Genomic DNA, 57,671 nt, shown 5'->3' with positions numbered 1-57,671 from the left:
CCGTTCAACGGCGAGGGCATCGCCTACGCCATGGAATCCGGGCAGATCGCCGCCGAGGTCATCGTCCAGGCGCACGCGCGGGCGACGCCGGCCCAGCGGGAGATCGCCCTCCAGCGCTACCCGCGCGTCCTGAAGGACACCTACGGCGGCTACTACACGCTCGGCCGCGCGTTCGTGAAGCTCATCGGCAACCCGAAGATCATGCAGATCGCCGCCCAGCGCGGGCTGACGCACCCGATGCTGATGAAGTTCACCCTGAAGCTGCTCGCCAACCTGACGGACCCCACGGGCGGCGACGCGATGGACCGCGTCATCAACGGCCTGAGCAAGGTGGCGCCGAAGGCGTGACGCGTCCCGCGCCTCCCCGTCTCCGCGTCCCGTCGTACGCGGAGACGGGGACGCGGGAGGCGTGAGGGGTGCTGTGGGCGGCCGGGGCCGGATGGATGGGCTCGCGGCCGCCGACGCGTGTCCGGGGCGCCGTGAAGGCCCGCCACGCGGCCGTGCGCGGCCCGGCCGGCGCACACCGCCCCGTCGATCCCCGCGAAACGGCCGACAATTCGGGCATGCGGGTGATCCCGGCCGACCGGAGGGGCCGGACGGAGCGAGGGGAGCACGCGAGCGGACGGCGTGCGAGGGGAACGCATAAGCAGGGACGCGTGAGCGTGGACGGAGAGAGCCGCTGCCCGCGAGTGGCAGCGGTTCCCGAGCGCAGCCGGCCCGTGCGGGCCCGGCCCGCACGGGCCGGATCCGTGCCGACCGAGCCCGGCGACCCGGGCCGCCAGGGGTCCGGGTCGCCGTCCGGGTTCGTGCGGACGCCGCTCAGAGCACGCGCACGGCACCCGACGCGGGGTAGCCGGAGAGGTCCTGGATGACGACGCCCTTGGACGGGTTGGCGGCGTCCAGGTACTGGCCGTTACCGATGTAGACACCCGTGTGGTACGCCGAACCCTTGCCGCCCCAGTACAGGATGTCGCCGACCTGGAGGTTGGACAGCGAGACGTCGGTGCCGACCGTCGACTGGTCCTGGGAGACGCGCGGGAGGTCGACGCCGACCTGCTTGAACGCGGCCTGCACCAGGCTGGAGCAGTCCCAGGCGTTGGGGCCCGTGGCGCCCATGACGTAGGCGTCGCCCACCTGGGCCTTGAGGAAGGAGATCACCGTCGCGACGCTGCCACTGGCGGGCGCGGAGACGGTGGCCGTGGAGGCCATCGTGCTCGTGGTGGCGCCCGAGTCGGCGGTGAGGGTGGCGCGCTCGGCGTCGCGCGTGGCGCGCTCGGCGGCGGCCCTGCGGGCCTCCTCGGCGGCCTTCTTCTTCGCCTCGGCCTTCTCCTTGGCCTCGGCGAGGTCCGCCTTGGCCACCTTGGCGGCCTTGGCGGCGGCGGCGTCACGCTCGGCCTGCAGCTGGTAGTTCGCGGCGGCCTGCTGGGTGGCCTCCGCGGACTGGGCTACCTGAGTGGACAGGTCGGCCGTCAGAGTGGGCAGCTCGAGGGTCTGGGTCACCGGCTCGGCGGCGACCGCCGAGGCCGACGCCCCGGCCACTGCCAGAGTGCCGAGGACGCCACCGGCCACTCCGGCCCGCATCGCCATCGTGGTCTGCGCGGTGCGGCGGGGTTTCCGGTGGCTTCGTATGTGAGCGGTGTGGGACATGGGAACAACCGGTACCAGGGGCTCCTTCATAACCACAAGAAACGTGTGCTGCGCCACAATTGTTCAATCGTGGCGCCGAATCCCGGGCGTGTCGCTCTTTATTGACGCCGTAACGGACATTGCGGGCGCGGCGTAATGGGCCCGTGATCACGGTCTTTCCTCTTTATGTCTGAATTGCCCTGCACCTACCATCGGTTGAAACGATTGGCCAAGCCCTCTTCTCGCGCCCCGCGGTGGATGTGGCGGAGGTCACGGAACGGTCACCCCTGTCGTCGCGTCCGGTGTGCGAGCGACGGACGGATTGCGGACGGATTGTGGCGGGGGGGGTGGTCGGATCACGGCGTGCGCCGCGACCGGGCCGCGACCGGGGCGGCCCTTGGGTCGAGTCCGGGTGGGTCCCTGAGGCGGGTCCCTGAGGCGGGTCCGGGACACGCTTCGAACCGGGTTCGGGGCGAGCGCGATCGCGTCCGGTGCGCCGCCGGGTGCGCGGCCCCGCCTCTGGCTCTGGCCCCGGCCCGGCCCCGGCTCCGGCTCCGGCCCCGGCCTGGCTCTGGCTCCGGCTCCGGCCCGGTCCCGGCTCCGGCTCTGGCCCTGCCCCTGGCCCCGGCCCCGGCCGGGCCCGCGGCGGGCCCGCGGTGTCCGGACTTCGTGAACGCGTGCACACGTCCACATCGCGCCCCACATCCCCCCGATGTGTGAACGCGTCCTCTAGCAAGCGATCGCGCCCCACGCCAATTTGCATGCAGAGGAACCCTCTTGATATTGAGACGCCTGCTCTGACCTGCACAGACTCGGTAGAATGTCACTACTGGTGATCGCACGGACGCTTCGCGTGCGAAGATCACCGCTTCTCCACCTTCATGATCGTTCGTCAGGTGGTGGAGATCACAAAGCTTGTGCAATACCCCGTGTCGCAGATCACAGACCGACGGGCATAGGATGCGGAGCGGTTGGGCTTGTGACCTGCTTCACATGTTCTCGATCTTCGCCGGGGCAGGCGTGGTTCGCGGGACGCGTGGGGCGCAAGTGAGCCCGGCTCGCCAGCAGTCAGTGCCGACTGAGAGGAGCGAGGAGCGGTGAACGCGTATGCGCCCATCCTCGTACTGGGAGCCCTCGGGGCAGGCTTTGCGATCTTCTCCGTGGTCATGGCCACGCTGATCGGTCCGAAGCGGTACAACCGCGCCAGGCTCGAGGCCTACGAGTGCGGTATCGAACCGACCCCCACGCCGGCCGGCGGCGGGCGCTTCCCCATCAAGTACTACCTGACGGCGATGCTCTTCATCGTCTTCGACATCGAGATCGTCTTCCTTTATCCCTGGGCCGTCACCTTCGACGCCCTGGGGATTTTCGGGCTCGTGGAGATGTTGCTCTTCGTGCTCACCGTCTTCGTCGCCTACGCGTACGTATGGCGGCGCGGCGGCCTGGAATGGGACTGAGGGGCTTCTGACCATGGGACTCGAAGAAAAGCTGCCGAGCGGATTCCTGCTGACCACCGTCGAGCAGGCCGCGGGCTGGGTGCGCAAGTCGTCCATGTTCCCGGCCACGTTCGGACTCGCCTGCTGTGCCATCGAGATGATGACCACCGGCGCCGGCCGCTACGACCTGGCGCGCTTCGGCATGGAGGTCTTCCGCGGCTCACCGCGGCAGGCGGACCTGATGATCGTGGCCGGCCGGGTCAGCCAGAAGATGGCGCCGGTGCTGCGACAGGTCTACGACCAGATGCCGAACCCCAAGTGGGTGATCTCCATGGGGGTCTGCGCCTCGTCGGGCGGCATGTTCAACAACTACGCGATCGTCCAGGGCGTCGACCACATCGTCCCGGTCGACATCTACCTGCCGGGCTGCCCGCCCCGGCCCGAGATGCTGCTGGACGCCATCCTCAAGCTCCATCAGAAGATCCAGAGCTCCAAGCTCGGCGTGAACGCCGAGGAGGCGGCCCGCGAGGCGGAGGAGGCGGCGCTCAAGGCCCTGCCCACCATCGAGATGAAGGGGCTGCTGCGATGAGCGACGCGAACGACACCGCGGGCGGCGGCGTGAACCCCGAGAAGGACCTCTCCGCCGAGAACCTCCCCGGCCAGCGGGGTGAGGGCGGTGAGGAGATCCGCGTCCAGCGCGGCATGTTCGGCGCCGGCAACGGCGGCGACACCTCCGGTTACGACGGCCTGGTCCGCTCGATCAGGTTCCCGGGAGCGTCGAGCCGCCCCTACGGCGGTCCACGCGGCGGAGCCGCATATGGATACTTCGACGAGGTCGCCGACGAACTGGAGGGCGCGCTGGAGGAGCAGGACCTGCTCCCCGAGAACGTCATCGAGAAGACGGTCGTCGACCGCGGCGAACTCACCTTCCACATCGAGCGCGAACACCTGGTCCGGGTCGCGACGACCCTGCGCGACGATCCCGCGCTCCGCTTCGAACTGTGCACCGGCGTCAGCGGCGTGCACTACCCGAACGACAAGGGCCGCGAGCTGCACGCCGTGTACCACCTGCGGTCGATCACCCACAACCGGCTGATCCGCCTGGAAGTCAGCGCTCCCGACAGCGACCCGCGCATCCCGTCGCTGGTCTCCGTCTACCCGACGAACGACTGGCACGAGCGCGAGACGTACGACTTCTTCGGCATCGTCTTCGACGGTCACCCGGCCCTGACGCGGATCCTGATGCCGGACGACTGGCAGGGCCATCCGCAGCGCAAGGACTATCCCCTCGGCGGCATTCCCGTCGAGTACAAGGGCGCCCGGATCCCGGCTCCGGACCAGCGGAGGTCGTACTCATGAGCACGTCGAACGCATCCGCGACATCCGCGACATCCGCGGCCTCCGCCGCCTCGGCACGCGAGACCACGGAAGGCACCGTCTACACCGTCACCGGCGGCGACTGGGACGAGGTCGTCGAGACGGCGCAGCGCAGTGACGACGAACGCATCATCGTCAACATGGGCCCCCAGCACCCGTCCACGCACGGCGTGCTCCGGCTGATCCTGGAGATCGACGGCGAGACGGTCTCCGAGGCCCGCTGCGGCATCGGCTACCTCCACACCGGCATCGAGAAGAACCTCGAGTACCGGACCTGGACCCAGGGCACCACGTTCGTGACGCGCATGGACTACCTGACGCCGTTCTTCAACGAGACGGCGTACTGCCTCGGCGTCGAGAAGCTCCTCGGCATCGAGGAGCAGATCCCCGACCGCGCCTCGGTCATCCGGGTGCTCCTGATGGAGCTGAACCGGCTCTCCTCCCACCTGGTGTGCATCGCCACCGGAGGCATGGAACTCGGCGCCACCACGATCATGATCTACGGATTCCGTGATCGTGAACTCATTCTCGACGCCTTCGAGCTCATCACCGGCCTGCGGATGAACCACGCGTACATCCGCCCCGGCGGACTCGCCCAGGACCTGCCGCCCGGCGCGGTGGACCAGATCCGCGAGCTGGTGAAGAAGCTGCGCAAGAACCTCCCGGAGTACGACGCGCTCGCCACCGGGAACCCCATCTTCAAGGCCCGTATGCAGGACGTCGGCTATCTGGACCTGGCCGGCTGCATGGCCCTCGGGGCGACCGGCCCGATCCTGCGCTCCACCGGCCTGCCGCACGACCTGCGCAAGACGCAGCCGTACTGCGGGTACGAGACGTACGACTTCGAGATCCCCACCGCGGACACCTGCGACTCCTACGGCCGCTTCCTGGTCCGGCTGGAGGAGATGCGCCAGTCGCTGCGCATCGTCGAGCAGTGCCTGGACCGGCTCCAGCCCGGACCGGTCATGGTCGCCGACAAGAAGATCGCCTGGCCCGCCCAGCTCGCCATGGGCCCGGACGGACTGGGCAACTCCCTCGACCACATCAAGAAGATCATGGGCACCTCCATGGAGGCCCTGATCCACCACTTCAAGCTGGTCACCGAGGGCTTCCGGGTACCGCCGGGACAGACGTACGCGGCGGTCGAGTCGCCCAAGGGCGAGCTCGGGGTGCATGTCGTCTCCGACGGAGGCACCCGCCCCTTCCGGGTCCACTTCCGCGACCCGTCCTTCACCAACCTGCAGGCCATGGCGGCGATGTGCGAGGGCGGCCAGGTCGCCGACGTCATCGTCGCCGTCGCATCCATCGACCCCGTGATGGGAGGCGTCGACCGGTGACCACCACACCTTCGGACCGCGGCGTCAGCCTGGGCATGCCCCAACTGCCCGCGCCCGCCTACCCGGACGACGTCCGGGCCCGGCTGGAGACCGACGCGCGCGAGGTCATCGCCCGCTACCCGGACTCCCGGTCCGCTCTCCTGCCGCTGCTGCACCTCGTGCAGGCGGAGGAGGGCCACGTCACGCGCACCGGGATGCGGTTCTGCGCGGACGTGCTCGGCCTGACCACGGCCGAGGTCACCGCCGTCGCCACCTTCTACTCCATGTACCGGCGCCGGCCGAGCGGCGACTACCAGGTCGGGGTGTGCACCAACACCCTGTGCGCCGTCATGGGCGGCGACGCCATCTTCGAGGAGCTCCAGGAGCACCTGGGCGTCGGCAACGGCGAGACCACCGACGACGGCAAGGTCACCCTCGAGCACATCGAGTGCAACGCGGCCTGCGACTTCGCGCCCGTCGTGATGGTCAACTGGGAGTTCTTCGACAACCAGGACCCGCAGAGCGCCAAGCGCCTCGTCGACGACCTGCGGGCCGGCCGCCCGGTGTCGCCCACGCGCGGGGCGCCCCTGTGCACGTTCAAGGAGACCGCCCGGATCCTGGCCGGCTTCCCCGACGAGCGGGACGGTGCCGTCGACGCCACGGGAAGCGCGGGACCCGCCTCCCTGGCCGGCCTGAAGCTGGCCAAGGGGGAGACCGCCCCCGCGCGCGTGGTGCACCCGCGCGGTGAGGCGCCCCAGGACACCCCGCCGCACGACCCGTCACCGGCGGAGCACCTCAGCTCGCACGACGCGCCGCAGGACACGGCGGCCTCCGATCCGGCCCACCCGTCGCCCACCACCCGTGACGGAGAGGCTTCGCCCCGCCCCTCCGGTTCGGCCGGACCCACCGCTGAGGAGGGGGAGTGATGACCTTGGCACCCGAACTCAAGGACACCGGCCCGGAGAAGCTGCTCGCACCCGTGCTGTCGGCCTTCTGGGACGAGGACAAGTCCTGGACACTGGACGTCTACAAGAGGCACGAGGGGTACGAGGGGCTCCACAAGGCGCTCGCCATGTCACCGGACGACGTCATCGCGTACGTCAAGGAGTCCGGTCTGCGGGGGCGTGGAGGCGCCGGCTTCCCGACGGGAATGAAATGGCAGTTCATTCCCCAGGGAGATGGAAAACCACACTATCTAGTGGTCAACGCCGACGAGTCGGAGCCCGGAACGTGCAAGGACATTCCGCTTCTCTTCGCGAACCCGCATAGCCTCATCGAGGGCATTGTCATCGCCTGTTACGCCATCAGGTCGTCCCATGCCTTCATTTATCTGCGTGGTGAAGTCGTTCCCGTGCTGCGGCGGTTGCACGAGGCCGTGCGCGAGGCCTACGCGGCGGGTCTCCTCGGCGAGAACGTGCTGGGCAGCGGACTCGACCTCGAACTCACCGTGCACGCGGGCGCCGGCGCGTACATCTGCGGTGAGGAGACCGCACTGCTCGACTCGCTCGAAGGCCGCCGTGGTCAACCGCGGCTCCGTCCCCCCTTTCCTGCCGTCGCGGGCCTCTACGCGTGCCCGACTGTGGTGAACAACGTCGAGTCGATCGCATCGGTTCCCGCCATCATGAACCGGGGCAAGGAATGGTTCCGCTCGATGGGCAGCGAGAAGTCGCCCGGCTTCACTCTCTATTCCCTCAGCGGCCACGTCGCACGCCCCGGTCAGTACGAGGCGCCGATGGGCATCACACTGCGCCAGCTGCTCGACATGAGCGGTGGCATGCGGCCGGGGCACCGCCTGAAGTTCTGGACGCCGGGCGGCTCCTCGACGCCGATGTTCACCGACGAGCACCTCGACGTCCCCCTCGACTACGAGGGAGTGGGCGCCGCCGGTTCCATGCTCGGCACCAAGGCCCTCCAGTGCTTCGACGAGACGACGTGCGTCGTACGGGCCGTCACCCGCTGGACCGAGTTCTACGCCCACGAGTCCTGCGGCAAGTGCACGCCCTGCCGCGAAGGCACGTACTGGCTGGTGCAGCTGATGCGCGACATCGAGGCCGGCAAGGGCCGGATGTCCGACCTCGACAAGCTGAACGACATCGCCGACAACATCAACGGCAAGGCGTTCTGCGCCCTCGGCGACGGCGCCGCCTCGCCGATCTTCTCCTCGCTCAAGTACTTCCGTGAGGAGTACGAGCAGCACATCACGGGCCGGGGCTGCCCCTTCGATCCCGCGAGGTCGACGGCCTGGGCCGACCGCACGGAGGTGCACGCATGACCGTGACCACCAACGCTCCTTCGGGAGGGGGAGAGGCGGCGGTCCCGCCGGAGGACCTCGTCACGCTGACGATCGACGGCGTCGAGATCAGCGTGCCCAAGGGCACCCTGGTCATCCGGGCCGCCGAACAGCTCGGCATCGAGATCCCCCGGTTCTGCGACCACCCGCTCCTCGACCCGGCCGGCGCCTGCCGCCAGTGCATCGTCGAGGTCGAGGGCCAGCGCAAGCCCATGGCCTCCTGCACCATCACCTGCACCGACGGGATGGTGGTGCGGACCCAGCTCACCTCGCCCGTCGCCGAGAAGGCCCAGCAGGGGGTGATGGAGCTGCTGCTCATCAACCACCCGCTGGACTGCCCGGTCTGCGACAAGGGTGGCGAGTGCCCGCTGCAGAACCAGGCGATGTCGCACGGCAACCCCGAGTCCCGCTTCGACGGCAAGAAGCGGACCTACGAGAAGCCCGTCCCGATCTCCACGCAGGTGCTGCTGGACCGCGAGCGGTGCGTGCTGTGCGCCCGCTGCACCCGGTTCTCGAACCAGATCGCGGGCGACCCGATGATCGAGATGGTCGAGCGGGGCGCGCTCCAGCAGATCGGTACCGGCGAAGGCGACCCCTTCGAGTCGTACTTCTCCGGCAACACCATCCAGATCTGTCCGGTCGGCGCGCTCACCTCGGCGGCCTACCGGTTCCGCTCCCGCCCCTTCGACCTGGTCTCCTCGCCGTCGGTGTGCGAGCACTGCGCCGGCGGCTGCGCCACGCGCACCGACCACCGGCGCGGCAAGGTCATGCGGCGGCTCGCCGCCCACGACCCCGAGGTCAACGAGGAGTGGATGTGCGACAAGGGCCGCTTCGGGTTCCGGTACGCACAGCAGCGGGACCGGCTGCAGACCCCGCTCGTCCGCAACGCCGAGGGTGAGCTGGAGCGCGCCTCCTGGCCCGACGCACTGCAGATCGCGGCCCAGGGCCTGCTGGCCTCCCGCGGCCGCACCGGCGTCCTGACCGGCGGCCGGCTCACCGTCGAGGACGCCTACGCGTACAGCAAGTTCGCGCGCGTGGCCCTGGACACCAACGACATCGACTTCCGCGCGCGCGTGCACAGCGCCGAGGAGGCCGACTTCCTCGCCGCGCGGGTCGCGGGCCGCGGACGTGACCTCGGGGGCGCGTCCGGTACGGACTCCGGGAACGGTGTCACGTACTCCTCGCTGGAGAAGGCGCCCGCCGTCCTGCTGGTCGGGTTCGAGGCCGAGGAGGAGGCGCCCGGCGTCTTCCTGCGGCTGCGCAAGGCATGGCGTACGCACGGGCAGCGGACCTTCTCGCTGGCCACGCACGCCACGCGCGGACTGGAGAAGGCCGGCGGCACGCTGCTGCCGGCGGCTCCCGGCACCGAGACCGAATGGCTCGACGCGCTCGCGAGCGGGGTCGGCCTGGAAGGCGACGGGGCCAGAGCCGCCGAAGCGCTGCGGGCCGAGGGCGCGGTGATCGTCGTCGGCGAGCGGATCGCCGCCGTCGAGGGCGGCCCGACCGCCGCCGTGCGGATCGCCACCGCGACCGGTGCCCGGCTGGTGTGGATCCCCCGGCGCGCCGGGGAGCGGGGCGCCGTCGAAGCGGGCGCGCTGCCGTCGCTGCTGCCGGGCGGGCGCCCGGCCACCGACCCGCGCGCGCGGGAGGAGGTCGCCGCCGTCTGGGGCGTCGCCGCCCTGCCGCACCGCTACGGCCGCGACACCCGCGAGATCGTCGAGGCCGCGGCGACCGGCGAGCTGCAGGCGCTGCTGGTCGCCGGCGTCGAGGTCGCCGACCTGCCCGACCCCGCACGCGCGCGCACGGCACTCGCCGAGGCCGGGTTCGTGGTCTCGCTGGAGCTGCGGCCCAGCGAGGTCACCGAACTCGCCGACGTGGTGCTGCCGGTAGCGGCCGTCGTCGAGAAGGCCGGTGCCTTCCTCAACTGGGAAGGCAGGGTCCGGCCCTTCGAGTCGGCGCTCAAGCCCGACCAGATGACCCGCACCCTCCCGCCGACCGACGCGCGCGTGCTGCAGATGCTGGCCGACGCCATGGACGTGCACCTGGGCCTGCCGGACCTGCGCACCACCCGCGCGGAGCTCGAACGGCTCGGCGCCTGGGACGGCCCGCGGGCCACCGAACCGCTGGAGACCGCGGGCGCGCTGCCCCGGCCGGCCGCCGGGGAGGCGGTGCTCGCAGGGCATCGCCTGCTCCTTGACCAGGGGCTCCTGCAACAGGGCGACGAGGCGCTCGCCGGCACCCGGCACGCCGCGCACGCGCGCCTGTCGGCCGCCACGGCCGCCGAGGTCGGCGTCAAGGACGGCGACCCGATCGCCGTGACCGGCCCCGCGGGGACGGTCGAACTGACCCTGAGCGTCACCGAGATGCCCGACCGCGTGGTGTGGCTCCCGCTGAACTCCGCCGGCGGCGGTGTCGCCTCCGACACCGGGGCGCTGCCCGGCTCCCTCGTCCGAATCGGCCCGGCGGGAATCGCCGGCGAGGCACTCAAGGAGGTGGAGGCATGAGCCTGTACTTCGCTGCTGAAGACCTCTCGATGTTCGGCCGCGACCCCTGGTGGCTGGTCGGCGTCAAGGCGGTGTTCTGCTTCGCCTTCCTCATGGTGACGGTGCTGATCGCCATCGTGATGGAACGCAAGATCGTCGCCTGGATGCAGCTGCGCATCGGCCCCAACCGGAACGGCCCCTGGGGCATGCTCCAGTCGCTCGCCGACGGTGTGAAACTGATGCTCAAGGAAGACCTCGTCGTCAAACGCGCCGACAAGGCGGTGTACATCCTCGCGCCGATCGTCGCGGCCGTCCCGGCCTTCATGGCGATCGCGGTGATCCCCTTCGGGCCGTCCGGCAACGAGATCTCGATCTTCGGCCAGCGGACCACGATGCAGCTCACCGACCTGCCGATCGCGCTGCTCTACATCCTCGCGGTCGCCTCCATCGGCATCTACGGCATCGTCCTCGCCGGCTGGAGCTCCGGATCCACGTACCCGCTGCTGGGCGGGTTGCGCTCGTGCGCACAGATGATCTCCTACGAGATCGCCATGGGCGCCGCCTTCGCCTCCGTGTTCCTCTACTCGGGGTCGATGTCGACGTCGGCGATCGTCGAGCAGCAGGCCGACCGCTGGTACATCCTGCTGCTGCCGGTCTCCTTCATCATCTACATCGTGACGATGGTCGGCGAGACCAACCGCGCCCCCTTCGACATGCCCGAGTCCGAGGGCGATCTGGTCGGCGGCTTCAACACCGAGTACTCGTCGATCAAGTTCGCGATGTTCATGCTCGCCGAGTACATCAACATGGTGACCGTCTCCGCCGTCGCCGTCACCCTCTTCCTGGGCGGCTGGCGTGCTCCATGGCCGGTCAGCACCTTCTGGGAGGGCGCGAACCACGGCTGGTGGCCGATGCTCTGGTTCATCGTCAAGGTCCAGCTGCTGCTGTTCATGTTCGTCTGGCTGCGCGGCACGCTCCCGCGTGTGCGGTACGACCAGCTGATGAAGCTCGGCTGGAAGGTCCTCATCCCGGTCTCCCTGGTGTGGCTGATGGCCGTCGCCACGGTGCGGGCCCTGAAGAACGAGAACTACGGCTTCGCGGACATCGCCCTCTACATCGCCGCCGGGGTCCTCGCCCTGCTGCTGGTGTCCTTCGTCGCCGACATGTTCCGGGCGAAGGGCAAGGAGGCCGAAGGTGCCGGGGGACCGGGCGCGGAGCCGGCCGCCTTCGACCCGATGGCAGGCGGATTCCCCGTACCGCCGCTGCCCGGACAGGAACTTCCGCCGGTGCCGCGACGCCGCTCGCGCCAGGAGCGGGAGCTCATTGTCAGTGGCGGGCCCGATACTCACAGTGACGGACCTCAGGATGGAAAGGAGGCGTCCGGTGGCTGAGGAACCCAAGGAGACCAAGCCCGGTTTCCAGAACCCCGTGGCCGGCTTCGGTGTGACCTTCAAGGCCATGTTCAAGAAGCGGCTGACCGAGCAGTACCCGGAGCAGCAGAAGACCACGGCCCCGCGCTTCCACGGACGGCACCAGCTCAACCGCCATCCGGACGGCCTGGAGAAGTGCGTCGGCTGCGAGCTGTGCGCCTGGGCCTGCCCCGCCGACGCGATCTACGTCGAGGGCGCGGACAACACCGAGGAGGAGCGCTACTCACCCGGCGAGCGGTACGGCCGCGTCTACCAGATCAACTACGCCCGCTGCATCCTGTGCGGCCTGTGCATCGAGGCGTGCCCCACGCGCGCGCTGACGATGACCAACGAGTTCGAACTGGCCGACTCCAGCCGCGCCAACCTCATCTACACCAAGGAGCAGCTGCTCGCCGGTCTCGAGGAGGGCATGGTCGACAGTCCGCACGCCATGTACCCGGGCACCGACGAACAGGACTACTACCGGGGCCTGGTGACCGAGGCCGCCCCCGGCACGGAGCGGCAGACCGCCGTCTCCGAGGGGGAGGGCGGCCCGCAGGAAGCCGACTCGACCTTCGGCGAGGACGAACCGGCCTCGGAGAAGGTGGTGCGGGGATGACCGAGTACCTCGCCGCCTACTCCACCTCCACCGGAGAGGCCGTCCAATTCTGGATCCTCGGCACCGTCGCTGTGATCGGCGCCCTGGGCACGATCCTGATGCGGCGGGCCGTGCACAGCGCGCTCTTCCTGGCCGGAACCATGATCGTTCTGGCGGTGTTCTACCTCGCCAACGGCGCCTACTTCCTGGGCGTCGTCCAGATCATCGTCTACACCGGCGCGATCATGATGCTGTTCCTGTTCGTGGTGATGCTGATCGGTGTCACCGCGGCGGACTCCCTGAAGGAGACGATCAAGGGCCAGCGCTGGCTCGCCCTCCTGTGCGGGCTGGGCTTCGGCATCCTGCTCGTCGGCGGCATCGGCAATGCCGCGCTCACCGATTTCGACGGCCTCGGCCGGGCGAACGCGAACGGCAACGTGGAGGGCCTCGCCGCCCTCCTCTTCACCAGGTACGTCTTCGCCTTCGAGATCACCGGCGCCCTGCTCATCACGGCCGTCGTCGGCGCCATGGTGCTCACCCACCGCGAGCGCACCGAACGTGCCCTGACCCAGCGGGAGATGGCCGAACAGCGCGTCCGCGAGGGCAAGCAGCTCCCGCCGCTGCCGGCCCCGGGCGTGTACGCCCGGCACAACGCGGTGGACATCCCGGGCCTGCTGCCCGACGGTACGACGTCCGACCTCACCGTCAGCAGCACGCTGCGCGACCGCGGCCAGATCCGGGACGTGTCCCAGGAGGCACTCAGCGACCTGCGGGCGCTGGAGCAGCACTCCGAGGAGCGGCTCGAGCGCACGGCGATCGAGCCGACGACGCCGAAGCGGACCGAGGAGGCATCGAAGTGAACCCGGTCAACTACCTCTATCTCGCAGCCCTGTTGTTCACGATCGGCGCCACCGGTGTCCTCATCCGGCGCAACGCGATCGTCGTCTTCATGTGCATCGAGCTGATGCTCAACGCCTGCAACCTCGCGTTCGTCGCCTTCTCCCGTATGCACGGCAACCTCGACGGCCAGATCATCGCCTTCTTCACGATGGTCGTCGCCGCCGCGGAGGTCGTGGTCGGACTGGCGATCATCGTGTCCCTGTTCCGTTCCCGCCACTCGGCCTCGGTCGACGACGCCAGCCTGATGAAGCTGTGAGGGGTCGCTGAATCGTGGAGAATCTGATTGCGCTGCTGGTGGCGGCGCCCCTGCTCGGAGCGGCGGTCCTGCTGTGCGGCGGCCGCCGGCTGGACGCCGTCGGTCACTGGATCGGCACGGTGCTCGCCGCCGCGTCCTTCCTGATCGGCGTCGTCCTCTTCGCCGACATGCTGGGCAGCGCCGCCGCCGACCGCACCCTGACGCAGCATCTGTTCAGCTGGATCCCGGTGGAGGGATTCCAGGCCGACGTCGCCTTCAGGCTCGACCAGCTGTCGATGACGTTCGTCCTGCTGATCACCGGCGTCGGCTCGCTCATCCACCTGTACTCGGTCGGGTACATGGAGCACGACGAGCGGCGCCGCCGCTTCTTCGGCTTCCTGAACCTGTTCCTCGCGGCGATGCTGATCCTCGTCCTCGCCGACAACTACCTGCTGCTGTACCTCGGCTGGGAGGGCGTCGGTCTCGCCTCCTACCTGCTGATCGGTTTCTGGCAGCACAAGCCCAGCGCCGCCACCGCGGCGAAGAAGGCCTTCCTGGTCAACCGCGTCGGCGACATGGGCCTGTCGATCGCGATCATGCTGATGTTCCTGTGGTTCGGCACCTTCGCCTTCGGGCCGGTGCTCGGCAGCCAGGACGCGGCCGGGCTGGCCGGCGCCGCCGGTGAGGGCAAGCTCACCGTGATCGCCCTCATGCTGCTGCTCGCCGCCTGCGGCAAGTCCGCCCAGGTACCGCTGCAGTCCTGGCTCGGGGACGCGATGGAGGGCCCGACCCCGGTCTCGGCCCTGATCCACGCCGCGACCATGGTGACGGCGGGCGTCTATCTGATCGTCCGCTCCGGCGCCATCTTCAACGGCGCCCCGGACGCGCAACTGGTCGTCACCATCGTCGGCGCGGTCACGCTGCTGTTCGGTGCGATCGTCGGTTGCGCGAAGGACGACATCAAGAAGGCGCTGGCCGGTTCGACGATGTCGCAGATCGGCTACATGGTGCTCGCGGCGGGCCTCGGCCCCATCGGCTACGTCTTCGCGATCATGCACCTGGTGACGCACGGCTTCTTCAAGGCCGGGCTGTTCCTCGGCGCCGGTTCGGTCATGCACGGTATGAACGACGAGGTCGACATGCGCCGCTACGGCGGCCTGCGCACGTACATGCCGGTCACCTTCGTCACCTTCGGACTCGGCTACCTCGCCCTCATCGGTTTCCCGGGCCTGTCCGGCTTCTTCTCCAAGGACATGATCATCGAGTCGGCGTTCGCCAAGGGCGGCACCGAGGGCTGGATCCTCGGCGGCGTGGCCCTGCTGGGCGCCGCGATCACCGCGTACTACATGACGCGCGTGATGCTGATGACGTTCTTCGGCGAGGAGCGCTGGCGGAAGGCTCCGACACCGTCCCCGGCCGAGCCCGGCGTGGAGCCGGCCGCGGAGACACGTGGCGAGTACACCCCGCCGCACCCGCACGAGTCGCCGAGGAGCATGACGATCCCGATGATCGTGCTCGCCTTCGGCTCCGTGTTCGCCGGCGCGCTCTTCGGCATCGGCGACCGGTTCGTGCACTGGCTGGAGCCCATCACCGGGTACGACCACGGCCAGGCGCCGATCAGCGCCCTCACGGTCACGCTGTCCACGGTGACCGTCATGGTCATCGGCGTGGCGATCGCCTGGGGCCAGTACGGGCGCCGCCCGGTCCCGGCCGTCGCCCCGCGCGGGTCGCTGCTCACCCGGGCCGCCCGGCGCGACCTGCTCCAGGACGACTTCAACCACGTGGTCCTGGTGCGCGGCGGCGAGCACCTCACGCGCTCGCTGGTGTACGTCGACCACACCCTGGTCGACGGGGTCGTCAACGGAACGGCGGCCACGTTCGGCGGCCTGTCCGGGCGGGTGCGCAAGCTGCAGAACGGCTTCGCGCGGTCCTACGCGGTCTCGATGTTCGGGGGCGCGGCCGTCCTGGTCGCCGCGACCCTGCTGATGAGGGCGGTCTGATACCGATGTCCTTTCCTCTGCTGACAGCGACGGCGGTGCTCCCGGCCATCGGGGCGATCGCCACGGCCGCCGTACCGGCCGCGAAACGCTCCGCCGCCAAGTGGCTGGCCCTGCTGGTCTCGGTCGCCACCCTGGCGCTGGCGGTCGTCGTCGTGGTGCGCTTCGACCCGGGCGGCGACCGCTACCAGCTCACCGAATCGCACGCCTGGATCGCGGACTTCGGAGTCCGCTACGAGCTGGGGGTGGACGGCATCGGGGTCGCGCTGATCGCGCTGACCGCCCTGCTGATCCCGTTCATCGTCCTGGCGGGCTGGCACGACGCCGACCCCCTTGAGACCGGCAGCAAACGGTGGCGGCCCACGCAGGGCTTCTTCGCCCTGATCCTGGCCGTCGAGGCGATGGTGATCATCTCCTTCGAGGCCACCGACGTCTTCCTCTTCTACATCTTCTTCGAAGCCATGCTGATCCCGTTGTACTTCCTGATCGGCGGCTTCGGGGACCGGGCCCACCAGGACGGCGAGCAGGCGGCGGCGAAACAACGGTCGTACGCGGCGGTCAAGTTCCTGCTCTACAACCTGGCCGGTGGTCTGGTCATGCTGGCCGCGGTGATCGGGCTCTACGTGGTCGCCGGGAACTTCTCGCTCACCGAGATCGCCCAGGCGCGGGCCAACGGCTCGCTCGAGATGTCGACGAGCACCGAACGCTGGCTGTTCCTCGGCTTCTTCCTCGCCTTCGCGGTGAAGGCGCCGATGTGGCCGCTGCACACCTGGCTGCCCAACGCCATGCAGGAGTCCACCGCCCCGGTCGCCGTGCTCATCACGGCCGTCGTGGACAAGGTGGGCACCTTCGCGATGCTGCGCTTCTGCCTCCAGCTGTTCCCGGAGGCGAGCAAGTGGGCGACACCCGCGATCATGGTGCTGGCGGTCATCAGCATCATCTACGGGGCCCTGCTCGCGGTCGGCCAGCGCGACATCAAGCGGCTGATCGCGTACGCGTCGATCTCGCACTTCGGCTTCATCATCATGGGCATCTTCGCGATGACCAGCCAGGGCCAGTCCGGGGCGACGCTCTACATGGTCAACCACGGGATCTCGACCGCCGCCCTGCTGCTGGTGGCCGGATTCCTCATCTCGCGGCGCGGCTCCCGGCTCATCGCCGACTACGGCGGGGTGCAGAAGGTCGCGCCGGTACTCGCCGGCACGTTCCTCGTCGGTGGCCTGGCGACGCTGTCGCTGCCCGGACTCGCCCCGTTCGTCAGCGAGTTCCTGGTCCTGGTCGGCACGTTCACGCGCTATCCGGTGATCGGCATCATCGCCACCTTCGGCATCGTGCTCGCCGCGCTCTACACCCTCGTCCTCTACCAGCGGACGATGACGGGCCCCCTGCGGCCCGAGCTCGCCAGGATGCCCGACCTGAGGGTGCGTGAGATCGCCGTGGCCGCGCCGCTGATCGTGCTGCTGGTCTTCCTGGGCGTCTACCCGAAGCCCGTCACGGACATCGTGAACCCGGCGGTGAAGCAGACCATGTCAGACGTCCAGCAGAAGGACCCCCAGCCCAAGGTGGAGGCGGCCAAGTGAGCACATCAGCCGTCCACAGCCTGTGGACAACCGCGGCCGACCCGATCGCGAAGATCGGCGCGCCGAAGATCGAGTACGCGCAGCTCGCGCCCATCCTGATCGTCATCGGTGCGGCGGTCGTGGGGATCCTGATCGAGGGCTTCGTACCGCGCAAATCCCGTTACCACGCACAACTGTTCGTCGCCTCGGTCGCGCTCGTCGCCGCGTTCGCCGCGGTCGTGGCGCTCGCGGCCGACGGATACGGCACGACCAAGGCGGGCATCGCGGCCATGGGCGCGATCGCCGTCGACGGCCCCGCCCTGTTCCTGCAGGGCACGATCCTGCTGACGGCCCTGGTCAGCCTGTTCACCTTCGCCGAGCGCAGACTCGACCCTCAGGCGCACGGCAACCGGGTCGACTCCTTCGCCGCGCAGGCCTCTTCCGTACCGGGCAGCGACGGAGAGAAGAGGGCCGTCAAGGCGGGGTTCACCACCACCGAGGTGTTCCCGCTGCTGCTCTTCGCGGTCGCGGGCATGCTCGTCTTCCCCGCGGCCAACGACCTGCTGACGCTCTTCGTGGCGCTGGAGGTCCTCTCCCTCCCGCTGTACCTCCTCTGCGCGCTGGCCCGCCGCAAGCGGCTCATCTCGCAGGAGGCCGCGGTCAAGTACTTCCTGCTCGGCTCGTTCGCCTCCGCGTTCCTCCTCTTCGGGATCGCGCTGCTGTACGGCTACGCGGGCTCGACGTCGTACGCGACGATCGCGCAGGTCGTCGACGGCACGATCCAGGAGGTCGACCCGGCGCTCGTCAACACCATGGGCAACGACGTGCTGCTCCTGGTGGGCGCGGGTCTGCTGATCATGGGCCTGCTGTTCAAGGTCGGTGCCGTCCCCTTCCACATGTGGACGCCGGACGTGTACCAGGGCGCGCCGACGCCGGTGACGGGCCTGATGGCGGCGGCGACCAAGGTGGCCGCGTTCGGTGCCCTGCTGCGGGTGCTGTACGTCCTGCTCCCCGGCCTGCGCTGGGACTGGCGACCGGTCATGTGGGCCGTCGCGATCGTCACCATGCTGGGCGGTGCGATCATCGCGATCACCCAGACCGACATCAAGCGGCTGCTGGCGTACTCGTCGATCTCGCACGCGGGCTTCGTCCTCGCGGGTGTCATCGCGACCACGCCGGAGGGCATCTCGTCCGTCCTCTTCTACCTGGCGGCGTACTCGTTCGTGACGATCGGCGCGTTCGCGGTGGTGACCCTGGTGCGGGACGCCGGCGGTGAGGCGACGCACCTGTCCAAGTGGGCGGGGCTCGGCCGCCGTTCACCCCTGGTGGCGGCCGTGTTCGCGGTGTTCCTGCTCGCCTTCGCGGGCATTCCGCTGACGTCCGGCTTCGCCGGGAAGTTCGCCGTGTTCAAGGCGGCGGCGGAGGGCGGCGCGGTACCGCTGGTCGTGGTCGGTGTGATCGCGTCGGCGATCGCGGCGTTCTTCTACATCCGGGTGATCGTCCTGATGTTCTTCAGCGAGCCGAAGCCCGAGGGCCCGACCGTCGCGGTGCCGTCCCCGCTGACGATGGCGGCGATCGGGATGGGCGTGGTGGTCACGGTGGTGCTGGGCGTGGCACCGCAGTACTTCCTGGAGCTGGCGGGGAACGCGGGAGTGTTCGTGCGCTGACCCGGCGCCCGCCGACGACAGGGCGGGNNCCCCGCCCTGTCGTGCTGGGGCGTGCCTGGTCATGGTGGTCGATCGCGGTTGTTCGGGGAGGGTCGACCCGTGAACGTCGGTGTGCGGATATGACTGGTGCGGGGATCTGTGGATACCTCCGGGATGGCGGTCTGTGGACAACACCGGGGATGTCGGTGGAGGCGCCTATCGTGGACGCAGTGGTCGAAAGCGGCCGCAGTGGACGCGGCGGCCGCGAGTGGTCGTACGGGGGGCGGGACGATGGGTGCGACGGGCGGTAGTGGTGGGATGGCAGTGAGGGAGAGCGAGGCGCTGGCGGCGCTGCACAGGGTGTTCGGATTCGACGCCTTCCGCGGTGAGCAGCAGGCGGTGATCGACCATGTGATCGCGGGCGGGGACGCCGTGGTGCTCATGCCGACCGGTGGCGGCAAATCGCTGTGCTACCAGATTCCGTCCCTGGTCAGACCGGGTACGGGGGTCGTCGTCTCCCCCCTGATCGCGCTGATGCAGGACCAGGTGGACGCGCTGCGGGCGCTCGGCGTGCGCGCCGGGTTCATGAACTCCACGCAGGACTTCGAGGAGCGGCGCGTCGTGGAGGCCGAGTTCCTCGCCGGCGAGCTGGATCTGCTGTATCTCGCGCCGGAGCGGCTGCGGCTGAACAGCTCGCTGGATCTGCTGTCACGGGGGAAGATCTCCGTCTTCGCGATCGACGAGGCGCACTGCGTGTCCCAGTGGGGGCACGACTTCCGGCCGGACTATCTCTCCCTGTCGCTGCTCGGCGAGCGCTGGCCGGACGTGCCCCGGATCGCGCTCACCGCGACGGCCACGCACGCCACCCACCAGGAGATCACCGAGCGGCTGGCCATGCCGGACGCCCGGCACTTCGTGGCGAGCTTCGACCGGCCCAACATCCAGTACCGGATCGTGCCCAAGGCCGACCCCAAGAAGCAGCTCCTGAGCTTCCTGCGGGAGGAGCACGCGGGCGACGCGGGCATCGTCTACTGCCTCTCCCGCAACTCCGTGGAGAAGACCGCCGAGTTCCTCAGCCGCAACGGCGTCGAGGCGGTGCCGTACCACGCGGGACTGGACGCGGGGACGCGTGCCGCGCACCAGTCCCGCTTCCTGCGGGAGGACGGCCTGGTCGTGGTGGCGACCATCGCTTTCGGCATGGGCATCGACAAGCCGGACGTCCGGTTCGTCGCCCACCTCGACCTGCCCAAGTCCGTCGAGGGCTACTACCAGGAAACGGGCCGTGCGGGTCGCGACGGGCTGCCGTCCACGGCCTGGATGGCGTACGGCCTGAACGACGTCATCCAGCAGCGCAAGCTGATCCAGTCCGGCGAGGGCGACGAGGCCTTCCGACGCCGGGCCGGCCAGCACCTGGACGCGATGCTCGCCCTGTGCGAGACGGTCCGGTGCCGGCGCGGGCAGCTCCTGGCCTACTTCGGCCAGGACAACCCCGACCCGGCGGGCTGCGGCAACTGCGACTCCTGCCTCACCCCGCCGGAGACGTGGGACGGCACCGTCGCGGCCCAGAAGGTGCTGTCGACGGTGGTCCGGCTGCAGCGGGAGCGCGGGCAGAAGTTCGGCGCGGTGCAGATCGTGGACATCCTGCTGGGCAAGCGCACGGCCAAGGTCATCCAGTTCGACCACGACCAGCTCTCCGTGTTCGGGATCGGCGACGATCTGGAAGAGGGCGAATGGCGGGGCGTCGTCCGGCAGTTGCTGGCCCAGGGACTGCTCGCGGTCGAGGGGGACTACGGCACGCTGGTGCTGACCGAGGCCAGCGGGACCGTGCTGCGGCGCGAGCGGGAGGTGCCGCTGCGCAAGGAGCCGAAGAAGTCGGTGACCTCCCGGTCGGGAGCCTCGGGGTCGTCGGGCTCGAGGAAGGGCAAGGCCAAGGCCGCGGCGGCCGAGCTGCCCGAGGAACTCCTGCCGGCCTTCGAGGCACTGCGCGCCTGGCGTGCCGAACAGGCCCGCGAGCAGGGCGTTCCCGCGTACGTCATCTTCCACGACGCCACGCTCCGCGAGATCGCCACGATCTGGCCCGGCTCGGTCGCCGAGCTCGGCGGGATCAGCGGAGTGGGTGAGAAGAAGCTCGCGACGTACGGGGAGGGCGTGCTGGGGGTACTCGGGGCGCTGGGCGGGCCGCAGGGCGGACCAGAGGCAGAGGCAGAGGCAGAGGCAGAGGCAGAGGCAGAGGCAGAGGCAGAGGCAGAGGCAGAGGCACAGGAGGGGGCACAGGCCGGGACGCGGGAATCGGCTCGGGCGGCGGGGGCCGACGCGGCCCGTACCGACGCCGGGCGGGCCGGTCGGGAGCACGAGGGTCCCGTGTCCGACCACGACTGGCCCGAGATGGACGCCGAGCCGGAGCCCGAGGACTGGATGTAGCCGTCGGCCGTTGACCGTTGGCCCCCGGCTGTCGGCTCTCCGGCACCGGGCGGGCCGTGGTCAGTGCCTCGCCCGGCCGGGTGGCCGGGTGGGTGCCTGAGGACGGTGCCGTGCGGGGGTCGCGTACCGGGTCACGGCAGGGCGGTGAGGCCCGGGGCGAAGGTGATCAGGAGGGGGAGGAGAGGGACCAGGGCCGCCGCTGTCGTCGTCAGTGCGCGGTCGCGGCGGCCGAGGCGGGGCGGGGGCTTCAGGAGGCGGTCGACACGCTCGCCGAGCAGGTGGTGGCTGGAGGCGCAGGACAGGACACCCCGGTGCTGGTTGAGCTCGATCAGCGCCAGTGCCGTGGTCATGTGGCCGCAGCGGCGGGAGGCCGTGTCGTCGGCGGCCAGTTCGACCAGGCGGTGGGTCTGGTCGCAGAAGTGGGTGAAGAGCGGGACGCGGGGGAAGCCGGTGGCCAGGGCGGTGGAGAGGTGCAGCAGCCAGTTGTGGTGGGCGCGGGCGTGGCCGCGTTCGTGGGTGAGGACGGCGTCGATCTGGTGATCGGTGAGGCGGCGCAGGGCGCCGGTGGTGACGATCAGCTGGGGCGGGTTGCCCGGCATCCACCAGGCGTCCGGGTACTCGTCCTCGAGTACCAGCAGGGGGCCGCGGGCCGCGGGGAGACCGGCGGGCAGGTCGGGGGCGCGCTCCAGCAGATGTGCTCGGGCCCGGGCCCGGCGCCGGCGGGCGTCGACCAGTTCACGTCCGAGCATGGCCGCGGTCCAGGCCGCACCGCAGGCCAGGAGCACGGTGAGGGCGGCCGCCCAGGGCGGGGCGGCGGACAGGTCGTACGCCGCGGTCACAGCGGGCGGGGCCGGGGCGAAGAGCTGGGAGCGGACCGTGCCGAAGACGGCCGCGGCGGCCAGGGCCAGGGCGGCCACGCAGCACAGCAGGACCGTGGCGACCAGACACTGCCAGACCCACAGGGCGACCACCGGCTCCCGCTCCGGCCACTTCGCCCGGGTCAGCACACGAGGGACGGGCCCGGCGGCCGTCACGGCGACAACGCTCAGCAGGAGCAGGCAGAGGGTCATGCCACGGGCTCCGGATCCTGTCGGAAGAGGGCTGCTTCGGATGGGCGTGCGGGACATACGTGTGGTGCGGGCCTTGCATGACGTGCGGAGGGCATGAGGCGTGTGCCGCGTGCCGCGTACGTGCGGGGTACGTGTGGTGCGGGACGCGGGGAGCCGCACACCGCCCGACGCCACGTAAGTATGACGGCGAAGGGCGGCGCGAGGCAGGGGTCGGCGTAGATCGGACGGCTTCGCCGACATAGCCCGCGGGGCCGTCCCGCGGAGCCGGCCCGTCGGGTCGGCCCCTGGGGTCAGCTCGAGGGGTCGACCCGGGGGGTCACCCGTCCCGTGACCTCGCCGAGGCCGACGCGGACTCCGCCCGGCCCCGGGGCCCAGGCCGACAGGGTCACCACATCGCCGTCCTCCAGGAAGGTCCGCTTGCCGTCGGGGAGTTCGAGGGCGTCGCGACCGTTCCAGGTCAGTTCCAACAGGGACCCGCGCTGCCCCTCGGCGGGCCCGCTCACCGTGCCGGAGCCGTAGAGGTCGCCGGTGCGCAGGGAGGCGCCGTTCACGGTCATGTGGGCGAGCTGCTGGGCGGCCGTCCAGTACATCGTGGAGAAGGGGGGTTCGGAGACGACGTGCCCGTTGACGGCCACGGAGATCCGCAGGTCGTAACCGCCGGGTTCCTCGTCCGTGTCGTCCAGGTACGGCAGCAGCGCGTGGGTGCGCTCCGGCGGCGCCACCCGGGCCTCTTCCAGGGCGTCCAGCGGGGTGATCCAGGCCGACACCGAGGTGGCGAAGGACTTGCCGAGGAACGGGCCGAGGGGGACGTACTCCCAGGCCTGGACGTCGCGTGCGGACCAGTCGTTGAGGAGGCAGAGGCCGAAGACGTGGTCGCGGAAGTCGCCGAGCGGCACCGGCCGGCCCAGCTCGGACGGCGCCCCGACCACGAAGCCGACCTCGGCCTCGATGTCCAGCCGCACCGACGGGCCGAAGACCGGGGCGGGATCGGTGGGCGCCTTGCGCTGCCCCGAGGGGCGTACGACGTCGGTGCCGGAGACCAGCACCGTGCCGGAACGGCCGTGGTAGCCGATCGGCAGGTGCTTCCAGTTCGGGGTGAGGGAGTCGGCGGCGTCCGGGCGGAAGATCCGGCCGACGTTCCGGGCGTGGTTCTCGGAGGCGTAGAAGTCGACGTAGTCCGCGACCTCGAAGGGGAGGTGCAGGGTCACCGACGACAGCGGGTGGAACAGCGGCTCGACGGTCTCCCGGTGCGCCGGCACGGTCACCCAGGCCGTGAGGGCGCGTCGGACGTCCGACCAGGCCGTACGGCCCGCCGCCAGCAACGGGTTGAGGGTCGGGCGGGCGAGCAGGGAGGCGTAGGGGGAGCCCAGGGCGTGTGCGGCCGCGCCGGCGTCGAGGACGTGGTCGCCGAGCCGGACGCCCACCCTCTGCTCCGACGAGCCGGGGGGCGAGAACACGCCGTACGGCAGATTGTGCGGGCCGAAGGGATCGCCCTCGGGGACATCGAAGGGGGGCATCGGGTGCTGCCTCGCTTTCGTGTGCGCAGGTGCTCCACGTGTCCGTGGCGTGCCACACGTTACGGGTGCCGCGGTGGTCTTGGGCAGAGGCGGAGGGCGGGTCCGGGACGCGTGGCGTGCGCGTCCGGGACGGCATGACGCGTGCGCTGCTCCCCCTCGCGTACCGGAAGTTGTCCACAGGGCGGTTACGCAATCTTGACGGAGCGGTGCGAACGGGGCGACTCTGGGCGGGTGCCGGAAGGCCTCGGGGAGGGGGCGTTCCGATGGCACAACAGGGGGACGGATGGCCATTGGGGAGGCCGGCCCGGGATCGGCGCGTTCCGGCATGCAGCCGAAGAGGCTGGAAGATGCCATGCGCGGCCGGCTCGGCCGGGAATGTGTGTATGTGCCGTCGTGCAGGTTCGGGCTGTTCGTGGCGCTGCGCCACTGGTGCCCGCCGGGCGGCAGGGTGCTGATGTCGCCGGTCAACGACGACGTCATCTTCTTCGTGGTGCTCGCGGCGGGCCTGCACCCGGTGCAGGCGCCGCTCAACCCGTTCGACGCGTCCATCGACATCGACGCGGTGCCGGACGAGACATGGGGCTCGCTGTCCGCCGTACTGACCACGAACCTGTACGGCAACCCGGATCCGGCACCCGAACTGCGAGCCCGCTGCGATGCGTTGGGCATCCCGTTGTTCGAGGACGGGGCGCACGCCATCGGCAGCGAGGTCGGCGGCCGGCCGGTCGGGACATGGGGAGACGCCTCCGTTTTCAGCCTTTCCAAGCATGTCGGCGCCCAGACGGGGGGCATCCTCGCGCTGGCCGACCCGGACCGGAGCGCAGCGGTGCGGGAGGCCTGCGCCGAACTGCTCACCCCACGGCGCATGACGTCCGAACTCACCTACGCGGTAAGGCCGTACGCCGAGTCCGCCGTGCGGCGGCTGGGGCTGCGCCGGGCCGCCTGGGCCACGATGGGGCTGCTGGGGCTGACGGAGCGCGAGGGGATCCGGATGCCGCTGCGTCCGGACGCGCTGGCCGGCGCCGTGCGCTCCGCGCCGGACCTGGTCGCGCACGACCCCTGGGTCCGGGTCGACATGCACGAATACCGGCGGAAGCCCGGCCCCGTACGGTTGCGCCGCGTCCACCGCGGTCTCGGGAGGCTGGACGACGTCTTACGGGCCTCACGGGCGGGTACGGAGCTGCTGCTGTCGACGCCGTGGGCCCGGCCGCCGGCGGACGGCGCGGTGCAACCGCTGTTCCGGGTGCCCCTGCTGGTGGCGGACCGGGACGCGGCGATCGCGGCACTGGCCCGGCGCCGCATCGTGGTCGGCTACCTCTACGATCCGCCCCTGGACGACTATGCGGGAGCGGCGTTCACGGACCCGTCGCCCGCCCCCGGGAACGCCCGCTGGTTCGCGCGGCACGCGCTGCCGGTGGACCCGCTGCGGGCGCGTGAGGCGGCGGAGGCGCTGGAGCGGTCCGGGGCACAGCCGGCCGAGCCGCCGGAGCCACGGGAGCCACCGTCGAAGGCGCCGGAGCCGCCGGAGGCCGCACAGGGGCCACAGGGGCTACGGGGGGCACGGGGGCCACAGGAGTCAGGGGCTTGTGAGGCGCCGGACGGACCGACGGGGCAAGGCGCCGGACGGCCGGGGACCGCGGCGAGAGGGCTGGGGCCGCCTCGTGGCTGAGATCCAGGTGCACGAGCCCGCCGCGGTGCGCACAGGCGGCGGCGGACCCGAACCTGCTGACGGCGAACCCGGCTCCCACAGCTCCGACTCGCTGTTCAAGAACGCCTACTTCCTGATGCTCAGCACCGGAGTGTCCGCCGTCCTCGGGCTGGGCTTCTGGCTTGTGGCCGCGCGCTACTACTCCGAGGAAGCGGTCGGCCAGGGCTCCGCGGCCATCGCCGCGATGCGGCTGCTCGCCGGCATCACCGCGACCACGATGATCGGCGCCGTGGTCCGCTTCGTGCCGCGCGCCGGGCGCGAGACCGGGCGCCTTGTGTGGGGCGTGTACGGGGCGAGTTCGCTGGTCGTCGCGCTGGCCGCGGGTGTCTTCCTGCTCACGCTCGACCTGTGGGGCGCGTCGTACGAGCCCCTCGGCACACCGCTGGCGGGCGCGCTGTTCGTCGCGGCGTGCGTGGCGTGGGCACTGCTCACCCTGCAGGACGGGGTACTCACGGGCCTGCGCAGGACCGCATGGGTGCCCGTCGGGAACGCCGTCTTCTCCACCGGGAAGCTGGCCCTGCTGGCCGTCTTCGCGAGCGCGCTGCCCGTGCTGGGCGTCTTCGTGTCCTGGGCCGTGGCGATCGCGTTCTCCACGCTGCCGCTCGGCTGGCTGATCTTCCGCCGGCTCATCCCGCGCCAGGCCGCCGCCGACCGTGACCGGGAACCGCCCAGGATCCGTGACATGGGCCGTTTCCTCGCCGGTGACTCGCTCGGCGCGCTGTTCAGCCTGGCGATGATCAATCTCCTGCCGGTGATGGTCGCGGTCCGCTTCAGCGCCGCCGAGAACGGCTACTTCTACGTGGCGTACACCGTCGGCGGAACCATGGAGTTCATGGCCATCAACATGGCCGCGTCGCTCACCGCCCACGCCTCGCACGACCCGCGCCGGCTCGCGGACGGGGTCCGCGGGGCGCTGCGCCGGATGACGCTGCTTCTGGTGCCGGTCGTGCTGGTGCTGGTGGTGTTCGCGCCGTTGATCCTCACGCCGTTCAGCGCGGACTACGCCGAGCACGGCTCGATGGTGCTGCGGCTGCTCGCGCTCGGGGCGCTGCCCCGGGTGGTCGTGGAGCTGTACATCGGGGTGTTGCGGGTGCAGGGGCGCACCGGTGTGCTCGCCGTGCTCCAAGGGGCGATGTGCGTGCTGGTACTGGGCAGCGCGGCCGCGCTGTTCACCCCGGCGGGCATCGCGGGCGCCGGGTGGGCGGTGCTGATCGGCATGACGGTGGTCGCCGTCGTCTCGGTGTTCGGCCTGCGCTCGGCGCTGCGCGGTACGCGCGACGGGCACGGTGGGCTCGTCGACCGGACGGGCGGGACCGGCGGCAAGGACGGTACGACGAGCGGGACGGGACGGACGGGACGGACGGAGGGCGCCTCCGACGGTCCCGCGTACGGCACGCGCTGGGCGCGGCTGAACGCCACCGCCGGGTACGGCACGGGCTGGGCCCGCCGGGCCGCGTACGAGGACAGGGGCCGGGGACAGGACGACGCGGACACCGTCACGCTGTTCATCGGCCGCCCCGGTTACGAACGGGAGGCCCTCCAGGCGGACACGATGGCGTTCATCGTCCGGCCCCGCTCCACGGAAGCGGCCCCCGGGCCGGACGCGGACCTCGGGCCGCACGGGGGCCCGGACGGGGAATCGGAGCCGGTCACGGATGTGGGTGCCGGTCCGGGCGTCGAGCCCGGGGAACACCCGGGTGCCGAGGCGCACGAGCGCGAGACCGAGGGCGATCAGGCGGCCGGCGATCACGCCGGGCGCACTCCACGGAACGCGCACGCACCGGTTCGGGACGAGACACCGCACGAGCGCGGCGAGCGCGATGAGCAGGACGGACGGGGTGAAGAGGACGAGGGCCGGGACGGCGCGGATGCCGCCGGTCGGCCCGGCCGGTCCGCCGAAGCGTCCGCGAGCACGGCCGGCCGTGGCACCCCGTCGCCGGTCGGCGACGGGTCCGACCGACGGCTGCGGGACATCCTCTGGGGGTTGCTCGGACTCGCCACCGTCGCCTTCTGGGCGTCGACACGCCCGCTGCACCGGCTCGGCGGACCGGAGCCGGAGAAACAGGGCGAACTGACGGGGCGGCAGTTGCTGGAAGGGCTGCCGCTCGTGGCGCTCGCGGCGGGCGGAGTGCTGCTCCTGGTCTTCGTCGCCGCGGTGACGCTGTGCACGGCACCCGACCCCTGGCTCCCCGGCACCGCACTGGGTTCGGCCCTGCTCGCCCTGTATGCCGCACCGGTCGCGCTCGGCTGGGAACCATCGCCGGTGGGCGGGGCGTGGTACGCCCGGACAGCCGAATTCCTCGCGGATGCGGTGGGAACCGACGGGCCGGAGCCGCTGCTGCGCTGGACGCCGTCGGTGTGCCAGGTGCTGTGCCTCGGCGCGCTGTGGCTGCTGCTCGAGCGGGTGGGCGGCGACCGGCTGTCCTGGGCGGGGTGCTGGGGGGCGCTGTATCTCGTCGCCGTGGCCGGCTGGGTGTGGCGGTACGCGCTCGCCCCCGTGTCACCGCCGCTGCTCGCCGCACTGCTTCTGCTGCTGCTCCTTCTGCGACTTCCGCCGCTCCGCCGTGCCGCCCCGGCGTCGTGGCCGCCCGACCACAGACGACCGAACGGCTGAACCAGCGAACGAATCAAGCTTCGGAGCCGAACCGCCAGGGGGGAACCACCGTGCGTACGCCAGCCACTCCACGCGAGAGATCCGCGTCCGAGCCCGCACCGGAGAGCGCATCGGCGCCCGTCACCCCTGCGGACATCCCTGCGGAACCGCCTTCGCGGACCGAGTCGCGGACCCACCCTTCCTCGGAGGCGTCGACCCCGGTCCGTGAACCCGTGACGGATCTTTCCGACCTGCCGCCCCTCTGGTCCGCGCGCCGCGCCCTCGCGCTCTGGCCCGCCCTGCCGCTGCTCGCGGCGCTCGCACTGTGGCTGTACGCGGTACGGCACACCGATGTGTCGCAGCTCGACGACTACGGCCTGGTCACCGCGCTCCACCCGAGCTTCTGGGCCGGTCTCGTCGTCCTCACCACCGGCTTCTGGTTCACGGTCCGAGACCGCCACCGGCCCGGCGGCTGGCCGGCGGCGTACGTGCTCGGCCTGCTGGTGATGGAGCGGGCCACACAGGCCGTGCTCTACCCGACCCCGCTGTACGCCTGGGCGTGGAAGCACGACGGTGTCATCGACCACCTGCTGACCGCCGGCGGGCTCCAGACCGCCGACCGGATCGGTGACATGGCGGTCTACGACCAGTGGCCGGGCTTCTTCGCCGCGCAGGCGGCGCTGGTGCGGCTGCTGGGCGTGGACTCGGCTGCGATGTACATGGCGTGGTGGCCGCTGGCGTCCAGCCTGATGCTGCTGTTCCCGCTGCTGCTGATCTACCGCACCTTCACCGAGGACCGACGGCTGATCTGGACCGCGGTCTGGCTCTTCTTCGTCGCCAACTGGGTGGGCCAGGACTACTTCTCCCCGCAGTCCGTCGCCTTCGCGCTGCACCTCGGAGTGCTGGCCGTGGTACTGCGCCGGTACGGCCGTTTTGGCGCGGGCGCGGGCGCGGGCGCGGGCGCGGGCGCGGGCGCGGGCGCGGGTGCGGGCGCGGGCGCGGACGCGAGCAGCGGGCGGCGGGGGCAGGCGCTCTGGACCGTCGTGCTCACCGTGCTGGTGATGGCGATCGTCATCTCGCACCAGCTCACCCCGGCCATGCTGGTCGTGTCGCTGCTCGCGCTGGTCCTGCTCCGCCGCCACCGGGACTGGGTGCCGGTGGCCACCACGGTCGTCATCTTCCTGGCCTGGTGCGGGACGGCCGCGCTGCCCTTCCTGTCCGCCGCGATGCCGGACATGATCCGCGCCGTGGGCGACGTCGGCGGCAACGTCGAGGCGGGGTACGGCGCCACCCCGACCGGCGCCGGCGCGATCGCGACCTCGTGGGCGGCCAGGCTGCTCTCGGGCTCCGTTCTGCTGCTGGCGGCGGCCGGGGTCTGGCGGCAGCCCGTACTGCGGTACCGCGCGATGCCGCTGCTGGTGATCACGGCGGCACCGCTGCCGATGTTCGTCGCGAGCAGCTACGGCAGCGAGATGATCTTCCGGGTCCTGATGTTCATGCTGCCCGGCGTCGCCTTCTTCGCCGCCACCGCGCTGTCGCCCAAGGCGCGCACCCTCGCCGCCGCGGAGGCGGCGGCGGAGGCCAGGGCCCGCCGGAAGGCCGGAACGCCCGGTGGGGCGCGCGGTGACGAGGCCCGCAGCGACGTCCACGCGCGCGGTGAGACCGAGTCACCCGCGCGCCGCGGCATCGGCGCCCGGTTCCGCACCGGCTTCGGCATCCGGGTCTGGGGCCCGCTGCCCGTGCTGCTCGCCGGGACCCTGGCGTTCGTCCCGAGCTACTCGGGCAAGGACCGGGTCAACTACTTCCCGCCGCAGGAGGTGGCCCTGGTGGGTCAGCTCTTCGACGAGGCGCCCGAGGGCTCACTGGTCGTCGCCGCCAACCGCAACTACCCGCTCGCCTATGCCTCGTACGGAAGCATCGACCACTACTGGTTCCTCGAGGACGACCGGAGCCATGTCGACGGGATCGTGCGGGACCCGGCCGGCACCCTCGCCACCGACATGGCAGGGGTGGATCGCCCGAGCCGGGCCTACTTCCTCTTCACTCAGGGCCAGTTGGCGAACTCCGAAATGAACGGGCAGCTCACCGGTGCCCAGTTGAACAGCGTCCGGGAGTCCGTCGCCGCGTCGCCGCGGTTCCGGCTGGTGGCGGAGAACAGCGCGGGGGCGGTCTACGAACTGAGGCAGCCGGAGGAAGCAGAGGGGCCAGAAGGGACAAAGGGGATAGAGGGTGCAGAGGAAATAGAGGGGACAGCGGGAGAAGGGGGAGGGGAGCGATGACACCGCAGGATCTGGTGATCCGGATGCTCCCGCCGTTCGCCGGCTGGCTGGCGCTCGCCGCGCTCGCCCTGCCCGACGGTTCGCCGCTGCGCGGGGCGGCCGTCGTCGTCTTCCTGGCGGCGGGGCCGGGCACGGCCCTGGTCGGCCTCTGCGGTCCCGCACTGCGCGTACGGTCCGCACGGGGTCCCGTCGAGCGGCGCGACCCCGTTTTCGTCCGCCGCTCCGACCTGCTGGAACGGACGATGCTGGCCGTCTTCGTCAGTATCGCCGCGGTGATGATCGTCGCGACGGTACTGATCGCCACGCACACCTTCAGCGCCCGGCGGGTGTTGCTGGCCCTGACCCTGCTGACCACGCTCGCCGCGTTCTGCCCGCGGCTGCGTGCCTCCCCGCCGTCGAGGACACGGAAGGGTTCCGTCCTGTGAGGCTCGCTCGCCCTCTTCGCCGTATCACCGCCGCCCTACACGGTGTTCGACCGGGAGCCGGCCCGGCCACCGGCCCTCCTGCGGGCCGCCCGACCAGCGACCCGGCCACCGGCCCCCCTGCCGGCCCCGGATCCCGCGCAGGCACCGGCGGCACAGGAACCGGTCAGCGCCGCAAGCCGAGGGCGGGGCGTCCGGCCGTGAGCCGCCGTCGGGCGCTGATCACCTCGGCCGCGGTCGTCTGCGCGGTGCTGGTCGCCGTACTCGCGCTGCGGAACGCCTCGGAGCCCTCCGGGGCGGACGAGGGGTGCCGGCCCACGGAACTGCTCGAACCACCGTGCGGCGCCTGGTTCGGAGCCTTCGTGCCGCACGAACGGGCCGACCTGGAGGAGAAGGTGAAGGCCTACGAGGAGAAGGTGGGCCGCAAGCTCGACATCATCTATGCGTACCACGACATGTCCCTGCCCAAAGGAAACCGCAGGGAAGGGCAGTTGCTGAGCCCGGAGGAGCAACGGGTCGGTGAGGAACGCATGTTGCTGCTGTCCTGGGAGAGCAAGTGGTGGGGCGGCACGAAGGCGCAGCAGCCGAGGTGGGCGGAGATAGCCGCCGGTGACCTGGACACGACCGTGATCGACGTCCAGGCGCAGCGCATCAAGGACTACGGGCAGCGCACGGGGAAGAAGGTCTTCCTCTCCTTCGACCTCGAAATGGACACGCGCACCCCGGCCAACGGCACCCCGGCCCAGTACGTGCAGGCGTACCGGCACATCCACGACCGGTTCCGGGAACTCGGCGTGGACAACGTGGTGTGGACCTGGATCATCACCGGCTACCTGAACCACGGAGACCTGTTCAAGGGCATGTACCCGGGGGACGAGTACGTCGACTGGATCGGCTACAACCAGTACAACTACTACCGTTGCCACAAGACGGGGTGGCTGACCTTCGAACAGACCCAGACGGCCACGCACGAGTGGATACGCGAGAACATCTCCGCCGACAAGCCGCTGATGCTCTCCGAGTTCGGCAGCGCGGACGACTCCACCCGGCCGGAACGGCAGGCCGAGTGGTACGCACGGGTGCCGCCCGTGCTGAAAGGGCTGGAGGGCGTCAAGGCCGCGCTCCAGTGGAACTACCGCGACCCCGGGCCGCACTGCGACCTGGCCGTGGCCAACGAGGCGGCGTGGGAGAGCCTGCGCGAGGTGGCGGCCGACCCGTATCTGAACCAGCCGACGAAGTGACCGGGCGGGCGACCGCGACCGCCCGCCCACTCGATCCGTTCCACCTGCGGATCAACCTGCCGAATCAGCCCGCGAATCAGCCCACGAGCCGGCCCGCGAGTCAGCCCGCGAACTCCGGTCCACGAACCGCCGCCCGGGTGTGCCGGTACCAGCGCCAGGCGATCGTCTTCGGGCCGTCGCGGTAGGGGGCGACGCGGGCGCCGTCGCCCGCCAGCCAGGCCCTGACGTCGGCGACGGTGTGGCTGCGGCGGACGATGAGCCGGGCGATGCGGTAGCGCTCGTCCCGGTCCGAGCTCAGCGCGTGCCGCACCGCGGTCGCCGTCTCGTACCCGGCGCGGGACGCCATGGCCCTCACCCGGGGGCTGTTGTAGCCGTGCGGGTAGGCGAGATGGGGGACCGGATGGCCGAGGGTGTCCTCCAGCACGGCTTTGGAATCGAATAGTTCGGCGCGCAGGTGCTTCCCGGTCAGTGTGTCCAGCTGGGCGTGGCTGACCGTATGGCTGCCGATCTCCATGCCGGAACGCTCCAGCTCCGTCACCCGGTCCAGGGTCATCATCGGTGCCGGCGGAAGCAGGCTGCGGCCGCCCGGGGTGATGGCGCCGGTGGTGAGGTACGCGGTGGCCGGCAGGGAGCGTCGGGCCAGGAGGTCGGCGGTGGGGCCGGGCAGGTCCGCGAAGCCGTCGTCGAAGGTGAGGAGCACCGGCCGGGGCGGAAGGGACGCCCGCCCGGTGAGATGGCCGGCGAGGGTGCTGATGGTGACGGGGGTGCGGCCGCTGTCCTCGAGGGCGTCGAGATGCGCCGCGAACTCCTTCGGCGTGACGGTGAACTCGGCGATCCAGTCGGGCGGGTCGTCCATCACGGCGTGGTAGAGGAGCACCGGGATGGCCGGACGCTTCGCGTCCTCCCCGCCGCCCTGGTCACCTGAGCGGTTCCGGGCTCTTCGCACCGCCGGGTCCGGCGAGGACGACGCCGTCATCGCGCACCCCGAGCCGTCCGGCCGCCGGGGGACGCCTTCCCCGTCGTACCGCCCGCCGCCCGCCGGGCCCGCAGATAGCCGACGGGGCCGTACAGCATCCCCTTGCGCTGCAGCCGTGAGAGGCGGCGCGGCCAGGGATGGGTGGTGCGGGTGTCGTGGTTGCCCGGAGCGGCCGAGCCGTCCCCGGTGTCCCCGGTGTCCCGGACGGCGGTGAGGCCGCGGGCGTGGGACAGGCCGCGGGGCAGTCGGGAGAGGAACGCGGGCAGCAGCGCGGGCCGGTTGACCAGGATCGCCGTGAGGTAGGCGGTGAGGCCGGCGCCGTAGCCGAACGCCTGGGTCTCCAGATCGGCCCAGGTCTCCCGGTGGTGGTGCCACACCAGCGCCCGGGGGGTGTAGCGGAGCCTGTGTCCCTGGGCGAGGACCCGGACGAACCCGTACAGGTCGTCGCCGCCCCGGGCGGGCGTCCCGGCGCCGGTGGCCGGGTCGAAACCGCCGACCGCGCGCAGTACCTCCGTGCGGAACGCCATGTTCGCCCCGGAGCCGAACCGGCCCGCGGTGAAGGGGAACAGCGGTTCGTCGCGGGGCGGGTTCCGCGGGTCGTACGTCGTCGGCGTGAACCCCTTCGCGAAGCCGCCGTGGCTCTCCAGCAGGACCTGGGCCGGGGTGCGCAGCCGGGCGGGCAGGATCAGGCCGGTGGCACAGCCGAGTTCCGGGTCGGCGACGAAGGGCGCGGTCAGCTCGGTGAGCCAGCGGGCGTCGGCGACGACGTCGTCGTCGGTGAACGCGATCACCTCGCCCAGGGCATGGGCGAGCCCGGTGTTGTGCGCGGTCGCGAGTCCGGGGACCGGCTCGCGCACGTACCGCACGCGCTCCCCGTACTTCCGCTGCACCAGGTCGCGTGTCCCGTCCGTCACGGGCGCGTTGTCGATGACGACGATCTCGAAGTGCGGATGGTCCTGCGCGAGGAGCGAGTCGAGGGCGCGGGCGAGTTGTCCGGCCCGCTCCCGGGTGGCCACGACGACCGAGGTGAAGGGCGGCGGCGGCCCGGCGGTCTCCACGGCCGCCTCCGCCGCGTCGTGCCCTTGCCCTTGCCCTTGCCCTTGCGCCTGCGCCTGCGCCTGTGCCTGCGTCTGCCGTGCGAGCGCCTGCCGTGCGAGCGCCGCCAGGACCGTCGTCGGATCGGCCCCCTCCAGGACCCTTCCCAGCAGGGTGCCCACCGGCAGGCCGTCTCTCCTGACCAGCAGGAACACCTCGCCGTGTGTCACCGGCGGGCTGCCCGGACCGGGTCTCAGGGCGGTTTCCTCACCGCTCAGGTCCAGTTCGGCGACCTGAACCGCGCCGATGTCCAGGAACCGCCGTATCTCCTCCTGCGTACGTGCTGTGCGGGACATGAGTCCTCCCCCTCACGAACGGTCGTCACCAGCGGCCGTTGTCGTCCCGAGCGGTTCTCGCGAGCGGGAACCGCTCACGGCCGGCGCAGCCGCGCCGCCCCCTTCAACGTCCGCGACGCCAGCGAGGCGAGACGCGGCCGGGCGACGACGAAGCCGTGCGCGCGGCGCGCGGGCTCGCGGCGCAGCAGCTGAAGCGCGGCGCCCAGGCCCGGACGCGTCGCCTCCCCTTCGTAGACGGCGCGTTCGCCCGTCTTCAGCGCATCCTTGTACTCGGCCGGGCCGCGTCCCATGTCGAGCAGGCCGATGCCCTCGCCGGCCGCCGCCTCGGCCATCCGCAGATGCAGCACGAGCCCCGGCGAGAACTTCGCGAACTCCGGGTCGTACGCCGGGAACCAGCAGGCCAGCACCGAGGTCGAACGCAGGCCGAAGTGGGCGGCGACGGGACGGTCCCCGGCGTACAGGACGGACAGCGTGCCCGTGCACTCCGGAGCCCGGGCCCCGGCCAGGCGGCCCACGAGCAGGGTGATCCACTCCTGTGCGAACCGGTCGCGGCGCCCGGTCCTGCGGTACTGCGCCGACTTCCACCCGATGAGCGCGCGGAGCGCGGCCGGGTCGCGTTCGTCGAACACGAACCGCACAGGTCCGGCCTGGCGGCCGAGCCGGCGCTCCTTGGCCAGGGTGGTCTTCAAAAACTTCGGCGACTGGGCGCGCAGTACGGACTCGTAGGTCTCGTAGCCCTTCTCCACGTCGATGACGAAGGTGGCGTGTTCCTCGGCCGCGTGCGGGACGAACAGGGCCTGGTCCGCCTCCAGGTTGTCGAAGGCGAAGCTCGACACCGAGCAGGCGCGCAGTAGTTCACCGGTCTTCAGCGCGAAACCCGGACTCAGGACGGCGCCCTGGCAGTCCGAGACGCCGAGCCCGATCGCCCGGCCCTGTCCCAACGCGCCCCGCTCGTACGGCAGGAAGCCGGCCGGCTCGGCGGACGCCCCCTCGTACAGCACCGCGACCCGGGCCCGCGGCCGTACCCTGGACACGGCGGTGGCGAACTCCGGTTCCATGAAAGGGCTGCGCGGTGCCTCCGTCGCGGCGCGCAGCTCACGCCACCGTTCCCGCTCCCTCTCGCCGAGTTCCTCGAGCCTCAGCACACGCGTGCGTCCACTGCTCACCTGACCCCCCGATCAAGTCCCCCCTGGACACTTGTGAAGGTACCGCCCAAGAGCACGAGGGCGGTAGGGAACGGAGCAGGTTGTTGCCAAGTGGTGCAGAGGCCGCGGACGGCATCCCGGGCGGGGTGCCCCGGGCGGGGTGAGGTGAGCGGGGCGGGCGGGGTGGGTTCGGGCGAGGTGAGTCGGGCGGGCGCGGTGTCCGTATTCTCTGATCATGGCCGCACCCACCGATTGCTCGCTCATCGCCACCGACCTGGACGGGACGCTGCTGCGCGGCGACGACACCCTCTCCGACCGCTCCCTCGCCGCACTGGCGCTGGCGACGCGGGCCGGCGCCCGGCACCTCGTGGTGACGGGGCGCCCGGCGCCCGGAGTGCGGCCGATCCTGGACGACCTGGGGGCCACCGGGCTCGCGGTGTGCGGACAGGGCGCGCAGGTGTACGACGCCGGCGCGGACCGGCTGCTGTGGTCGGTCACCCTGGACCGGGAACTGGCGGAGACCGCGCTCGGCAAGATCGAGGCCGAGGTCGGGGAGCTGTACGCCGCGGTCGACCAGGACGGGGTGGACGGACTCACCCTGATCGAGCCGGGCTATCTGATGCCGCACCCGACGCTGCCCGCGGTGCGGGTCGAACGGCGGGACGATCTGTGGGTCCGGCCGATCAGCAAGGTGCTGCTGCGCCATCCCCACCTGACCGACGACGAATTGGCGGCGACGGCCCGTTCGGCGGTCGGTTCGCTGGCCACGGTCACCATGTCGGGTCCGGGCACCGTGGAACTCCAGCCGTGCGGTGTCACCAAGGCGACCGGTCTCGCGCTGGCCGCCGAGCACCTGGGGCTGGAACCCGAGCGGACCATCGCCTTCGGCGACATGCCCAACGACATCCCGATGTTCGACTGGGCAGCCCACGGGGTCGCCATGGCCAACGCGCACCCCGAGCTCAAGGCGGTGGCCGACGAGGTCACCACGTCGAACGAGGACGACGGCGTGGCCGTCGTCCTCGAGCGGTTGTTCGGCGGAGCGGAGCCGTATGCGCCCCCACACATGCTGCCCCGCCCCAGGTCCGGGAGGATGTCCCGGTAGGCCTCGGTGCCGTCGGTGCCGTCGGTGTCCCGGTGTCCCGGCGTCCCGATGGGCCGGGGTGTCTCAGTAGGCGCCGAAGACCTTGTCGATGGAGCCGTAGCGGTCCGCCGCGTAGTTGCAGGCCGCCGTGATGTTCGCGACCGGGTCGAACGGGTCGAAGGCCGTGCCGGGCACGTGGTACGCCCGGAAGGTCGGGTCGATGACCTGGAGCAGGCCCTTCGACGGGGTGCCGAGCCTGGCGTTGGAGTCCCACAGGTTGATGGCCTGAGGGTTGCCGGACGACTCGCGCAGGATGTTGCGGTGGATGGAGTCGTAGCTGCCGGGGATGCCGTGCTGCGCCATGACGGACAGCGACTCGCGGATCCAGCCGTCGAGGTTGTCCGGGTACGCGGTCACGGTGCCGGAGGCGGGGGCGGACGTCGCGGCAGCGGCGGGCGCGGCGGAGGCGGCGGTGGCGCCGAACAGCGGGAGGGCGACCGCCGCGACGCCGGCGACGGCGAAGGAGCGGACGAGGCGGGAGCGGCCGAAGCGGTGGGGCAGACCCGATGCGGGCATGTCTGTGTTCCTCTCCTACGCCTGCGAGGTGAGCTGTCGGGTTCGGGCGGGAGAGTGCCCGGCCGTGCCCCTGCGGGCATGGCTTCACCCCGAGCCGTTCCGGGTGCGAACCGGTCCGGCGGCTTACCTGGGTCCCCCGCTCCTGCCGTGCGTGAGTTCATCGATGGGTGGCGCGGGCGGTGGCAGGATTCGGCGTCCGCCCGACTGGCCGGGAACGTATGCGAGTGCACTTGTCGAGAACAAGTGCGACCGTCATGGATCATGCCGATTGATCTTGTGTTGGGGCGTTTTGGGCACTTGACCCTTTGCGCATGCCAAGGGTCAACTCGCTCTCGGGGCAAGGGGGATCGCCGGTGGGCGCGAGGGATGGGCGTGCCGGGGTGCGCGTGACCTACTTCACTGGCCGCACCGCGTGGGCGCATTTGCCACCAGTGGGGATTTATTTGGTAATTGCGGCAAATCGGGCGCCTGGGCGGGCAGGATGGCCTGCGTGCCGGATCGCGTGCCGGATCATGGTTCGGATCGTGGTTCGGGATGCGGTCCGGGGCGCGGTCCGGGCGGCGGTCCGGATGGCGGTCCGGGCCGGGAGTGGATCGTGGTTCGGGTGCATCCCGAGTGCGGGTCGTCGCGCCTGAAAGGCGAGGAATATTCTTTATTACCAACTGATCAGAAACGATCTGATTGTGATCCGATATCGGAGGGTGCCGTGAGACGCCGTGCACGCGTGCGCAGGTGAGTCTGGGGAATGTGGGTGCTGGCGGTGATCGAAACATGACCGGATACGCTGACTCGAGTGATGTCAGCGACCTATCGACAAACTGTGCAAGACGTCTGAGCGCCAGTGGACACCAGCAGACAGGAGACCCCTCGTGACCGTCGTCGGGCCGTTCGGGCTGAGCGTGCGGGACCAGGCTCTGGAGGCCGACGTCCAGGCCGGAATGACGGCTGTCGAAGAAGGGCTGCTCGAGGCCACGAAGAGTGAGGTCCCCTTCATCACCGAGGCCGCCCAGCACCTGGTGCGGGCCGGTGGCAAGCGGTTCCGGCCCCTGCTCGTGATGCTCGCCGCCCAGTTCGGCGACCCCTACGCTCCCGGTGTCGTGCCGTCCGCCGTGGTCGTGGAGCTGACCCACCTGGCCACGCTGTACCACGACGACGTGATGGACGACGCCGCCGTACGGCGCGGGGTGTCCAGCGCCAACACCCGCTGGGGCAACTCCGTCGCGGTCCTCACCGGCGACTTCCTGTTCGCGCGCGCGTCGCACATCCTGGCCGACCTCGGACCGGAGGCCGTACGGGTGCAGGCCGAGGCGTTCGAGCGGCTGGTCACCGGTCAGATCCTGGAGACCGCGGGGCCGCAGGACGGCCGGGACCCGGTCGACCACTACCTGGACGTCCTCGGCGGCAAGACCGGCTCGCTGGTCGCCGTCTCCTGCCGGTTCGGCGCCATGATGTCCGGTGCGGACGACACGGTCGTGGACGTGCTGACCCAGTACGGCGAGCGGCTCGGGGTGGCCTTCCAGCTCGCCGACGACGTCCTGGACATCGCCTCCGACTCCCATGAGTCCGGCAAGACCCCGGGCACCGACCTGCGTGAGGGCATCCCGACGCTGCCCGTGCTGCGGCTGCGCGAGCGTGCGGCCCGGCTGGGGCTGGCCGAGGACATCGCCCTGTGCGAGTTGCTCGACTCCGACCTCAGCGACAACGCCCGGCACGCCGAGGCGCTGCGGCTGCTGCGCGCCCACCCCGCGCTGGAGCAGGCCCGCCGGGACACCGTGCGCTATGCGCAAGAGGCGCGCTCGGCGCTGGCTCCGTTGCCGGAGTGCGAGTCGAAGACGGCCTTGGTCGAGCTGTGCGACGCGGTGGTGCACCGGGCCGGCTGACCCGCCTGCCGTCCCTCCGCCCCCGCCCGCAGTCCGCCGCTGCCCCAGCCCTCCGCCCCTGCCCGCCGCTTCGGCGTTCGGCCGGGCCCGCACCGGCTCACCGGCCCTCACGGGCCCTCACCTGTCGTCACCAGCCCTCACGGCAGCGCCCCCGACCCCTACTGGTCGGGGGGTAAAACATCGCCCCGTGTCATACCGCAGCAGTACACGGAGTTGCGTCCGGGGTCTGACGCGTCTGCCCGCCGGATTTGGTCAGATGGAACACGACGGACAACATCGCTCCTCACCGATTCGGGTGAGAATGGCGGCTCGGGGTGTGACTGGTGCGAGCGACACGAGACGCAGGCCGCCGCCGACCACGGAGGTAGGGCACACATGGCACCGTACGAATCCGACGACACGACGACCGCCCGTGAGACCGGCGAGCCGGACGCGGGCCGGAGAAGGGCCGCGCGGTACATCGTCCCGGTCACGGTGATGGGAGTGGCGGCCGCGACCATCGGGCTCGTCCCCGCGATCGCCGACTCCGGCGACCCGGACCTGCCGAAGATCACCGCCGCGCAGCTGATCGAGAAGATCGCCCAGTCGGACGTCGAGCAGCTGTCCGGCACCGTGAAGATCACCACTGACCTCGGGCTGCCGGACCTCGGCGGCCTGGAGAGCAGCCTGGCCTCCGGCGCCATGGGCCAGGGCGAGGGCGGCGGCTCCTCCGCCGACCCGACGGCCAAGCTCACCGAGCTGGCCTCCGGCACGCACACCCTGCGCATCGCGGCCGACGGCCCCGACCGGCAGAAGGTGTCGCTGCTCGGGAACGCCTCCGAGTACAGCCTGATCCACAACGGCAAGGACGTCTGGGGCTACGACAGCGAGTCCAACGAGGTCTTCCACAGCACCACCGAGCAGTCCGCCGGGGACAAGGACCGGGCGCACCAGCCCCCGGCCACGCCGAAGGACTTCGCCGAGGAGGCGCTGAAGTCGGTCGACGACACCACGTCCGTCACCGTCGACGGCACCGCGCAGGTGGCCGGCCGGGACGCGTACAAGCTGGTCGTCAAGCCCAGGCAGTCCGGCTCCACGGTCGGCGCCATCAGCATCGCGGTGGACCACAAGACCGGTACGCCGCTGAAGTTCACGCTGACCCCGGCGAGCGGCGGTGCCGCCGTCGTGGACGTCGGTTTCACCAAGGTCGGCTTCGACCGGCCGGCCGCGTCGACCTTCGACTTCACCCCGCCCAAGGGCGCCAAGGTGACCGAGGAGGGCGAACTGGACAGCGGTGAGAAGGACAGCGGTGGGAAGGGCGGGGAGCACGGGAGGCCGGAGGGCGCCCCGAAGTCCGAGGAGGACCTGGCCAAGGACCTCGACGGGCTGAAGGTGCTCGGTGAGGGCTGGAACTCCGTCGCCATCTTCGACACCGGCGGCGAGGGCGGTCTGCCGACCGGTTCCGGAGGCGGTGACCTCGACGGCTTCCTCGGCTCGCTCGGCGACCAGGTGAAGGGCGAGTTCGGCACGGGCACCGTGTTCAGTACCCGCCTGGTCAACGCTCTGTTCACCGAGGACGGCAAGGTCTACGTGGGCGCCGTCACCAAGGACGCGCTGGTGAAGGCGGCCGACCAGGGGAAGTAATCCGAGGAAGCGACGAGGCGGAGCATCGGGGGAGCAGGGGAAGCGACGGGCGCCACGGGAAACGGCGCCACGAGGAACAGCACGACAGGGAACGAGGGAGCCGATGGGCGAGACGTCCGCCACGCAGAGGACGGGTGACGGCGTCATCGTCACCCGTGCACTCACCAAGCGCTACCGCGGCGGACAGCTCGCCGTCGACGGTCTCGACCTGACCGTCCCGACGGGCAGCGTCTTCGGCTTCCTCGGCCCCAACGGCTCCGGCAAGACCACCACCATCCGCATGCTGATGGGCCTGATCGAGCCCACCTCCGGCATGGCGCACGTCCTGGGACGGCCCATGCCGCGCTCCGCGCGCGCCGTACTCCCGCGGGTGGGCGCCCTCATCGAGGGCCCCGCCCTGTACGGCTTCCTCTCCGGCCGCGACAACCTTCTGCGCTACGACGCCGCCGACCCGACCGCCGACCCGCGCACCCGGCGCGCTCGCGTCGCCGCCGCCCTGGACCGGGTGGGCCTCACGGCCGCCGCGGGCAAGAAGGCGAAGGCGTACTCCCTCGGCATGAAGCAGCGCCTGGGGCTGGGGGCGGCCCTGCTCCAGCCCCGTCGACTGCTCGTCCTGGACGAGCCGACCAACGGACTCGACCCGCAGGGCATGCGGGAGATCCGCGCCCTGGTAAGGGAGTTGGCGTCGGACGGCACGACCGTCTTCCTCTCCTCGCACCTGCTCGACGAGATCGAGCAGGTGTGCACGCATGCCGCCGTGATGGCGCGCGGCCGGCTGCTCACCCAGGGACCCGTCGCCGACCTGGCCGCGGGCAGCCGCGGCCGGCTGGTGGTGACCACACCGGACCCGGCGGACGCGGCGCGGGTGCTGAAGGAGCAGGGGATCGGCGATGTCGTGGCCACCGACGACCGGGTGACCGGTGAGGTGCCCGAGCGCGACCTCGCCGAGGTGAACGCCGCACTGGTGACGGGCGGCGTCCGGGTGCGCGGCTTCGGAGTCGAACGGGCCTCGCTGGAGGACGCGTTCGTGGCGCTGACCGGGGAGGGCTTCGATGTCGCGGGCTGAGACCGTCCGGGAGCCGGAGGGGACAGCAGGGCCAGAACCACGGGAAGCCCCGGACGAACCGAACAGGCCGGGGGCGCGGACCGTGCGCGCCCTCGGGGCCTTCGGACTGTTCCGCAGCGAACTGCTGACCACCTTCCGGCGCTGGCGCACCCTCGCCCTGCTCGGGGTCCTGGCCGCCGTGCCGGTCCTGGTCGGGCTCGCCGTGAAGATCGAGACCGGTGACGGTTCCGCGGCCGGCGGTGGGGGAGGGGGCGGCGCGGGGCCGGCCTTCATCTCGCAGATCACCAACAACGGCCTGTTCCTGGTCTTCACCGCGCTGGCGGCCACGCTGCCGTTCTTCCTGCCCATGGCGATCGGTGTGGTCGCGGGCGACTCCATCGCCGGCGAGGCGAACGCCGGCACCCTCCGCTACCTCCTCGTCGCCCCCGCCGGCCGTACCCGGCTGCTGCTCACCAAGTACGCCACCGTCATCGCCTTCTGCCTGGCCGCCACTCTCGTGGTGGCCCTCTCCGCCCTGGCCGTGGGGGCGCTCCTGTTCCCGCTCGGTGACCTCACGACCATCTCCGGCACCCGGATCGGCTTCGCGGAGGGACTGGGCAGAGCCCTGCTGATCGCCCTGGTCGTCGCCGCGTCGCTGCTCGGGGTGGCGGCGCTCGGCCTGTTCGTGTCCACGCTGACCAGCAGCGGCATCGCGGCGATGGCGACGACGGTGGGGCTGCTGATCACCGTCCAGATCCTCGACCAGATCCCGCAGCTCGACGCCCTTCACCCCTACTTCTTCTCCCACTACTGGCTGTCCTTCGCCGACCTGATGCGCGAACCGGTCTACTGGGACGACCTGACGAAGAACCTCGGCCTCCAGGCCCTGTACGCGGCCGTGTTCGGCTCGGCGGCGTGGGCGAGGTTCACGACGAAGGACATCACCGCCTAGGGAAACGCGATGGCGCGGGCGGGAGCCGGCATGTGACGGTTCGGCCCGTGGGCAACTCAAAGGCATATCCCGTCTTCCGGACCGGCGACGCGGCCGAGGCGTACCGGCAGGCCAAGCGGCTGTGCGCACTGCTGGAGCACGTCGACGACCGGATCCGGCTCTTCGCCGAGATGCGGACGCCCCGGGAGGTGCTGCACATGGCCGAGCTCGTTCCTGGGGTGCCCTTCGACTACGAGGAGACCCGCAAGGACCCGACGACGGGTCACTTCCTCCTCTTCGACCTCGACGTGACGACGCTGGACGACGCCGAACTCCGGACGCACCTGCCGTTGTCCTTCCGCGAGGACGTCGAACGCGGGGACGCCGAGGAACGGTTCCTGGACGCTCTGGGCGAGGGCACGGCGGTCATCGAATGGAACGGCCGGTGGCCGGACGACCCGGAGGCGGACTCGTACGGGCACTGGAACTACGACGGGGTCCAGGTCGTGTTCCACGGCGACGACGCGCAGTACGGCACGTGGGCCGAGGAGCACACCGTCTTCGTCCACGTGACCAAGTACGGTGACCTCGCCCGGGCTCGGAAGCTCGCCGCGCACATCGGCGGCGATGTCCTGGGAGAGGTACAGCTCGGCTGGTGAGAGCGCTGCCGCGGCCGGGTCAGCCGGCCTCGTACGGAAAGCGGGCGAGGGACGCGTCCTGTGCGAAGAACGTCTTTCAGGCCCTCAGCCGCTCAATCCTTCCAGCCGCTCAGGCCGCTCAGCTTCTCCGCCGCCCCTGCCACGGCGAGCAGCAGTGCCTCCCGCCCGTGCGGTGCCACCAGTTGGAGCCCGGCCGGGCAGCCGTCGGTGCCGAACCCGGCCGGGAGGCTCAGCGCCGGGTGTCCGCTCACGTTGAACGCCCAGGTGAGCGCGGTGGAGTAGACATCGCCCGGCCCTTCGTGGCCGTGCGGCGCGGTGGGTGCCGTAGGCGTCAGCAGCAACTCGGCGCCGGTGAAGAGGCGGGCCAGGCGCCGGCCGTTCTCCGCCCGGACGCGGTGGGCGTCGGCGAGTCCGGCGGGGTCCGCGCCGGACTCGCGCAGGGCCGACCAGGCCGGGGCCGGGTCCAGGAGCAGCGGCGGCGCCGGCGGTCGTACGAGCCGTACGACTCCGGCGTCGACGAGCCGGTCGACCGCTGCCCGTGCCAGCGCGACGGGCTCCTGGTCGGGACCGGCGAAGCCGAGGTCGGGGGACCAGACAGCGGTGCGGGGGAAGGACGGCTGCGCGTCGACGACGGTGGCCGGCGGCGACACCGCCCGCCACCAGGCCGCCGCGTCGGCCGCCGTACGGGCGAGGACTCCGGGTGCCGCGAGGCCCGTGCGGTCGAGCGACGGCAGCAGGCCGTTGGTGACCTTGAGACCGACGACCCCGCACCACGCCGCCGGGATGCGCACCGAGCCCGCGCCGTCGCTGCCCGTCGCCAGTGGCACCAGACCGGCCGCCACCGCGACCGCGGCCCCGGCCGAGGAACCGCCCGGCGTACGGTCGGTTCGCCACGGATTGACGGTACGTCCGCGTGCCCCGAGACCCCAGGTCTGCCAGGGGGTGCCGGGCCCGGGTACCGCGGTGGCGCCCACCGCGACACAACCGGCCGCGAGCAGCGGACCCGCTGCCCGCAGCCCGTGCCGCCCCTTCACGGCGACCGGCACCCCGGCCAGCGGCAGCCACGCGCGAGCCCCGGGACCTTCGCCCCCGCTCGGGCCGGATGGACGCGGCGGACCCGTCTCGATCAGGGCGTCCACCTCACCCGCCCGCCGCAGCGCCTCCTCGGCCCACACCTCGGTGAACGCGCACAGCACCGGATCAGCCCGCTCGATCCGCTCCAGTGCCTTGGCGACCACATCGACGGCCCGCACCGTCCCCGCGCGTACCGCGGAGGCGATCTCCGCCACTGAGGCGGACATCCGAGCCCCAGCTCCCTCGCTGCTCAGCGCATCGATCCCATCAGTCCCATCGGTCCCATCAGTCCCATCAATCCGCACAGCTTCATCAGCCCCACCCCAGCCCCATCAGCCCTGCCAGTCCTTGCTGGACCCACCCCTCTCGCCCGCAAGGGAAATAAAGGTGGGTGGGTGCGAGGGTGGTGCTCCGTACCCGGCCTTTCAGCCTGCCGATCCCGTCAGGCGGGCCAGTGGTTCGGCCTCGCGCGGCAGGCGGCCGCTCAGGTTGCCCAGGCGCCACTCGGGCACCCACGGCACGCGGTAGACGTCGATCACCGACTCGATGCGCCGGATCCGCTGGGAGAGGGGGCGCGGGAGGCGGCCCGGCGCGTCCGCCACCAGAACCACGGCATCGAGAGCGAGGCCGTACGGGACCTCCCCGCGCCGGAACATCTCCACGGCCGGGACGACGGTCTCCAGCCCGGACGCGTGCGTCCGGGCGACGAGCAGCACCGACTGCGGATCGCCTGGGCCGGGCCAGGCGCGGCCGCTGTCGTGACCGCCGTGTACCGCGGCGAGCGTGGAGACCCCGGCGCCGCCATGGGTGCCGACCCAGGAGAAGCGCCGGGCTGCCGTATGGGCGTGGGCGGACTCCGGCGGGCCTGGTTCCAGCACTCCCACCGGCCCTCGGATCCAGATCTCCGGTCCCTGTCGCATGTCTGTACGCATGCCCACTCTCCTGCCTCGTCGTCCCGGCCCTTATACCGGCGGACAGCGGACACGGACAGAGGGGGAGGAGCATGGGGGAGGGAGCCGGATGCGGGACGGTCGTTGGGACGAGCCTGTGACAACGCGGTGACGTGAGAAGCAGGGCTCAGCGGACAGACTCGTCGGTAGGTTTACGACCCGAATGAGGGAACGATGGGGCGACTCAGCCGCGAGAAGAAGCAGGAACAGCAGCAGGCCGCACCCGCGGCGAATCTTGCGGCAGTGCCGATCGACGTCCATGTACCCGTAGCCGTGGGGGGCGGCGCGGACACGCGGAGGGCATCCGTCGGCGGGGTGCTGGTGATCGCCGGACCCGGTGAGGAGGTTCAGCAGGCCGTGCTGAACCGGCTCCACCGCATCGCCGTCGCCTCGGGAAACGCCGTCCTGGCCATCATCCACGACGAACGCATCGGCTACGTCGTCCCGCTCCAGGTCGACCCGGACGGCGCCAGCCGCTTCACGGGGGAGCCGGCGCCGATGACACCGGAGCCGAGGCCGGAGCCCGTGTCGGGGCCCGCGCCGCAGTCGGCACAGGCGCCGGGCCGGGACATAGCCCAGGAGCAGCCCGTGGCCGCGCCGCACGACGACGCCCTGCCCTTCTCCGCGGCTCCGGCTCCGGCTCCGGCTCCGGCGACCGTCCCGCCACCGCGCCCCGGGCACGAGCGGCCCACCCACGTCCTGCGCCCCGTACCGGACCCCACTTCAGCACCGGCACCGGCACCGGCGTCACCCCCTGCCCCGGACCCGGTACCTGACCTCGTACGGGACTCCGCCCCCACCTTCCGGCTGTGGCCGATACCCGGGGCGGCGGCGGGAGCGGTGCCCCCGGGAACGGTCGCGCCGCCGACGGGTGAGTTCGGCCCGCCCCCGCCCATGGGCGCGCGGCCGCACCCCGCCCCCGAAGCCGACGGCCTCTCCCCGACTCCGCCGGCACCCCCGAAGCCCTCGGCGCCCCCAGCGCCTCCCCTTCCTCCGGCCGACCGGATACCGAGCCCCCTGCCTGCGGCGGCCGCCCCGACGCCAAAAGCGGTTCGTCCGCGGACGCCCCCACCGCTTCCGGAGGCCGTGTACGGCACCGGCACCGGCACCAACCCGGATCCCAAGCCGGCCCCGCCCCGCGGCTTCGACGCCGTGGCGGAGGCGGTGCTCGGGGACGAGCCGCCGGCCGCCCCCGGCGAGATCCATCTGACCGAGCCCATGGGCAGGATCAACGCCGCCGTCCGGGCGGGCCGGATCGACATGGCGGCGCGACTGGCCGGGGAGACGGTGACCGAGGCCTCACAGACTCTGGGGCCCGAGCACCCCGAGGTACTCCGGCTGCGTGAGCTGACCGCGTACATCGCCTACCTCGGCGACGAGCCGCTGCACGCCTTCCGGCTCTCCCTCGAGCTCGCCGGAATCCACCGCCGGGCGGGCGACGCGGAGGCCGCCTACGGCAACGTCCGCAGCGCGGACACCGCCTGGCGCGCGGTGCGCGACCCGCTGCGCGGGCTGGAGCTGGGGCGCGACCTGATCGAGCTGTGGACCGGACTTGCCGCCGAGGAGGGTCCGGCCGCCGACGAGATCGAGGAACTGGAGTCCGCCCGCGCCCGCATGGCCCGCCTGACCGACCGTGCCCGCGTCCAGCACGGGTGAACGGGTGAGGCTCGCCCGGGCCGTGAAGGCCTCAGTGCACGCAGTACTCGTTCCCTTCCGGGTCCGTCATCACCGTCCATGAACCGGACGGCTCCTCCACCCGCCGCAACACCCTCGCCCCGAGCCGCTCCAGCCGTGCGACCTCCGCCTCGCGGCGCCCCTCACCGGGGTGCAGGTCGAGGTGGAGCCGGTTCTTGACCGTCTTCGGCTCCGGCACCCGCTGGAAGAGCAGCCGCCGCCCCAGACCCGTGCCGCTCTCCTCCTCGTACGGGTCGTCGGGGTGCCGCACCGCGATCAGGTCCCGGAAGGCGCGGCGGCCGTGGTGCTCGACGGTGAGCTCGGCCGGTACGGCGCCCAGACCGAGCAGTTTCCCGATGAGCGCGCTGTTGTCCTCGACCGTGTACCCGAGGGCGGCGGCCCAGAAGTCGGCCTGCGCGTGCGGGTCGGCCGTGTCGATGACGAGCTTCCAGTGCACAGGAGTGACGGGAGCGACAGGGGTGGTGGGACCGGTAGGACCGTTGTCGGGAGCGGGTGATGCCGGTGGGTGCGTCATGGCGTCATTCAAACGCCCTGAGCCGCTCTACGGCCTGACTTTCGGCGCATCCGCCGGGCCCATCGCATCGGCCGGAGCCACCGCGTTCACCGCGTTCACCGCGTCAGCCACGACCGCCGGATCTGTCACGATCACCGGATCCACCGGACCCACCGGACCCGTCGCCATGGCGGCGGCGATCGTGGTCGTACCAGCCATGGCGGTCACTGCCGTCGCCACCTTCGCCCGCTCCCTGGCGAGCGCGCGGGCGGTGCGCAGGGCGTCCCAGGTCAGCAGCATCAGCGCCAGCCACACCAGTGCGAATCCGGCCCAGCGCTCGGGCGGCATGGCCTCCTTGAAGTAGAGGATGCCGAGCAGGAACTGGAACACCGGGGCCAGATACTGGAGCAGCCCCATCGTGGACAGCGGCACACGGATCGCGGCGGCGCCGAAGCAGACCAGGGGGAGCGCGGTGACGATCCCGGTGGCGGCGAGCAGCGCCGCATGTCCCGCGCCCTCGGTGCCGAACGTGAAATCGCCCCGGCTGCTCAGCCACAGCAGATAGCAGAGCGCGGGCAGGAACTGGATGGCCGTCTCGGCGGCCAACGACTCGATGCCGCCGAGGTTGACCTTCTTCTTCGCCAGCCCGTAGACGGCGAAGGAGAAGGCGAGGCAGAGCGAGATCCACGGCGGGCGGCCGTAGCCGATGGTGAGGACGAGCACCGCGGCGAAGCCGATCCCGACCGCCGTCCACTGCACGGGCCGCAGGCGTTCCTTCAGCAGCAGCACGCCGATGGCGATGGTGACCAGCGGGTTGATGAAGTAGCCGAGGGAGGCCTCGAGGACATGCCCGGCGTTCACCGACCAGATGTAGACGCCCCAGTTCACGGTGATGACCGCCGCGGCGACCGTGACCAGGGCCAGCCGACGAGGCTGCCGCAGCAGTTCCCCGAGCCAGGCCCAGCGGCGTATGACGAGCAGGGCGGCGCCCACGAACAACAGCGACCAGACCATCCGGTGGGCCAGGATCTCCCCGGCCCCCGCGGGCTTGAGCAGGGGCCAGAAGAGGGGGACGAGTCCCCACATGCCGTATGCCGCGAAGCCGTTCAGCAGACCCTTGCGCCGCTCGCCGGCCGACTTCTCGGTCACGGGCCCTCCTTCTCACCTGATGCACCGGATGTACTCGACGCGCTCGACGTACCCGACGCGTGCCCTGCGGCGAACGACGCCGACGCTCGGCGCCCGCCGGACGACGGTAACGCCGGACGCCCCCGCATGTCATGCTCGTATTGAAATACGGTCATGACATGCGGGGGCGTCCGGGCTGCAGCCCCGCGCGGAGGTCAGTTCTTCAGCGCGGCGGCGATGGCGTCCGCGAGCGGAGTGGTCGGGCGGCCGATCAGGCGGGCCAGGGCGCCGCTGGTGACGACCAGTTCACCCTTCGCGATGGAGGCGTCCGCGCCGGCGAAGACGGCGGCCACGGGCTCGGGCAGTCCGGCACCGGCCAGGATGCCGGTGAGCTCCTCGACCGTGACCGGCTTGTAGGCGATCTCCTTGCCGGTCTGCCGGCTCAGCTCGGCCGCGTACTCGGCGAGGCTCCACGCCTCGTCGCCGCCCAGCTCGTACGTCTTGTTCTCGTGGCCCTCGCCGGTGAGCACGGTGACGGCGGCCGCGGCGTAGTCGGCGCGCGCGGCGGAGGAGATACGGCCCTCACCGGCGGCGGCGACGACCGCGTTGTGTTCCAGCACCGGGGCGAGGTTCTCGGTGTAGACCTCGTGGTACCAGCCGTTGCGCAGCAGGACGTACGGCACGCCGGAGTCCAGCAGAGCCCTCTCGGTGCCGCGGTGGTCGTCGGCGAGCGCGGCGGTCAGCGTTTTGGGGGCGCTGGTGTAGGCGAGCAGGGCGACACCGGCGGCCTTGGCGGCCTCGATGACCCGCCGGTGCTGCTGCACCCGGCCCTTGTCGAACTCGTTGCCCGAGATCAGCAGCACCTTGTCGCCCGCCGCGAACACGTCGTCGAGGGTCTCGGGAACGTTGTAGTCGGCGACCGCGAGCCGGACGCCGCGCTCCGCCAGATCGGCGGCCTTCTCCGGGCTGCGTACGACGGCGGTGACCTGCTCGGCCGGAACCTTCTCCAGCAACTGCTCCACGACGTGGCGGCCGAGGTTTCCGGTGGCTCCGGTGACGACGATGCTCATGCTCAGAACTCCTTGTGGGGTGCGGTGGCACCAACGCTAGGACTTGCACTAACTTTTTGTAAGTACCCACTTTGAAGTAAGGTACCGGCATGACGGTAAGTGAGGGCATGTCCGCGTCCGCGTCCACGTCCGCGTCCCTGGCGCCCGTTCCTGGGCCTCTGCTGAGCGAGCAGGAGGCGATGTGCCCGCACCGACTGGTCCTGGAGCATGTGACGAGCCGCTGGGGGGTGCTCGTGCTGATCCGGCTCCAGGAGCGGCCCTACCGCTTCAGCGAGCTGCGCCGAGCGATCGGCAGGGTCAGCGAGAAGATGCTCACCCAGACCCTTCAGACGCTGGAGCGCGACGGCCTCGTCCATCGTGACGCCAAACCGGTGATCCCGCCGCGTGTCGACTACTCCCTCACCGACCTGGGGCGCGAGGCCGCCGAACAGGTGTGCGCGCTGGCCTTGTGGACCGAGCGGCGCATGGACGGCGTACTGGCCGCCCGTCAGGCGTACGACGAAGCCCGGCGGACGCATGACGAAGCCAGGCGGGCAGGCGAGGAGGCCAGGCGGGCAGGCGACGAGGCCCGGCTGGCACGTGACGAGGCCCGGACGCTCTGAAGCGTCCGGGCCTCGTGCGGGGCGTTCCGCGTGCGATCGTCCCTTGAGTGGCCGTACATCCGGTGGCCGTACATCCCGGTGGCCGTACGCCAGGTGGCTGCTCAGCCGACGACCGTCCACGTGTCGTTGCCCGCCAGCAGCGCGCCGAGTTCGCCCTTGCCGTGCTGCTCGACGGCGGTGTCCAACTGCTCCGCCATCAGCGTGTCGTAGACCGGACGGTCCACGGAGCGGAAGACGCCGATCGGGGTGTGGTGCAGGGTGTCCGGATCGGCGAGCCGGGACAGCGCGAACGCGGTGGTCGGGGACGCCGAGTGCGCGTCGTGGACCACGATCTCCGCCTCGTTCTCCGGCGTCACCGCGACCACCTTCAGATCACCGGTGGCCCGGTCCCGGACGACGCCTTTCGCACCGTCCGCACCGAAGCGGATCGGGCTGCCGTGCTCCAGCCGGATCACCGCATCCTCGGCCTGCTGCCGGTCCTTGAGCACCTCGAACGCGCCGTCGTTGAAGATGTTGCAGTTCTGGTAGATCTCGATCAGGGCCGTGCCCGGATGGGCGGCGGCCTGCCGCAGCACCTCGGTCAGATGCTTGCGGTCCGAGTCGACCGTACGGGCCACGAAGGAGGCCTCCGCGCCGATCGCCAGCGACACCGGGTTGAAGGGCGCGTCCAGCGAACCCACCGGCGTCGACTTGGTGATCTTGCCGATCTCGGAGGTCGGCGAGTACTGGCCCTTGGTCAGGCCGTAGATCCGGTTGTTGAACAGTAGGATCTTCAGATTGACGTTACGGCGCAGCGCGTGGATCAGATGGTTGCCGCCGATGGACAACGCGTCCCCGTCACCGGTGACGACCCACACACTCAGGTCGCGCCGGGACGTCGCCAGGCCCGTCGCGATCGCGGGGGCGCGGCCGTGGATGGAATGCATCCCGTAGGTGTTCATGTAGTACGGGAAGCGGGACGAACAGCCGATGCCGGAGACGAAGACGATGTTCTCCTTCGCCAGCCCGAGCTGGGGCATGAAGCCCTGCACGGCGGCCAGGACGGCGTAGTCGCCGCAGCCGGGGCACCAGCGCACCTCCTGATCGGACTTGAAGTCCTTCATCGACTGCTTGGCCTCGGCCTTGGGCACCAGGGCGAGCGCGTCGCCGAAGGGGGAGTCCCCGCGGGGGGAGTCCCCGCGGGAGGAGTCCCCGCGGGAGGAGTCGCCGAGGGAGGGCGGGCCGCCTGCCAGTGTCTCAGTCATCGATGGCCTCCTTCAGCACCTCGGCAAGCTGCTCCGCCTTGAACGGCATGCCGTTGACCTGGTTGTAGGAGTGGGCGTCGACCAGGTACTTCGCCCGGATCAGGGCGGCGAGCTGGCCGAGGTTCATCTCGGGTACGACCACTTTCTCGTAACGCTCCAGGACCTCCCCCAGATTCCGCGGGAAGGGGTTGACATGGCGCAGATGGGCCTGCGCGATCGCGCCCCCTGCGCCCCTGATGCGCCGTACCGCCGCGGTGATGGGCCCGTAGGTGGATCCCCAGCCGAGCACGAGCACCCGGGCGTCGCCGTCCGCGTCGTCGATCTCCAGGTCGGGGACGTCGACGCCGTCGATCTTCGCCTGCCGGGTGCGCACCATGAAGTCGTGGTTGGCCGGGTCGTACGAGATGTTGCCCGTGCCGTCCTGCTTCTCGATACCGCCGATCCGGTGTTCCAGACCCGGTGTGCCCGGGATCGCCCACGGCCGGGCCAGCGTCCGCGGGTCCCGCTGGTACGGCCGGAACACCTCGGTGCCGTCGTCCATCGTGTGGTTGGGGCCCTGCGCGAACCGCACTCTCAGGTCCGGCAGCTCCTCCGTGTCCGGGATGCGCCACGGCTCGCTGCCGTTGGCCAGATAGCCGTCGGAGAGCAGGAAGACCGGCGTCCGGTACGTCAGCGCGATCCGGGCCGCCTCGAGCGCCGCGTCGAAGCAGTCGGCCGGCGTGCGCGGCGCGACCACCGGGACCGGCGCCTCGCCGTTGCGCCCGTACATCGCCTGGAGCAGGTCCGCCTGCTCGGTCTTGGTGGGCAGGCCCGTGGACGGGCCGCCGCGCTGGATGTCCACGATCAGCAACGGCAGCTCCAGCGACACCGCGAGACCGATCGTCTCGGACTTCAGCGCCACACCTGGACCCGACGTCGTCGTCACGGCCAGCGAACCACCGAAGGCCGCCCCCAGCGCGGCACCGATGCCGGCGATCTCGTCCTCGGCCTGGAAGGTCCGGACGCCGAAGTTCTTGTGCCGGCTCAGTTCGTGCAGGATGTCCGACGCCGGGGTGATCGGGTACGACCCCAGGAACAGCGGCAGGTCCGCCTGCCGGGACGCCGCGATCAACCCGTACGCCAGGGCCAGGTTGCCGGAGATGTTGCGGTACACGCCCGGCGGGAACGCCGCGGCGGCCGGGGCCACCTCGTAGGAGACGGCGAAGTCCTCCGTCGTCTCCCCGAAGTTCCAGCCCGCGCGGTACGCGGCGATGTTGGCCGCCGCGATGTCCGGCTTCTTGGCGAACTTCGAGTTCAGGAACTTCTCCGTGCCCTCGGTCGGCCGGTGGTACATCCAGCTCAGCAGGCCGAGCGCGAACATGTTCTTGCTGCGCTCGGCTTCCTTGCGGGTGAGGTCGAACTCCCTCAGCGCTTCGATCGTCAGCGTCGTCAGCGGCACCGGATGGAGGCTGTAGCCGTCGAGTGAGCCGTCCTCCAGTGGGTTGCTCGCGTAGCCGACCTTCTGCATCGCCCGCTTGGTGAACTCGTCCGTGTTGACGATGATCTCCGCGCCGCGCGGCAGATCCCCGATGTTCGCCTTCAGGGCGGCCGGGTTCATCGCCACCAGCACGTTCGGCGCGTCACCGGGGGTGAGGATGTCGTGGTCGGCGAAGTGGAGCTGGAAGGACGAGACACCCGGCAGGGTGCCGGCCGGGGCACGGATCTCGGCGGGGAAGTTCGGCAGGGTCGACAGGTCGTTGCCGAAGGAGGCCGTCTCCGAGGTGAAGCGGTCACCGGTGAGCTGCATACCGTCACCCGAGTCCCCCGCGAACCTGATGATCACCCGGTTCAGACGGCGGACGTCCTTCGCACCCGCCGCTTTGCGCTGCTCTCCTGGGACTGTTCCGTCGGCCTGCTCCGCTGGGCTGCTGACCTGGCTGGTCACTGAACTGGACCTCCTCGAGGGCGGCTGTCCGGGACCGGCCCTCCTGCGGGCCGTCCCTGGATCAACCCTACGTCCGTAAGGGTCGCCTTCCTCGGGTCATTCGTATCTTGGACACGACTTCGCGACGTCCCGCGTGACGTCGGCACGACGTCCGGAGCACCGACGTGTCCCGCCTCCTGCCCGGATTCCCCCTGGTTGCCGACCCAGCGGCTCTTGCCTTCCAGGACGTTGCCCGCCCGCCGGCGGTTCAACCCGCGCCAGCCGACGTCAGCCGGGGCCTGCCGACGTCACCCGGAGGTGGGTCAGGGGGTTCCGGTGCAGGAGTGCAGGAGTGCAGGAGTGCAGGAGTGCAGGGGGTCAGGAGTTGAGGTAGGTGAGGACCGCGAGTACCCGACGGTGATCGCCGTCGCTCGGGGACAGCCCCAGCTTCAGGAAGATGTTGCTGACGTGCTTCTCCACGGCTCCGTCGCTCACCACCAACTGCCGGGCGATCGCCGAGTTCGTCCGCCCCTCGGCCATCAGCCCCAGGACCTCCCGCTCACGCGGGGTGAGTCCCGCGACGACGTCCTGCTTGCGGCTGCGGCCGAGCAGCTGCGCCACCACCTCGGGGTCCAGCGCCGTACCGCCCTCGGCCACGCGCACCACCGCGTCCACGAACTCCCGTACCTCGGCCACCCGGTCCTTGAGCAGGTAGCCGATGCCCCGGCTGGAACCGGCGAGCAGCTCCGTGGCGTAGCGCTCCTCCACGTACTGCGACAGCACGAGCACCCCGATACCCGGATGCTTCTTGCGCAGCTGGACGGCGGCCCGCACCCCCTCGTCGGTGTGCGTCGGCGGCATCCGGACGTCGGCCACCACGACGTCCGGCAGCTCCCCCTGATCGTTCAGCTCGGTGATCGTCTTGATCAGCGCGTCGCCGTCGCCGACCCCGGCCACGACATCGAGCCCCCGGTCGGTCAGCAGCCGGGTCAGGCCCTCCCGCAGCAGCACTGAATCCTCGGCGATGACCACGCGCACTCTGTCCTCCATGATTCCTCGGCCCCCACGCCACTCCTCCGCGCCCGCCCGTGCGGCGGGTCCGGCTGACGGGACCAGCATCCCAGCATCCGGTGGGCGATGCGGAGGGGCGTAGGAGAGAAGTCTTCGCGGGCAGGGGCAAGGGACACGCACCCGGACGCAGGGCCAGGTCCTGGTACGGGGCAGGGGCGATTTCCTGGTACAGGAGGGTGCGGGTACGGGCCCACTGCCCGTACCCGCACACCTGTCGGTCGCTTCCGCGTCTTCAGCCGCCGCTCACCCGCTCCTCCGCCGGCTTGCTGAGCTGCTGAGGTGCTGACCGCCGGCTTACTCATCCGCCGGCGCGCTCACCTGCTCACCGCATCCGCTCCGCCCGCCAGGGCAGCTCCGCCGTCACCCGGGTCGGGCCGCCGGCCGGTGAGTCGACCACCAGGATTCCGTCCACCGCGTCCAGCCGCTCCGCGAGACCGGCGAGCCCGGAACCCTCGGACACGTCGGCGCCGCCCACGCCGTTGTCCTCGACCTGCACCATCAGCCGGTTCTCCGTCCGCCACACCTCCACGGTCGCCCGGGTCGCCCGCGCGTGCTTGCTGATGTTCTGCAGCAGCTCCGAGACCGTGAAGTACGCGATGCCCTCGATCGCCGGCGCCGGGCGCTCCGTCAGATCCACCTCGACCTGCACCGGGACCGTGCAGCGGGAGGCCACCGACGACAGCGCCGCGTCAAGACCCCGGTCGGTCAGCACGGCCGGGTGGATGCCGCGCGCCAGGTCCCGCAGCTCCTGTAGGGCCGTCTTCACCTCACCGTGCGCCTCGTCGACCATGTGCGCCGCGGCCTGCGGGTCCTCCCTCAACTTCTCCTTCGCCAGCCCCAGGTCCATGGCCAGTGCCACCAGCCGGGCCTGCGCCCCGTCATGCAGATCGCGCTCGATGCGCCGCAGGTCCGCCGCCGCCGTGTCCACCACGGCGCCACGGTCGGACTCCAGCTCGACCACCCGCGTCGCCAGTCGCGACGGACCGAGCAGCCCGTGCACCAGCAGCCGGTCCATCATGGTCAGCGCTCGCACGATCCACGGCGTGGCGATGGTGAACAGGAGGCCGATCAGCGCGGTCACCGTGATCTCGAACGGGTTGTCCAGATAGATCTGGTGCTGCCCGTCGCCGTACAGCTGTATCCCACCCTGACCGGCGTACATCGGGAACAGCCAGAACCACAGGGGGTACGTCAGCAGCGACCAGCCGATCGACCAGACGGTCACCGCGACGGTGAAGGCGAACACCGCCCACGGCAGGTGCAGCACCGCGTACAGCAGCGACCGCCACGAGGTGCCGCTCTTCAGCACCGCCCCCATCCAGGCCACGAACCCCTGACGCTTCATCCGCAGCGGCTCCGGCTCGGCCACGTCCAGGCCCAGCAGCCCCCGCGCCCGCATCCGCTCCAGTGCCCCGAACCCGCGGCATCCGGCGAGCCCGGCGGCCAGCACCGGTACGCCGAGGAACGTCACCAGCAGACCGGCCCCCAGCGACACCATCGTGACCGCGTAGGCGAAGAGCAGAATACTGATCGGCAGACCCAGCAGGACGTACACCAGCTCGCGCCAGGTCCGTCCCTCGACCGGTGCCCGCAGCACGGCCGGAACCCGGTGCCGCCGCTCACCGGTCCTCTCCGTGCCACCGGTACTCCCGGAGTGCCCGGTGGGCGCGCTGTAGAGCCCGTAGCCCTGTTCGTACTCGGTGGCCATCGGCGTCGTCCTTCTCCTCGTCCGGCGGCTGTGCTGTCGTATCTCCAGACTCCTCGGCAGCAGGCCGGTGGACCATGGAGTACGTCGCAGTCTTGGACGGGGGGTTTTCCCTACCTCCGACCGGGGTGGACGGCCGTGCGCGCGGGGCTACGTCGCGCGCGGCCGTGTGGGGCGCGCGACGCGGGCGCGGACACGCGGCGGACGGCCGTACGGGCGCGGTGGCGTCGCACGGCGTTACGTGGCCGGCCGCGCGGAGCTCTGCATGGGCGCGGGGGCGGCCGTACGCGTGTCCTCGGCGAGGGCGCCGGAAAGGTCCCGCCACGGCAGCTCCGCCGTCACCGTCGTCGGGCCGCCCTCCGGCGACTCCACGACGAACAGACCGTCGACCGCGCCCAGCCGGTCCGCGAGACCCCGCATCCCCGTACCGCCGTCCAGGCTCGCGCCGCCGTGGCCGTCGTCCTCCACCTGGATGAGCAGGCGGCCGTCCGAACGCCACACCTCGACCGAGGCCGTACGCGCCGCACTGTGCTTGCTGACGTTCTGCAGCAGCTCGGAGACGGTGAAGTAGGCGATGCCCTCGATGGCCGCGGCCGGCCGCTCGGTGAGATCGACCGTCACCCTCACCGGCACCGTGCAGCGGGAGGCGACCGACGACAGTGCGGCGTCGAGACCGCGGTCGGTCAGCACCGCGGGGTGGATGCCGCGGGCCAGGTCCCGCAGCTCCTGCAACGCCAGTTTCACCTCGCCGTGCGCCTCCTCGACCATCGAAGCCGCCGCGTCGGGATCCTCCAACAGCTTCTCCTTGGCCAGGCCCAGCCCCATGGCCAGGTTGACCAGCCGGGCCTGCGCGCCGTCGTGCAGGTCGCGCTCGATGCGCCGCAGATCCGCCGCGGCCGTGTCCACCACGACACCCCGGTCGGACTCCAACTCGGCTATGCGCCGCTCCAGCTCGTCGGACGGCGACAGCAGGCCGCGCACCATCGCCCGGTCCGCGTTGGCCAGCCCTCGCGCGATGAACGGCAGCACCGGCCACAGCACGAACAGCGAGGTCAGCGTTACGGTGAAGGTGACGATGCCCCACGGCAGGCGTATCACCTCGTACAGTGCCGTGCGCCAGCCCACCGGGTCCTTCAGCGCCATCCACAGCCGCGGCAGGAACCCTCCGGCACCGTGCAGCGGCAGCCGGCTCGGCTCCTCCACCCGCACCCCGAGCAGCGCCCTGGCCCGCGCCCGCTCCCCCCTGCCCAGCAGCCGCGTCCCCATCAGACCGGCCGCGAGCAGCGGGAACCCGACCACCGTG

General features: G+C 71.2%; 46 protein-coding genes and 1 riboswitch (2 of these 47 cut by a window edge). Of the genes, 29 read left to right on the top strand and 17 right to left on the bottom strand.

Annotated elements, in window-relative coordinates; translation table 11 throughout:
- Window positions 1-348 carry the end of a geranylgeranyl reductase family protein gene (locus ACFP2V_RS31425; protein WP_355887116.1) on the top strand. The gene continues 936 nt to the left of window position 1, outside the view, so 348 of the gene's 1,284 nt are visible here — the last part of the coding sequence; its start codon lies beyond the left edge, outside the window; its stop codon occupies window positions 346-348.
- Window positions 349-819: 471 nt separating this feature from the next.
- On the opposite strand, the gene ACFP2V_RS31420 is transcribed toward ACFP2V_RS31425, so the two are convergent.
- The gene (locus ACFP2V_RS31420) at window positions 820-1,677 is read right to left on the bottom strand and encodes a C40 family peptidase (protein ID WP_381218669.1); all 858 of its coding nucleotides are present in this window, start codon (window positions 1,675-1,677) and stop codon (window positions 820-822) included.
- A gap of 1,046 nt (window positions 1,678-2,723) precedes the next feature.
- Between ACFP2V_RS31420 and ACFP2V_RS31415 the strand changes: the two genes are divergently transcribed.
- The 15 genes from ACFP2V_RS31415 to recQ all read left to right on the top strand — a co-directional run bounded on the left by ACFP2V_RS31415 (window position 2,724) and on the right by recQ (window position 21,293).
- Window positions 2,724-3,083 carry an NADH-quinone oxidoreductase subunit A gene (locus tag ACFP2V_RS31415; protein ID WP_030420561.1) on the top strand — a complete coding sequence of 120 codons (360 nt, stop codon included), beginning with the start codon at window positions 2,724-2,726 and terminating at the stop codon, window positions 3,081-3,083.
- 13 nt (window positions 3,084-3,096) lie between these two features.
- Window positions 3,097-3,651 (top strand): NuoB/complex I 20 kDa subunit family protein, encoded by a 555-nt coding sequence (locus ACFP2V_RS31410; RefSeq protein ID WP_381218668.1) that lies wholly within the window; start codon window positions 3,097-3,099, stop codon window positions 3,649-3,651.
- Window positions 3,648-4,421: an NADH-quinone oxidoreductase subunit C gene (locus ACFP2V_RS31405; RefSeq protein ID WP_381218667.1), complete on the top strand. Its 774-nt coding sequence runs from the start codon at window positions 3,648-3,650 to the stop codon at window positions 4,419-4,421. The genes ACFP2V_RS31410 and ACFP2V_RS31405 overlap by 4 nt, the downstream gene beginning before the upstream one ends.
- Complete coding sequence (locus tag ACFP2V_RS31400) at window positions 4,418-5,776, top strand: NADH-quinone oxidoreductase subunit D (RefSeq protein ID WP_381218666.1); 1,359 nt, start codon at window positions 4,418-4,420, stop codon at window positions 5,774-5,776. Before ACFP2V_RS31405 ends, ACFP2V_RS31400 begins: the two co-directional genes overlap by 4 nt.
- Window positions 5,773-6,681 carry an NADH-quinone oxidoreductase subunit NuoE gene (gene nuoE, locus ACFP2V_RS31395; protein WP_381218665.1) on the top strand — a complete coding sequence of 303 codons (909 nt, stop codon included), beginning with the start codon at window positions 5,773-5,775 and terminating at the stop codon, window positions 6,679-6,681. Before ACFP2V_RS31400 ends, nuoE begins: the two co-directional genes overlap by 4 nt.
- Window positions 6,681-8,027, top strand: a complete 1,347-nt coding sequence (gene nuoF, locus ACFP2V_RS31390) for an NADH-quinone oxidoreductase subunit NuoF (protein WP_381218664.1) — start codon at window positions 6,681-6,683, stop codon at window positions 8,025-8,027. The genes nuoE and nuoF overlap by 1 nt, the downstream gene beginning before the upstream one ends.
- Window positions 8,024-10,549 carry an NADH-quinone oxidoreductase subunit G gene (locus tag ACFP2V_RS31385; protein WP_381218663.1) on the top strand — a complete coding sequence of 842 codons (2,526 nt, stop codon included), beginning with the start codon at window positions 8,024-8,026 and terminating at the stop codon, window positions 10,547-10,549. Before nuoF ends, ACFP2V_RS31385 begins: the two co-directional genes overlap by 4 nt.
- Complete coding sequence (gene nuoH / locus ACFP2V_RS31380; protein WP_381218662.1) at window positions 10,546-11,919, top strand: NADH-quinone oxidoreductase subunit NuoH; 1,374 nt, start codon at window positions 10,546-10,548, stop codon at window positions 11,917-11,919. The genes ACFP2V_RS31385 and nuoH overlap by 4 nt, the downstream gene beginning before the upstream one ends.
- On the top strand, window positions 11,912-12,556 hold the full coding sequence (gene nuoI, locus ACFP2V_RS31375) for an NADH-quinone oxidoreductase subunit NuoI (protein WP_381218661.1): 645 nt from the start codon (window positions 11,912-11,914) through the stop codon (window positions 12,554-12,556). Before nuoH ends, nuoI begins: the two co-directional genes overlap by 8 nt.
- Complete coding sequence (locus tag ACFP2V_RS31370; protein WP_381218660.1) at window positions 12,553-13,395, top strand: NADH-quinone oxidoreductase subunit J; 843 nt, start codon at window positions 12,553-12,555, stop codon at window positions 13,393-13,395. Before nuoI ends, ACFP2V_RS31370 begins: the two co-directional genes overlap by 4 nt.
- Complete coding sequence (nuoK, locus tag ACFP2V_RS31365) at window positions 13,392-13,691, top strand: NADH-quinone oxidoreductase subunit NuoK (RefSeq protein ID WP_003974374.1); 300 nt, start codon at window positions 13,392-13,394, stop codon at window positions 13,689-13,691. The genes ACFP2V_RS31370 and nuoK overlap by 4 nt, the downstream gene beginning before the upstream one ends.
- A gap of 14 nt (window positions 13,692-13,705) precedes the next feature.
- Window positions 13,706-15,670: an NADH-quinone oxidoreductase subunit L gene (gene nuoL / locus ACFP2V_RS31360; RefSeq protein ID WP_381218659.1), complete on the top strand. Its 1,965-nt coding sequence runs from the start codon at window positions 13,706-13,708 to the stop codon at window positions 15,668-15,670.
- 5 nt (window positions 15,671-15,675) lie between these two features.
- The gene (locus ACFP2V_RS31355; protein ID WP_381218658.1) at window positions 15,676-17,247 is read left to right on the top strand and encodes an NADH-quinone oxidoreductase subunit M; all 1,572 of its coding nucleotides are present in this window, start codon (window positions 15,676-15,678) and stop codon (window positions 17,245-17,247) included.
- The gene (gene nuoN, locus ACFP2V_RS31350) at window positions 17,244-18,893 is read left to right on the top strand and encodes an NADH-quinone oxidoreductase subunit NuoN (RefSeq protein ID WP_381218657.1); all 1,650 of its coding nucleotides are present in this window, start codon (window positions 17,244-17,246) and stop codon (window positions 18,891-18,893) included. Before ACFP2V_RS31355 ends, nuoN begins: the two co-directional genes overlap by 4 nt.
- Window positions 18,894-19,163: 270 nt before the next feature.
- Window positions 19,164-21,293: a DNA helicase RecQ gene (gene recQ / locus ACFP2V_RS31345; protein WP_381218656.1), complete on the top strand. Its 2,130-nt coding sequence runs from the start codon at window positions 19,164-19,166 to the stop codon at window positions 21,291-21,293.
- Window positions 21,294-21,424: 131 nt separating this feature from the next.
- On the opposite strand, the gene ACFP2V_RS31340 is transcribed toward recQ, so the two are convergent.
- Both ACFP2V_RS31340 and fahA read right to left on the bottom strand, forming a co-directional pair.
- A complete protein-coding gene (locus ACFP2V_RS31340; protein WP_381218655.1) occupies window positions 21,425-22,363 on the bottom strand; it encodes a M56 family metallopeptidase in 939 nt (312 codons plus the stop codon).
- A 290-nt stretch (window positions 22,364-22,653) separates the two neighbouring features.
- A complete protein-coding gene (gene fahA / locus ACFP2V_RS31335; RefSeq protein WP_381218654.1) occupies window positions 22,654-23,880 on the bottom strand; it encodes a fumarylacetoacetase in 1,227 nt (408 codons plus the stop codon).
- Between the two features lie 325 nt (window positions 23,881-24,205).
- Here fahA and ACFP2V_RS31330 point away from each other — a divergent pair, with 325 nt between their 5' ends.
- From ACFP2V_RS31330 to ACFP2V_RS31310, 5 genes are all read left to right on the top strand, one after another.
- Window positions 24,206-25,549 (top strand): DegT/DnrJ/EryC1/StrS family aminotransferase, encoded by a 1,344-nt coding sequence (locus ACFP2V_RS31330; protein WP_381218653.1) that lies wholly within the window; start codon window positions 24,206-24,208, stop codon window positions 25,547-25,549.
- Window positions 25,542-28,202, top strand: a complete 2,661-nt coding sequence (locus tag ACFP2V_RS31325) for a lipopolysaccharide biosynthesis protein (protein WP_381218652.1) — start codon at window positions 25,542-25,544, stop codon at window positions 28,200-28,202. The genes ACFP2V_RS31330 and ACFP2V_RS31325 overlap by 8 nt, the downstream gene beginning before the upstream one ends.
- A gap of 212 nt (window positions 28,203-28,414) precedes the next feature.
- Window positions 28,415-30,460, top strand: coding sequence for a glycosyltransferase (locus tag ACFP2V_RS31320; protein ID WP_381218651.1), 2,046 nt, complete (start codon window positions 28,415-28,417; stop codon window positions 30,458-30,460).
- On the top strand, window positions 30,457-30,885 hold the full coding sequence (locus ACFP2V_RS31315; RefSeq protein WP_381218650.1) for a hypothetical protein: 429 nt from the start codon (window positions 30,457-30,459) through the stop codon (window positions 30,883-30,885). The genes ACFP2V_RS31320 and ACFP2V_RS31315 overlap by 4 nt, the downstream gene beginning before the upstream one ends.
- Window positions 30,886-31,082: 197 nt before the next feature.
- Complete coding sequence (locus ACFP2V_RS31310; protein ID WP_381218649.1) at window positions 31,083-32,123, top strand: glycosyl hydrolase; 1,041 nt, start codon at window positions 31,083-31,085, stop codon at window positions 32,121-32,123.
- Window positions 32,124-32,223: 100 nt separating this feature from the next.
- Here ACFP2V_RS31310 and ACFP2V_RS31305 read toward each other — a convergent pair whose 3' ends face one another.
- From ACFP2V_RS31305 to ACFP2V_RS31295, 3 genes are all read right to left on the bottom strand, one after another.
- Entirely contained in the window at window positions 32,224-32,979 is a 756-nt protein-coding gene (locus tag ACFP2V_RS31305) for a polysaccharide deacetylase family protein (RefSeq protein WP_381218697.1), read from the bottom strand.
- Between the two features lie 116 nt (window positions 32,980-33,095).
- The gene (locus ACFP2V_RS31300) at window positions 33,096-34,490 is read right to left on the bottom strand and encodes a glycosyltransferase family 2 protein (RefSeq protein WP_381218648.1); all 1,395 of its coding nucleotides are present in this window, start codon (window positions 34,488-34,490) and stop codon (window positions 33,096-33,098) included.
- A gap of 74 nt (window positions 34,491-34,564) precedes the next feature.
- Window positions 34,565-35,635, bottom strand: coding sequence for a GNAT family N-acetyltransferase (locus ACFP2V_RS31295; RefSeq protein ID WP_381218647.1), 1,071 nt, complete (start codon window positions 35,633-35,635; stop codon window positions 34,565-34,567).
- 235 nt (window positions 35,636-35,870) lie between these two features.
- Here ACFP2V_RS31295 and ACFP2V_RS31290 point away from each other — a divergent pair, with 235 nt between their 5' ends.
- A complete protein-coding gene (locus ACFP2V_RS31290; protein ID WP_381218646.1) occupies window positions 35,871-36,740 on the top strand; it encodes an HAD family hydrolase in 870 nt (289 codons plus the stop codon).
- A 63-nt stretch (window positions 36,741-36,803) separates the two neighbouring features.
- Here the strand turns inward: ACFP2V_RS31290 and ACFP2V_RS31285 are convergent, their stop codons facing one another.
- Window positions 36,804-37,295: a transglycosylase SLT domain-containing protein gene (locus ACFP2V_RS31285; RefSeq protein ID WP_381218645.1), complete on the bottom strand. Its 492-nt coding sequence runs from the start codon at window positions 37,293-37,295 to the stop codon at window positions 36,804-36,806.
- A gap of 3 nt (window positions 37,296-37,298) precedes the next feature.
- Window positions 37,299-37,468: riboswitch (cyclic di-AMP (ydaO/yuaA leader) on the bottom strand.
- 696 nt (window positions 37,469-38,164) lie between these two features.
- Between ACFP2V_RS31285 and ACFP2V_RS31280 the strand changes: the two genes are divergently transcribed.
- The 5 genes from ACFP2V_RS31280 to ACFP2V_RS31260 all read left to right on the top strand — a co-directional run bounded on the left by ACFP2V_RS31280 (window position 38,165) and on the right by ACFP2V_RS31260 (window position 43,433).
- Complete coding sequence (locus ACFP2V_RS31280; protein ID WP_381218644.1) at window positions 38,165-39,175, top strand: polyprenyl synthetase family protein; 1,011 nt, start codon at window positions 38,165-38,167, stop codon at window positions 39,173-39,175.
- A gap of 375 nt (window positions 39,176-39,550) precedes the next feature.
- Window positions 39,551-40,798, top strand: coding sequence for a LolA family protein (locus ACFP2V_RS31275; RefSeq protein WP_381218643.1), 1,248 nt, complete (start codon window positions 39,551-39,553; stop codon window positions 40,796-40,798).
- Window positions 40,799-40,901: 103 nt separating this feature from the next.
- On the top strand, window positions 40,902-41,864 hold the full coding sequence (locus ACFP2V_RS31270) for an ABC transporter ATP-binding protein (protein WP_381218642.1): 963 nt from the start codon (window positions 40,902-40,904) through the stop codon (window positions 41,862-41,864).
- Window positions 41,851-42,795: an ABC transporter permease gene (locus tag ACFP2V_RS31265; RefSeq protein ID WP_381218641.1), complete on the top strand. Its 945-nt coding sequence runs from the start codon at window positions 41,851-41,853 to the stop codon at window positions 42,793-42,795. Before ACFP2V_RS31270 ends, ACFP2V_RS31265 begins: the two co-directional genes overlap by 14 nt.
- 47 nt (window positions 42,796-42,842) lie before the next feature.
- A complete protein-coding gene (locus tag ACFP2V_RS31260; protein WP_381218640.1) occupies window positions 42,843-43,433 on the top strand; it encodes a hypothetical protein in 591 nt (196 codons plus the stop codon).
- Between the two features lie 92 nt (window positions 43,434-43,525).
- Here the strand turns inward: ACFP2V_RS31260 and ACFP2V_RS31255 are convergent, their stop codons facing one another.
- Entirely contained in the window at window positions 43,526-44,734 is a 1,209-nt protein-coding gene (locus tag ACFP2V_RS31255) for an amidase family protein (protein WP_381218639.1), read from the bottom strand.
- Window positions 44,735-44,932: 198 nt separating this feature from the next.
- Window positions 44,933-45,439 carry a DUF6668 family protein gene (locus tag ACFP2V_RS31250; RefSeq protein ID WP_381218638.1) on the bottom strand — a complete coding sequence of 169 codons (507 nt, stop codon included), beginning with the start codon at window positions 45,437-45,439 and terminating at the stop codon, window positions 44,933-44,935.
- A 192-nt stretch (window positions 45,440-45,631) separates the two neighbouring features.
- Here ACFP2V_RS31250 and ACFP2V_RS31245 point away from each other — a divergent pair, with 192 nt between their 5' ends.
- On the top strand, window positions 45,632-47,113 hold the full coding sequence (locus tag ACFP2V_RS31245) for a tetratricopeptide repeat protein (RefSeq protein WP_381218637.1): 1,482 nt from the start codon (window positions 45,632-45,634) through the stop codon (window positions 47,111-47,113).
- 31 nt (window positions 47,114-47,144) lie between these two features.
- Here ACFP2V_RS31245 and ACFP2V_RS31240 read toward each other — a convergent pair whose 3' ends face one another.
- The 3 genes from ACFP2V_RS31240 to ACFP2V_RS31230 form a co-directional block, all read right to left on the bottom strand.
- Complete coding sequence (locus tag ACFP2V_RS31240; protein ID WP_381218636.1) at window positions 47,145-47,588, bottom strand: VOC family protein; 444 nt, start codon at window positions 47,586-47,588, stop codon at window positions 47,145-47,147.
- 105 nt (window positions 47,589-47,693) lie between these two features.
- Window positions 47,694-48,731, bottom strand: coding sequence for an EamA family transporter RarD (gene rarD / locus ACFP2V_RS31235; protein WP_381218696.1), 1,038 nt, complete (start codon window positions 48,729-48,731; stop codon window positions 47,694-47,696).
- Window positions 48,732-48,988: 257 nt separating this feature from the next.
- A complete protein-coding gene (locus ACFP2V_RS31230) occupies window positions 48,989-49,843 on the bottom strand; it encodes an SDR family oxidoreductase (RefSeq protein ID WP_381218635.1) in 855 nt (284 codons plus the stop codon).
- Between the two features lie 179 nt (window positions 49,844-50,022).
- On the opposite strand from ACFP2V_RS31230, the gene ACFP2V_RS31225 reads away from it, so the two are divergent.
- Window positions 50,023-50,445 (top strand): winged helix-turn-helix transcriptional regulator, encoded by a 423-nt coding sequence (locus tag ACFP2V_RS31225; RefSeq protein ID WP_381218695.1) that lies wholly within the window; start codon window positions 50,023-50,025, stop codon window positions 50,443-50,445.
- 101 nt (window positions 50,446-50,546) lie between these two features.
- Here ACFP2V_RS31225 and ACFP2V_RS31220 read toward each other — a convergent pair whose 3' ends face one another.
- The 5 genes from ACFP2V_RS31220 to ACFP2V_RS31200 form a co-directional block, all read right to left on the bottom strand.
- The gene (locus ACFP2V_RS31220; protein WP_381218694.1) at window positions 50,547-51,548 is read right to left on the bottom strand and encodes a 2-oxoacid:ferredoxin oxidoreductase subunit beta; all 1,002 of its coding nucleotides are present in this window, start codon (window positions 51,546-51,548) and stop codon (window positions 50,547-50,549) included.
- A gap of 133 nt (window positions 51,549-51,681) precedes the next feature.
- Entirely contained in the window at window positions 51,682-53,613 is a 1,932-nt protein-coding gene (locus ACFP2V_RS31215) for a 2-oxoacid:acceptor oxidoreductase subunit alpha (RefSeq protein ID WP_381218634.1), read from the bottom strand.
- Window positions 53,614-53,970: 357 nt separating this feature from the next.
- Entirely contained in the window at window positions 53,971-54,642 is a 672-nt protein-coding gene (locus tag ACFP2V_RS31210; protein WP_381218633.1) for a LuxR C-terminal-related transcriptional regulator, read from the bottom strand.
- 343 nt (window positions 54,643-54,985) lie between these two features.
- The gene (locus ACFP2V_RS31205; protein ID WP_381218632.1) at window positions 54,986-56,371 is read right to left on the bottom strand and encodes a sensor histidine kinase; all 1,386 of its coding nucleotides are present in this window, start codon (window positions 56,369-56,371) and stop codon (window positions 54,986-54,988) included.
- A 234-nt stretch (window positions 56,372-56,605) separates the two neighbouring features.
- Window positions 56,606-57,671: the 3' portion of a sensor histidine kinase gene (locus tag ACFP2V_RS31200; RefSeq protein WP_381218631.1), read on the bottom strand. Its footprint extends 167 nt past the window's final position; only the last 1,066 of its 1,233 coding nucleotides appear in the window; the start codon falls outside the window, past its right edge; the stop codon is at window positions 56,606-56,608.

Source organism: Streptomyces incanus (assembly GCF_042656345.1).
Classification (GTDB): domain Bacteria; phylum Actinomycetota; class Actinomycetes; order Streptomycetales; family Streptomycetaceae; genus Streptomyces; species Streptomyces incanus.
Note: the sequence above shows the minus strand (reverse complement) of the source record. Positions and strands in the feature narration are given on the sequence as shown.

Coding starts and splice junctions, on each gene's coding strand:
- ACFP2V_RS31420 (WP_381218669.1), bottom strand. CDS start 1,677: ATGAAGGAGCCCCTGGTACCGGTTGTTCCCATGTCCCACACCGCTCAC.
- ACFP2V_RS31410 (WP_381218668.1), top strand. CDS start 3,097: ATGGGACTCGAAGAAAAGCTGCCGAGCGGATTCCTGCTGACCACCGTC.
- ACFP2V_RS31405 (WP_381218667.1), top strand. CDS start 3,648: ATGAGCGACGCGAACGACACCGCGGGCGGCGGCGTGAACCCCGAGAAG.
- ACFP2V_RS31400 (WP_381218666.1), top strand. CDS start 4,418: ATGAGCACGTCGAACGCATCCGCGACATCCGCGACATCCGCGGCCTCC.
- nuoF (WP_381218664.1), top strand. CDS start 6,681: ATGACCTTGGCACCCGAACTCAAGGACACCGGCCCGGAGAAGCTGCTC.
- ACFP2V_RS31385 (WP_381218663.1), top strand. CDS start 8,024: ATGACCGTGACCACCAACGCTCCTTCGGGAGGGGGAGAGGCGGCGGTC.
- nuoH (WP_381218662.1), top strand. CDS start 10,546: ATGAGCCTGTACTTCGCTGCTGAAGACCTCTCGATGTTCGGCCGCGAC.
- ACFP2V_RS31370 (WP_381218660.1), top strand. CDS start 12,553: ATGACCGAGTACCTCGCCGCCTACTCCACCTCCACCGGAGAGGCCGTC.
- ACFP2V_RS31355 (WP_381218658.1), top strand. CDS start 15,676: ATGTCCTTTCCTCTGCTGACAGCGACGGCGGTGCTCCCGGCCATCGGG.
- recQ (WP_381218656.1), top strand. CDS start 19,164: ATGGGTGCGACGGGCGGTAGTGGTGGGATGGCAGTGAGGGAGAGCGAG.
- ACFP2V_RS31340 (WP_381218655.1), bottom strand. CDS start 22,363: ATGACCCTCTGCCTGCTCCTGCTGAGCGTTGTCGCCGTGACGGCCGCC.
- fahA (WP_381218654.1), bottom strand. CDS start 23,880: ATGCCCCCCTTCGATGTCCCCGAGGGCGATCCCTTCGGCCCGCACAAT.
- ACFP2V_RS31330 (WP_381218653.1), top strand. CDS start 24,206: ATGCAGCCGAAGAGGCTGGAAGATGCCATGCGCGGCCGGCTCGGCCGG.
- ACFP2V_RS31315 (WP_381218650.1), top strand. CDS start 30,457: ATGACACCGCAGGATCTGGTGATCCGGATGCTCCCGCCGTTCGCCGGC.
- ACFP2V_RS31305 (WP_381218697.1), bottom strand. CDS start 32,979: ATGGACGACCCGCCCGACTGGATCGCCGAGTTCACCGTCACGCCGAAG.
- ACFP2V_RS31300 (WP_381218648.1), bottom strand. CDS start 34,490: ATGTCCCGCACAGCACGTACGCAGGAGGAGATACGGCGGTTCCTGGAC.
- ACFP2V_RS31290 (WP_381218646.1), top strand. CDS start 35,871: ATGGCCGCACCCACCGATTGCTCGCTCATCGCCACCGACCTGGACGGG.
- ACFP2V_RS31285 (WP_381218645.1), bottom strand. CDS start 37,295: ATGCCCGCATCGGGTCTGCCCCACCGCTTCGGCCGCTCCCGCCTCGTC.
- ACFP2V_RS31275 (WP_381218643.1), top strand. CDS start 39,551: ATGGCACCGTACGAATCCGACGACACGACGACCGCCCGTGAGACCGGC.
- ACFP2V_RS31270 (WP_381218642.1), top strand. CDS start 40,902: ATGGGCGAGACGTCCGCCACGCAGAGGACGGGTGACGGCGTCATCGTC.
- ACFP2V_RS31265 (WP_381218641.1), top strand. CDS start 41,851: ATGTCGCGGGCTGAGACCGTCCGGGAGCCGGAGGGGACAGCAGGGCCA.
- ACFP2V_RS31255 (WP_381218639.1), bottom strand. CDS start 44,734: ATGTCCGCCTCAGTGGCGGAGATCGCCTCCGCGGTACGCGCGGGGACG.
- ACFP2V_RS31250 (WP_381218638.1), bottom strand. CDS start 45,439: ATGCGTACAGACATGCGACAGGGACCGGAGATCTGGATCCGAGGGCCG.
- ACFP2V_RS31245 (WP_381218637.1), top strand. CDS start 45,632: ATGGGGCGACTCAGCCGCGAGAAGAAGCAGGAACAGCAGCAGGCCGCA.
- rarD (WP_381218696.1), bottom strand. CDS start 48,731: ATGTGGGGACTCGTCCCCCTCTTCTGGCCCCTGCTCAAGCCCGCGGGG.
- ACFP2V_RS31230 (WP_381218635.1), bottom strand. CDS start 49,843: ATGAGCATCGTCGTCACCGGAGCCACCGGAAACCTCGGCCGCCACGTC.
- ACFP2V_RS31225 (WP_381218695.1), top strand. CDS start 50,023: ATGTGCCCGCACCGACTGGTCCTGGAGCATGTGACGAGCCGCTGGGGG.
- ACFP2V_RS31220 (WP_381218694.1), bottom strand. CDS start 51,548: ATGAAGGACTTCAAGTCCGATCAGGAGGTGCGCTGGTGCCCCGGCTGC.
- ACFP2V_RS31210 (WP_381218633.1), bottom strand. CDS start 54,642: ATGGAGGACAGAGTGCGCGTGGTCATCGCCGAGGATTCAGTGCTGCTG.
- ACFP2V_RS31205 (WP_381218632.1), bottom strand. CDS start 56,371: ATGGCCACCGAGTACGAACAGGGCTACGGGCTCTACAGCGCGCCCACC.